General features: G+C 48.0%; 42 protein-coding genes. 20 read left to right on the forward strand and 22 right to left on the reverse strand.

What is annotated here, in order from left to right; translation table 11 throughout:
- Positions 1–127: 127 nt before the first annotated feature.
- The 6 genes from OXN25_14485 (at position 128) to OXN25_14510 (ending at position 8,804) form a co-directional block, all read left to right on the forward strand.
- On the forward strand, positions 128–1,456 hold the full coding sequence (locus tag OXN25_14485) for a hypothetical protein (GenBank protein ID MDE0426061.1): 1,329 nt from the start codon (positions 128–130) through the stop codon (positions 1,454–1,456).
- Between the two features lie 109 nt (positions 1,457–1,565).
- Positions 1,566–2,798: a threonine synthase gene (gene thrC, locus OXN25_14490; protein ID MDE0426062.1), complete on the forward strand. Its 1,233-nt coding sequence runs from the start codon at positions 1,566–1,568 to the stop codon at positions 2,796–2,798.
- A gap of 112 nt (positions 2,799–2,910) precedes the next feature.
- Complete coding sequence (locus OXN25_14495; GenBank protein MDE0426063.1) at positions 2,911–3,480, forward strand: Uma2 family endonuclease; 570 nt, start codon at positions 2,911–2,913, stop codon at positions 3,478–3,480.
- A 27-nt stretch (positions 3,481–3,507) separates the two neighbouring features.
- Positions 3,508–5,919: an AAA family ATPase gene (locus tag OXN25_14500; GenBank protein ID MDE0426064.1), complete on the forward strand. Its 2,412-nt coding sequence runs from the start codon at positions 3,508–3,510 to the stop codon at positions 5,917–5,919.
- Between the two features lie 89 nt (positions 5,920–6,008).
- On the forward strand, positions 6,009–7,553 hold the full coding sequence (locus OXN25_14505) for a 9-O-acetylesterase (protein MDE0426065.1): 1,545 nt from the start codon (positions 6,009–6,011) through the stop codon (positions 7,551–7,553).
- A 108-nt stretch (positions 7,554–7,661) separates the two neighbouring features.
- Complete coding sequence (locus tag OXN25_14510) at positions 7,662–8,804, forward strand: mandelate racemase/muconate lactonizing enzyme family protein (GenBank protein MDE0426066.1); 1,143 nt, start codon at positions 7,662–7,664, stop codon at positions 8,802–8,804.
- Between the two features lie 7 nt (positions 8,805–8,811).
- Here the strand turns inward: OXN25_14510 and OXN25_14515 are convergent, their stop codons facing one another.
- A complete protein-coding gene (locus tag OXN25_14515) occupies positions 8,812–10,296 on the reverse strand; it encodes a hypothetical protein (protein MDE0426067.1) in 1,485 nt (494 codons plus the stop codon).
- 163 nt (positions 10,297–10,459) lie between these two features.
- On the opposite strand from OXN25_14515, the gene OXN25_14520 reads away from it, so the two are divergent.
- The 5 genes from OXN25_14520 (at position 10,460) to OXN25_14540 (ending at position 16,190) form a co-directional block, all read left to right on the forward strand.
- A complete protein-coding gene (locus tag OXN25_14520) occupies positions 10,460–11,629 on the forward strand; it encodes an L-rhamnonate dehydratase (GenBank protein MDE0426068.1) in 1,170 nt (389 codons plus the stop codon).
- 1 nt (position 11,630) lies between these two features.
- Entirely contained in the window at positions 11,631–12,584 is a 954-nt protein-coding gene (locus OXN25_14525; GenBank protein MDE0426069.1) for a peptidyl-prolyl cis-trans isomerase, read from the forward strand.
- A gap of 4 nt (positions 12,585–12,588) precedes the next feature.
- Entirely contained in the window at positions 12,589–14,259 is a 1,671-nt protein-coding gene (locus OXN25_14530) for a tetratricopeptide repeat protein (GenBank protein MDE0426070.1), read from the forward strand.
- 321 nt (positions 14,260–14,580) lie between these two features.
- Positions 14,581–15,000, forward strand: a complete 420-nt coding sequence (locus OXN25_14535; GenBank protein MDE0426071.1) for a hypothetical protein — start codon at positions 14,581–14,583, stop codon at positions 14,998–15,000.
- A 449-nt stretch (positions 15,001–15,449) separates the two neighbouring features.
- Positions 15,450–16,190: a cytochrome P460 family protein gene (locus OXN25_14540; GenBank protein ID MDE0426072.1), complete on the forward strand. Its 741-nt coding sequence runs from the start codon at positions 15,450–15,452 to the stop codon at positions 16,188–16,190.
- Between the two features lie 84 nt (positions 16,191–16,274).
- On the opposite strand, the gene OXN25_14545 is transcribed toward OXN25_14540, so the two are convergent.
- The 7 genes from OXN25_14545 to yiaK all read right to left on the reverse strand — a co-directional run bounded on the left by OXN25_14545 (position 16,275) and on the right by yiaK (position 24,425).
- Positions 16,275–18,041 (reverse strand): alpha-amylase family glycosyl hydrolase, encoded by a 1,767-nt coding sequence (locus OXN25_14545; protein ID MDE0426073.1) that lies wholly within the window; start codon positions 18,039–18,041, stop codon positions 16,275–16,277.
- A gap of 85 nt (positions 18,042–18,126) precedes the next feature.
- Positions 18,127–19,056 (reverse strand): Ig-like domain-containing protein, encoded by a 930-nt coding sequence (locus OXN25_14550; GenBank protein ID MDE0426074.1) that lies wholly within the window; start codon positions 19,054–19,056, stop codon positions 18,127–18,129.
- A 463-nt stretch (positions 19,057–19,519) separates the two neighbouring features.
- Entirely contained in the window at positions 19,520–19,918 is a 399-nt protein-coding gene (locus tag OXN25_14555) for a hypothetical protein (protein ID MDE0426075.1), read from the reverse strand.
- Between the two features lie 3 nt (positions 19,919–19,921).
- A complete protein-coding gene (locus tag OXN25_14560; GenBank protein MDE0426076.1) occupies positions 19,922–20,752 on the reverse strand; it encodes a hypothetical protein in 831 nt (276 codons plus the stop codon).
- Positions 20,753–21,233: 481 nt separating this feature from the next.
- Positions 21,234–22,082 carry a fumarylacetoacetate hydrolase family protein gene (locus OXN25_14565; GenBank protein MDE0426077.1) on the reverse strand — a complete coding sequence of 283 codons (849 nt, stop codon included), beginning with the start codon at positions 22,080–22,082 and terminating at the stop codon, positions 21,234–21,236.
- A complete protein-coding gene (locus OXN25_14570) occupies positions 22,083–23,207 on the reverse strand; it encodes a Gfo/Idh/MocA family oxidoreductase (GenBank protein MDE0426078.1) in 1,125 nt (374 codons plus the stop codon). It abuts the gene before it with no gap.
- Between the two features lie 207 nt (positions 23,208–23,414).
- A complete protein-coding gene (gene yiaK, locus OXN25_14575) occupies positions 23,415–24,425 on the reverse strand; it encodes a 3-dehydro-L-gulonate 2-dehydrogenase (protein MDE0426079.1) in 1,011 nt (336 codons plus the stop codon).
- A 333-nt stretch (positions 24,426–24,758) separates the two neighbouring features.
- Between yiaK and OXN25_14580 the strand changes: the two genes are divergently transcribed.
- Entirely contained in the window at positions 24,759–27,062 is a 2,304-nt protein-coding gene (locus tag OXN25_14580) for a TonB-dependent receptor (GenBank protein ID MDE0426080.1), read from the forward strand.
- Between the two features lie 27 nt (positions 27,063–27,089).
- On the opposite strand, the gene OXN25_14585 is transcribed toward OXN25_14580, so the two are convergent.
- Positions 27,090–27,947, reverse strand: coding sequence for a phytanoyl-CoA dioxygenase family protein (locus OXN25_14585; protein ID MDE0426081.1), 858 nt, complete (start codon positions 27,945–27,947; stop codon positions 27,090–27,092).
- A gap of 159 nt (positions 27,948–28,106) precedes the next feature.
- Here OXN25_14585 and OXN25_14590 point away from each other — a divergent pair, with 159 nt between their 5' ends.
- The 4 genes from OXN25_14590 to OXN25_14605 all read left to right on the forward strand — a co-directional run bounded on the left by OXN25_14590 (position 28,107) and on the right by OXN25_14605 (position 32,622).
- Entirely contained in the window at positions 28,107–29,480 is a 1,374-nt protein-coding gene (locus OXN25_14590; protein ID MDE0426082.1) for a hypothetical protein, read from the forward strand.
- Positions 29,481–29,567: 87 nt separating this feature from the next.
- Positions 29,568–30,926 (forward strand): CUAEP/CCAEP-tail radical SAM protein, encoded by a 1,359-nt coding sequence (locus tag OXN25_14595; GenBank protein ID MDE0426083.1) that lies wholly within the window; start codon positions 29,568–29,570, stop codon positions 30,924–30,926.
- A 65-nt stretch (positions 30,927–30,991) separates the two neighbouring features.
- Positions 30,992–31,678 carry a DUF169 domain-containing protein gene (locus tag OXN25_14600; GenBank protein MDE0426084.1) on the forward strand — a complete coding sequence of 229 codons (687 nt, stop codon included), beginning with the start codon at positions 30,992–30,994 and terminating at the stop codon, positions 31,676–31,678.
- Between the two features lie 140 nt (positions 31,679–31,818).
- Entirely contained in the window at positions 31,819–32,622 is an 804-nt protein-coding gene (locus tag OXN25_14605; protein MDE0426085.1) for an SDR family NAD(P)-dependent oxidoreductase, read from the forward strand.
- A gap of 6 nt (positions 32,623–32,628) precedes the next feature.
- Here OXN25_14605 and OXN25_14610 read toward each other — a convergent pair whose 3' ends face one another.
- Positions 32,629–33,711 carry a Zn-dependent alcohol dehydrogenase gene (locus tag OXN25_14610; GenBank protein MDE0426086.1) on the reverse strand — a complete coding sequence of 361 codons (1,083 nt, stop codon included), beginning with the start codon at positions 33,709–33,711 and terminating at the stop codon, positions 32,629–32,631.
- A gap of 40 nt (positions 33,712–33,751) precedes the next feature.
- Entirely contained in the window at positions 33,752–34,312 is a 561-nt protein-coding gene (gene yjjX, locus OXN25_14615; GenBank protein MDE0426087.1) for an inosine/xanthosine triphosphatase, read from the reverse strand.
- 171 nt (positions 34,313–34,483) lie between these two features.
- On the opposite strand from yjjX, the gene OXN25_14620 reads away from it, so the two are divergent.
- Both OXN25_14620 and OXN25_14625 read left to right on the forward strand, forming a co-directional pair.
- Positions 34,484–34,984: a hypothetical protein gene (locus tag OXN25_14620; protein ID MDE0426088.1), complete on the forward strand. Its 501-nt coding sequence runs from the start codon at positions 34,484–34,486 to the stop codon at positions 34,982–34,984.
- Between the two features lie 214 nt (positions 34,985–35,198).
- On the forward strand, positions 35,199–36,062 hold the full coding sequence (locus OXN25_14625) for an ABC transporter permease subunit (GenBank protein ID MDE0426089.1): 864 nt from the start codon (positions 35,199–35,201) through the stop codon (positions 36,060–36,062).
- Between the two features lie 95 nt (positions 36,063–36,157).
- Here the strand turns inward: OXN25_14625 and OXN25_14630 are convergent, their stop codons facing one another.
- From OXN25_14630 to OXN25_14640, 3 genes are all read right to left on the reverse strand, one after another.
- Complete coding sequence (locus tag OXN25_14630; protein MDE0426090.1) at positions 36,158–37,018, reverse strand: amidohydrolase family protein; 861 nt, start codon at positions 37,016–37,018, stop codon at positions 36,158–36,160.
- A 132-nt stretch (positions 37,019–37,150) separates the two neighbouring features.
- Entirely contained in the window at positions 37,151–37,918 is a 768-nt protein-coding gene (locus OXN25_14635; GenBank protein ID MDE0426091.1) for a phytanoyl-CoA dioxygenase family protein, read from the reverse strand.
- Between the two features lie 90 nt (positions 37,919–38,008).
- Positions 38,009–38,848 carry a LamG domain-containing protein gene (locus OXN25_14640; protein ID MDE0426092.1) on the reverse strand — a complete coding sequence of 280 codons (840 nt, stop codon included), beginning with the start codon at positions 38,846–38,848 and terminating at the stop codon, positions 38,009–38,011.
- A gap of 108 nt (positions 38,849–38,956) precedes the next feature.
- Here OXN25_14640 and OXN25_14645 point away from each other — a divergent pair, with 108 nt between their 5' ends.
- Entirely contained in the window at positions 38,957–40,096 is a 1,140-nt protein-coding gene (locus OXN25_14645; GenBank protein ID MDE0426093.1) for a glycerate kinase, read from the forward strand.
- A gap of 79 nt (positions 40,097–40,175) precedes the next feature.
- On the opposite strand, the gene OXN25_14650 is transcribed toward OXN25_14645, so the two are convergent.
- Entirely contained in the window at positions 40,176–41,513 is a 1,338-nt protein-coding gene (locus OXN25_14650) for a sulfatase-like hydrolase/transferase (protein ID MDE0426094.1), read from the reverse strand.
- Between the two features lie 202 nt (positions 41,514–41,715).
- Here OXN25_14650 and dgoD point away from each other — a divergent pair, with 202 nt between their 5' ends.
- Positions 41,716–42,861: a galactonate dehydratase gene (gene dgoD, locus OXN25_14655; GenBank protein MDE0426095.1), complete on the forward strand. Its 1,146-nt coding sequence runs from the start codon at positions 41,716–41,718 to the stop codon at positions 42,859–42,861.
- Position 42,862: 1 nt separating this feature from the next.
- On the opposite strand, the gene OXN25_14660 is transcribed toward dgoD, so the two are convergent.
- The 7 genes from OXN25_14660 to OXN25_14690 all read right to left on the reverse strand — a co-directional run bounded on the left by OXN25_14660 (position 42,863) and on the right by OXN25_14690 (position 49,324).
- Positions 42,863–44,890, reverse strand: coding sequence for a hypothetical protein (locus OXN25_14660; GenBank protein ID MDE0426096.1), 2,028 nt, complete (start codon positions 44,888–44,890; stop codon positions 42,863–42,865).
- Between the two features lie 151 nt (positions 44,891–45,041).
- The gene (locus tag OXN25_14665; protein ID MDE0426097.1) at positions 45,042–45,431 is read right to left on the reverse strand and encodes a hypothetical protein; all 390 of its coding nucleotides are present in this window, start codon (positions 45,429–45,431) and stop codon (positions 45,042–45,044) included.
- A gap of 90 nt (positions 45,432–45,521) precedes the next feature.
- Positions 45,522–46,325, reverse strand: coding sequence for a DNA methyltransferase (locus tag OXN25_14670; GenBank protein ID MDE0426098.1), 804 nt, complete (start codon positions 46,323–46,325; stop codon positions 45,522–45,524).
- Between the two features lie 559 nt (positions 46,326–46,884).
- Positions 46,885–47,406 (reverse strand): DUF1998 domain-containing protein, encoded by a 522-nt coding sequence (locus OXN25_14675; protein ID MDE0426099.1) that lies wholly within the window; start codon positions 47,404–47,406, stop codon positions 46,885–46,887.
- A gap of 81 nt (positions 47,407–47,487) precedes the next feature.
- Entirely contained in the window at positions 47,488–47,679 is a 192-nt protein-coding gene (locus OXN25_14680) for a hypothetical protein (GenBank protein MDE0426100.1), read from the reverse strand.
- Between the two features lie 519 nt (positions 47,680–48,198).
- Positions 48,199–48,945, reverse strand: a complete 747-nt coding sequence (locus OXN25_14685) for a phytanoyl-CoA dioxygenase family protein (protein ID MDE0426101.1) — start codon at positions 48,943–48,945, stop codon at positions 48,199–48,201.
- Between the two features lie 55 nt (positions 48,946–49,000).
- Complete coding sequence (locus tag OXN25_14690) at positions 49,001–49,324, reverse strand: NIPSNAP family protein (protein MDE0426102.1); 324 nt, start codon at positions 49,322–49,324, stop codon at positions 49,001–49,003.
- Positions 49,325–49,516 lie beyond the last annotated feature (192 nt).

The raw sequence follows: 49,516 nt of genomic DNA on the forward strand, positions 1-49,516 counted from the left end.
ATTTCGCAGCTATATTGATCACTGCTAACAAAATGTAAACACTACGTAGTTATTTGCTAAGAGTCTTTTGGTTCCCAGATGCTTCTTAACTTATAACTTATAACTTATAACTGACAACTATAAACAGATGTTAAATTACGGATTGGTAAGCACAGCAATAGGCGAAGATCGGGAGCAATTGACTGAAGGCGTGCAGCTCCTCGCGGAAATCGCACATAAGCATCGTGTTCCGGTCACGTGGGCAACAAACACCAAGTCTGTCCAATTTATCGCTAAGTTGCTCACGACATGGCACACGGAGAATGGTGATGCACCTTTGCTGGTACTTGATACCAAACCAATCTGGGATGCGAATTGGGAGACAGAACAGACAGCGAACCGAGGTAATAGTACAGAAGCTATGGCATCGCATCTCGTTACGATGCGGGAAAAACTACCAGAATATATCACCAGGGAATGGGAGCGGTTCAAGCGGGCGATACCTTGGGCAGAACCGAGTGTCGCTGGAGCAGCCTTCAAAAATGATGTTTTCCTCCATGCGCTTGAGCAGACCGGGTTTCGAGGACTTTGGGGGTATCACTGGAACCAAGCAGGTGTTGATGCTACAGATACACGGGCATCCAAAGCGGAACTCGACCGTGGTGGCTTTGGGTGCTTTTATCCGTTTGAGGCTTCAACCTCCATTGATACTATTGTGGCGCGAGATGACGCTACTGAAAACGATGCTAAGCCATTTAAGAAAATTGTTGGCATCCCATATTATACCGCTGCGCACCTCGCAGAAGATATTCATAATCTTCGGGCCGCGCTCTTAACAGAGACGGCGAAGAAGCATTACGATATTTATGTAAAAAGCACTGCATGGAATCAATGGCTCGGTTATGTTGAGCACATTGACCCTTTTACCGTCGCACAACTCGGACAAGACGGACTCGGACGGTTGGATGCCTATTTCGCGTACGTCGTTTCCGATAAGAACACAAAGCCGGTATTGCTTTCTGAAATCGTTGACGATTATGCAAACCGTTGCAAGCGTACTGAACCGACCGCTATTATAGAAACGGTTCCGACAACACAGAACGAAACTGATGCGCCAAAGTCGGCGTTAAGAATGTTCTATTACGACGCCGCATGCGAATTGACCTTCGCTGAAGGGAATATGGAGCCCATTGAAATCAAAAATTATACTGGCGAACGCGGGGCGCGGTCCGTCACACAAAAACCTGCGCTCACGGGATTTTCGCCGACGCGGCACCGGACAAAATTACATATCGCTATCACAGTAGAATCAACAAGGGCGATGCCTTACGGGATAACTGTTTGGGGTGACCATGATGGATTACAATTAACTGAGTCTAATGCCGATGATGTCAGATGGATCGGTGAACATCTACTTTTTATCCGTCTCACATTACAGCCCGGAAAAAACGAGTTTAACATTCAGTTGTCGATTTAATTTTTTATAGCGAACCGCGGACCGCGAACCGCTCTTCGCGATACGCGGTCCGCGGTTCGCGATACGCGGTCCGCTAAAACCCTGATAACTATTCAAAAGGAAGAAGATAATGGAAAAAGTATTGGGCCTCAGATGCCGCGAATGTGATAACACGTATCCAAAAGAACCGCTTCACGTTTGCGAATTCTGTTTTGGGCCACTGGAAGTAGACTATAACTATGAAGAGATACAGAAATCTATCTCAAGGCGTTCAATAGAAAATGGACCAGAAAACTTGTGGCGTTATGCCGACCTCCTGCCAATAGATGGGGAACCAACTGATGGCGACAACACAGGATTTACACCGCTCATTCGGGCTACAAATCTTGCCGATGCACTCGGTGTCAAAGAACTTTATATCAAAGACGATTCCGTCTGCCACCCGACACTCTCCTTCAAAGACCGCGTTGTAGCGATTGCTTTGAGTAAGGCGAAGGAATTCGATTTTGACACCGTTTCCTGTGCCTCTACCGGAAATCTTGCAAATGCTGTTGCTGCGCACGCCGCTATCGCAAAACTGAATTGTTTCCTCTTTATTCCGGCGGACCTTGAGGTCGGCAAAGTCGTTGCGTCCCTCGTTTATGCCCCCACCGTTGTGGGTATCACTGGAACTTACGACGAGGTCAACCGGCTCTGCAGTGAAATTGGAGGCGTTTATCCGTGGGCATTCGTCAATATCAATATCCGACCCTTTTATGCTGAAGGATCGAAAACGCTCTGCTTTGAAGTGCTCGAACAACTTGGATGGAAAGCACCTGCACATATTGTAGCACCTGCTGCTGGCGGTTCTCTCATCACAAAAATTGGTAAAGCAATTAAAGAATTTCATCTTTTGGGATTAATAGACAAACCGAACACCAAAATCCACGTCGCCCAAGCGGAGGGCTGTGGTCCCATCGTCAATACATACAAAGAAAATGGCGATTTTGTAAAACCTGTAAAACCGAATACGATCGCTAAATCACTCGCGATTGGTAATCCCGCCGACGGTATCTATGCCGTTGATACCGTCCGCAACTCCGGCGGGGTTGGTGAACACGCCACCGATCCTGAGATCGTAGAGGCGATCAAACTCCTCGCTGCAACAGAAGGTATCTTCACTGAGACCGCTGGTGGTGTTACGCTCGCCGCAACAAAAAAATTGATAGACAGCGGACACATTGGACGAGATGAATCGATAGTTATCGCTATCACTGGCAACGGACTCAAAACCATTGAGGCACTCCAAGATAAAACCGATAAACCCTATACCATTCCCCCGCAACTCAACGCTTTTCGGAAATTGATGACAGAGATTGATTAGACTTCAGTTGAAGATTGGCGGGTAATTAGGCGATAGGCTTGTTACCTTTCCTATTCAAAAGTGTTTAGACCTTTGCACACTGCTGGCTTTACTATATGGAGGGATGAAGGGCATGACACAACAAGAAATCCACGAGGTTGAGCAAGGGATACGTCCTCCAGAGAGTATCAAAATGACGTTGGAGGAGTTTCTTGAGTATGATGTAGAAGGATATGAATACGCTAACGGAGAATTAGTGCCAATGGCACCGCCATCAAGAGAACATGGTGAAATTAGTATCAATATTATTCGATACTTAGACGCGCATGTGTATCAGAATAAACTCGGCCGCTTGTACACGGCAGAGACAACATTTCAGGTTAGGGAACGGACGGTAAAACCGGATGTCGCCTTTGTTTCAACTGACCGATTGACCGGGGATAAAACAAAAGGTTTTTCTATACCCCCCGATTTGGCAGTTGAGGTTGTTTCTCCGTCAGATGTGCAGTCTCGTATTGCCGAAAAAGCACTCGCGTATTTAAAGGCAGGAACACCTCTCGTCTGGGTTCTGGAACCTGTTACCAAAACGGTAACGGTCTATCGTTCTGAGACGGACATTGAGACTCTCACGCGTGAGGATACACTCACCGGTGAGGATGTCGTCACCGGATTTTCCTGCCTGGTCGCACATCTGTTTGAATAGCGCACTCTACTATATGGATCCGGCAAAATGGAAACATTGCAGGGTATACTCGAACGTATCGTCTATGAAAACCCTGACACTGGTTACACAGTCGGGCGGCTCTCGGCGCGCGACCACGTCGAACTCATCACTGTCGTTGGTAACTTAGCATCTGTCAATCCAGGTGAAAGCCTTCTCCTCCAAGGCGAGTGGGTGGACAACGCAAAGTATGGTAGACAGTTCCAAATCGAGAAGTACGAAACCATCCTACCCGCAAATGTTGTCGGATTAAGGAAATACCTCGGCTCGGGATTAATCAAGGGCATCGGTCCGAAGATGGCGACACGCATCGTTCAAAAGTTCGGCATGGATACCATGGATATCATTGAGCATGCCCCTGAAAAGTTAGCGCGTATCCCTGGTATTGGACGACATCGAGTGAAAATCATCAAAGAAGCGTGGGAGGCACAGCGCGAAATTAAAAACGTTATGCTTTTCCTCCAATCCCACGATGTCAGCACAACACACGCCGCAAAGATTTACAAAACTTATGAAAACGACGCAATCGCTGTAGTCACGGAGAATCCGTATCGGCTCGCTGATGATATTTACGGCATCGGGTTTGTAACTGCCGACACAATCGCCCAAAAACTTGGCATAGATAAGGACGCGCCACACAGAGTGCAAGCGGGAATCAAATACGTTCTCAGCCAAAAGGCGGATGAAGGACACGTCTTTCAACACCACAACGAGCTTGTTGAGGCGTGTCAAACCATGCTTGAACAGGAAGCCGAAGCGATTGAAGATGGTATCCATGTCCTCACTCAAAAAGAAGAAGTGATGGTCCCCGACTTTACAGACCCAATGCACGCTAACGAACAGGTCAATGTAGGTGAACCACAGGAAGGATATGAAATTAGCAATCAGGAGAGTAGCGGTCAGCAAGATAGCGGTCAGCAGGAGGACTTTAGAGCAGACACAGCAGTTTTGCAGCCCACACCTGATAGCCGACAGCCGATGGTTTCCGACAGCCATTCCGCCATTTACCTTGCACCTTTTTACTACGCTGAACTCGGTGTCGCAAACCAGTTCTTAAGACTCCTATCTAACGAAGGACAAGACCTCAGTTACAGAGACACAAAAGCGTTGTCATTTACCACTGATGCAGTCCTTACCGAGTTAGAGCAGGAGATGGGGCTCCGTTTCGCACCGCAGCAACGCGAGGCGATCCGGACAGCGATGACAGCGCGGGCGATGATTCTCACTGGCGGCCCCGGCACTGGTAAAACGACAACGACCGTCGGGATGATTCGCCTGTTTGAATCACAAGGCAGGCACATCACCTTAACAGCACCCACCGGCCGAGCCGCGAAACGTCTCAGCGAAACAACCGGCGGTGAAGCCAAAACCATCCATCGGCTTCTTGAATTCTCTCCACAAAATAACGGATTTAAGCGAAATCGCCAGAACCCGTTGGACACAGATGTCGTCATCGTTGACGAAACATCTATGGTAGACCTTGTTCTGATGAATCGCTTGATGCAAGCCATCCGCCCGAGTACGACCCTCATCTTGATTGGCGATGTTGATCAGCTCCCCTCTGTCGGTGCGGGCAATGTTCTCAAGTCGCTCATTGATTCGCAGAAGATACCCGTTATTAAACTGACTGAAATATTCCGTCAGGCACAAGAAAGCATGATTGTCATGAACGCCCATCGCATCAACAAGGGTGATTTTCCAGAACTCACTGGCGAGGCTGACCGAAATTTCTTCTTCATAGAGGAGGAGGATCCAGACGAAATTGTTGAATTGATATGTTCTCTCATTTCTGATCGGCTACCGCAACACTACGACTACCATCCCATAGATGACATCCAACTCCTGTGTCCAATGCGACGCGGAGCACTTGGTACTGAAAGTCTCAACAAACGCCTTCAGGAAGTATTGAATCTTGAATATACTGCTCCAGCAACAATCCACCCGTTGGAGAAAGCGCGCTTTGGTCCTCGTGCCAGCAAGCAGGTATCGCAGTTTTCCGGTCGATCTCGCACGGCTGGCGGTTTCCGCATCGGCGATAAGGTGATGCAGGTCCGCAACAATTACGATTATGACGTGTTTAACGGCGATATCGGGAGGGTTGTCGCAATTGAGCACATTGACAAAAAAGTTCGCATCCAGTTCCCTGACAAGCAGGTGGCTTACGATACAGCAGACCTCGGCGAACTCGTCTTAGCCTATGCCACAACGATTCACAAAGCGCAAGGCAGTGAGTATCCCGCAGTTGTTATCCCCTTGCATACACAGCACTATCTCATGTTACAACGGAATCTCCTTTACACCGGTATCACCCGGGCAAAGGAGCGCGTTGTGATTGTTGGGACCAAACAGGCACTCGCTATTTGTATTCGTAATAATCAAGTGATGGAGCGGAACACTTACCTTGCCGAACGTCTTCAATAGCCATCATTCGTTAGTTATCAGGAAAGGACGATGCTTTTTTCTCAAAACTAACAACTTAATATCCTCTAAAAATTTGAAGGAGCAAAAGTATGAAGCGAATTACGCTATCTCTTATCGGTTTTCTCTTACTCTTCACACAACCCTTTGTGCATGCCGAGGTTACCCTGCCACGCGTTATCGGCAGCAACATGGTACTGCAACGCGACATGGAGGTTCCCATTTGGGGGTGGGCATCCGCAGGCGAAGAAATCACGATAACCTTCAGTGCCGAGGACGAAAGGAACGAATCCCTTTTCTCAACTACAGCGGTTGCTGACACAGGGGGCAACTGGCGCATCAAATTACCTGCGATGGCTGCAGGCGGCCCCTATATACTTAAAGTCAGCAGCAGTAACACCCTTGAATTGACGAACATCCTTTTCGGAGAAGTTTGGGTCTGCTCCGGGCAATCGAACATGCAGTGGTCTGTGAGTGCCTCAAAAGACAGTGAGGCAGAGATCGCCGCAGCGAACTATCCCAATATCCGACTGTTCTATGTACCGAGAGTCCCCTCAGGACTGCTTCAGAATGATGTAGAAGCGGACTGGGACGAAACCACGCCTGAAACAATCGCCAATTTCTCCGCTGTCGCTTACTATTTCGGACGCAAACTCTATAAAAACCTTGATGTACCCATCGGATTAATCAACACTTCGTGGGGTGGTACCCGTATTGAACCATGGACACCACCTGCCGGTTTCGCCAGTGTTCCTACCCTTGAATCTATCTCCAAAGAGATTCAGGAGGCACACGAAACTTATCGCCAGCAGCTTCCACAGAAGATGAAGGATATTGAAGCGTGGATAGCCGAGACACGGAAAGCATTAGAAACAGAAGCACGCCTTACACAGATGCCTGATAATAGACACTCTTTGAGACACCAAGCGAGACCCACCGGGCTGTACAACGGTATGGTGCATCCGCTTGTCCCTTACGCTATACGCGGCGCACTCTGGTATCAAGGTGAGTCGAACCTTCGAGACGGTATGCTCTACCACGAGAAAATGAAAGCACTCATCAACGGATGGCGCGAGGTTTGGGGGCAAGGCGATTTTCCCTTCTATTTTGTTCAACTCGCGCCGTTCAATTACGGCGGGCGGAATGCCAGCCCATTTTTCCTGCCCCAAATTTGGGAGGCACAAACAGCAACATTGTCTGTTCCAAATACGGGCATGGCTGTAACAACGGACATCGGTAACCTCAGAGACATCCACCCGCGAAACAAGCAGGAGGTCGGGAGACGACTTGCGTTATGGGCACTTGCAAAGACATACGGCAGGGAAGATGTAACTTACTCCGGTCCACTCTACAAATCAATGGAGATAGCGGGAAACACAATTCGGCTCAGTTTCGACTCTGTGGGTAGTGGACTGATGGCACGAGACGAGAAACCTCTCACATGGTTTGAAATTGCAGGTGAAGACAAGCAATTCGTTGAAGCGCAAGCAATGATTGATAGCGACACGATCATCGTTTCCAGTGACACCGTTGCAAATCCGGTCGCAGTCCGATTCGGTTGGCATCAAAGTGCTGAACCCAATTTGGTAAACAAGGAAGGGCTACCTGCATCACCGTTTCGTACCCATCCGTGGTAATTGGCGGTTGGCGGATAGCAATTAGCGGTTAGCGAATTCCTAACGGCAAATAGCGGATTGCTGAGAGTGGAGTGCCCTGATTGCTAATAGCCGACGAAGGAGAAAAAAATGAAAATTACTGCTATTAAAACCTTTATGGCACGCTTTGGTAACCGACCCCGCGGACTCATCAAAGTAGAAACAGACGAAGGACTCTATGGCTGGGGTGAAGCCTACTCCACAGGTCCAGACCTGTCTGTTGAGCCTATTGCTGATTACATTTTTGAGATGATTCAGGGCGACGATCCGAGACGGATTGAGTATATCATGATGAAACTGCATCAGCAGTTCCGTTTTCCAGCCGGTGGTGCTGGACTTGCCGTCATTTCCGCTGTTGATCATGCCCTTTGGGACATCAGTGGGAAGGCAGCGGGTTTACCAGTCTACATGCTCCTCGGTGGGCATGCCCGGGATCGCATCCGTATCTACCGTGGCATCGGGGGTAGGGATGGCATTGAAGCCGCCGACCAAGCGCACAAACTCCATGAAGAGTGGGGGTTCACTGCGTTCAAGACCAGTCCTTATCAACTGGATCCCGATGCAAATCGGTGGGGACGCGTCTGCGATGCTGCTGCTACCTATTTTGAGCAGATTCGAGAGAATACACCGACAGAGTGGGAGTTTGCCTTCGATCCACACGCCAAGATCTTTGAACCGATTCGAGCACTGCAACTGGCAAATGCCCTCGCGCCTTACGATCCATATTTCTACGAGGAGCCACTCCGACCTGAACATATCCCCGCATGGTCACGCCTTCGTGCCCAGATGCAAGTCCCACTTGCAACGGGAGAGTCTCTCTATACGCGTTTTGAGTTTCTGGACCTCATTGCCGGACAGGGTGCCGACATCATTCAACCAGACATCTGTGTTTGTGGAGGATTGTTGGAGATGTGCAAGATCGCTGCGATCGCCGAGGCACACTATGTGAGCATTGCCCCACACAATCCGATGGGACCGCTGGCAACTGCAGTCAATGTTCACTTCGCCGCGGCAACCCCGAACTTCAAAATTTTGGAGTATCTCTTGCCGACTGAAACGGAATGGAACGACTGGGTAGATGAACCCTATCTACCAAAAGATGGCTATTTGGAGTTACGGAATCGCCCCGGCTTGGGTGTGGAGGTAAACGAAGCAGCTATCATGGATAACGAATACATCCATTGGCAACGCACCTGTCCCATCCGTCCAGATGGTTCAACAGGTTATATTTAGTTATTGGCTATTCCATTGATAGCCGATTGCTGGCTGCTATATACGCTTGTAGATGTTTCAACGCGCTTCCATTATCCATTACAGACCTTGCACGCGCGAGTGCCTCTTCCGGTTCTGGACAGATTCCCAACAGGTAGTCAACCATTGCTGTGTTCAGTAGGATCCTATCGTAGACAGGTCCTTTTTCACCCGATAGTGCTGCCACGCCTGCCTCCGCAAACGCTTGCGCGCTGACAATCTCTGGACGTGGACTTCGGGCATAGTTGAATCCGTAAATCTCCGGATTTATGTCCATCGCGAAGTCTTCACGGACACCCCTCACACGGCGAAAACCTTGCGAATAGTTGATTGCCATTCTGTCGGATGTAGAGGGTTTTCCGAGGCGCAGGGCATAATGACTCGATCCCTCTTCACCCTTCACAGCGACAGCGGCATCAAATCCGCGTTCCCACGCCAGTTGCAGGAGCGGTTTTTCGTAACCGATATGGTAGTAGCCGAGTACCATATAGTTTGCTTTTCGCGCTGAGAAGAACTGTTGTGCCTTCTCGGTTGCTGCCCAGGGTGGACGTTTCTTGATGTGCACCCGTAGTTCTCGTAAATCATAAGCAGCTGGGCAATACTCTCGCTGGCTGACATATCCGAAACCGACTGACTCGTCAGTAATTAGTGATGCCGTCTGCGTGAACGAGAGACATATGTTTGCACCGAGTGCTGTCAAAATAGCCTCTTCTGTTACACCATTTTTTGGTGGCATCGCGTCTACACCGTGAAGGAGTGATGCTTCGCCGAGTGCTGCACGCACGGCTGCGACAAAGAGGGTCGGACGAAAATAGCGTGTCGCGCCGTCGTAAGGCTGTCCGAAGTGGGTGAGTGAGGCAACATCAATCGGTTGGACGGCTTCCGGTCCGAAAAACGCATCAAGATAGCCGCGTACTTCCTGATATGTTTCGCGGTTCATCCGTTGTCCTATCAATGCAGCACCTTTAAGTGCTGGATTTACTTCGTCGCTAAGGATGGCTTCGCACATCTCACGGGTTTCAATGTGACTTAGATGTTTGGCGCGTAAAATCTTTTCCAATGCGTTCACGACAACTGCCTCTGTTGGGTTCCGTGGCGCGTATCCGTCATCGGGATTCATCAAATATTGGATCTCAGGTGGTAGTTGTTCTGTGAGTGCTGATTGATATTTACGGAATGCAGCTGCTTCCGCTGGGCTCCATTGTGTTGATTTCGGGAAATAGGCGCGGAGCGTCATCGCTGCGAAAAACGCGCCCATCTGTGCTGCTGATGCGGTCTCTGTTTCCGGCAGTCCGTCGGATATGGATTTCAGAATCGTTTCAAGGATCGGCTCTGGTTGCGGTGAATCTGAGGGGTTTATGCCTAACGGACGTGTCTGATGCGGTCCCGTGCAAACTCTCGCTTGTGCCTCAAGTAGGTCTGTGTTGGGTCCTGGATATACCGGCGTGTATGTATGAGGAGCAAAATCTTCCATTATTACAAGGTCCTCCAAGTTGACTTCAATCGTATTTTTGCAGTACATCTCTATTATACTCCATATAGGTGTTTAAAACAAATAGGTCTTACGAACCCTCATGGACATTTGAATTAAATACCTATCTATGCTATCATGCTGTAAACTCTGAGTGGAGCAGAAGATGAAAATAAAAGACATACAGACAGTCCTAATTGACGTGCCACCGCGCGAAGGCGAACGCACACAGCCGCGTCGCGATGCGTGGAACGTCCATGCTGAAGTTGCGAATCCGATGTCGCGTTATCCGCAATACAAACGCCACCGTTCCAGTTGGATGCCGAAGTGGGATACCGTCTATGTTAAGGTCACTGCCGAAGACGGTACTTGGGGCATCGGTGAAACCTCCTTCGGAACGCCTGTTGCGGCGATTATTGATGAGCACTTCGCGCCGATGCTGATTGGTGAGAATTGCTTTGCTGTTGAAAAGATTTGGGATATGATGTTTCGTATGTCCAAACCTTACGGATCGCAGGGTTTGACCAGTTGTGCAATCAGCGGTATTGACATCGCCTTATGGGATCTAATCGGGAAAATTAAAAACCAACCGGTCTATGAACTCCTCGGTGGTCCTGTACGTGAGAAACTCTTTGCCTACGCTACGGGTAATGATACCGATTGGCAGTTGGAGTTGGGATTCAAGGCGGTGAAGTTAGCGTGTCCTTACGGACCCGTGGATGGTGAATGGGGTTTAAAAGAAAATGAGAAACTCGTCGCGGAAACCAGAGAAACAGTCGGGGATGATGTTGAAATTATGCTGGATTGCTATATGGCTTTCGATGTTGATTATACTATCCGTTTGGCACAACGTCTTCGCCCCTATCGCCTCAAGTGGATTGAAGAGTTTCTCATTCCCGAAGACATTGACGGTTTGGTGAAAGTTCGAGAGGCTGTCGATTGGGTGAGTTTGGCAAGCGGTGAACACCACTACACTCGGTTCCCATTTCAACAGATTATTGAAAGACGATGCTTGGATATTTTGCAGCCGGATACCTTCTGGGTGGGTGGTATAACCGAATGTGTTAAGATCTGTCATCTTGCCGATGCCGCTGGTTTGACGGTTATTTTTCACGGTGGTGGACTCCGACAATCTGGACTCCACCTTTCTGCTGCTATGCCGAATACGCCATGGGTGGAATACTACCTCGGTGTTCCGCCAGGGGTGCCTTTGGAGGAAACCAAACGCTTTGAAGGCGAGTCTCTCCCAACGGAAAGTTACATCTCTCCAAATGACGGTCCGGGACTCGGTCTTCACATTGAAGAAGAGTGGCTAACGCCGAGGAATCCGCGCTAATATGGTACGTTTGGTCGTCTTTTTGTTTTTGCTCTGTATGACCAGCAGGGTAGATGCACAGATCCTAATTGATACTGTCATCGCGGTTGTTAGTGGAGATGCCGTTACGCGCAGCGAACTCGAAAATGAATTGGGTATCGCTGCTATCATGGAGTCCTCTATTATTACTAATGATCGAGTTGCGCTTGGTGCTATTATTAACCGCAAGTTTGTTTTACAAGAATCTAAGCGACTCGGCATTGTTGTCGCCGAGCCTAACGGGCGCGTAGCGGAAAAGATAGCTGAAATTCGTAAAAAATATGATTCGGATGCAGCGTTCCAAACTGTTTTACAACGGCATAGGTTGGAAGACGAAGCACTTAAAGCGTGGATTTATGAGCAGCTGGTCTACGATGAATTTTTCCGTCGCATATTTTTCAATGCTCTCAATAGCGCAGAGATCGCAACGTTAGCCAAGTCTTACTATGATGCGAACAGTGCCGAATTTATTGTGCCACCCACGATTATCCTTAACGCGTTGTCTATCGTTATACCGAAGGATGCTTCAGAAGCGGAGAAGCAGAGAGCCGAAGGTACGGTGCAACAACTCTATGCTCGTTTGCAGCAAGGCGAAACATTTGAGACTGTACGTGAAGTCTATGAGGCGCAATTAACTATTGAACTTGAGGTGTTGACGCTTGCGGCAGACACGCCGTTAGGTGTTATTGCAGCCGAGTTGTCGGATTCTGATCGGAGTGCTCTCCTCCGTATTTCAGATGGATATCAGATTGTTGAACGCATCCAGAACAATCCAGCGCGCCAAAAGACTTATGAGGAGGTTAGTGAGGAGATTATCGACCGGATTCAGCAAGAGAAAGCAGAGGCGGAATTCACAGCATGGTTAGTCCAACAGAGACAAGAGGTAAGTTGGCACATTTTGGGCGACGCACTGGACCAGGAGAACACGACGAAGTGAGCAGATGCGGAATTATTATAACCTACCCCTCACGGAAAATAGAGAGATAAAGCGGAACGTTCTAACAGAGAAATGGCATCTATTTTTTCTGGGAGTTCTCCTATTTTTGTTTACTACGACAACGTTTGGAGATCTCTTATCCAACGATATAACGAACTATCCGAAGCCATTTCAGAAGCGGTTAAAGGATGCACAGCGGGCATTCCAGGCAGAGGAGTGGCGCGAGGCACTCCAATTATATCAACGTCTTACCGAGGAAGCACCCGAATTTCCAATTGTCCACATCGGAGTGGGGGATGCCGCTGCAAAGTTGAAGGATTATCCCACCGCTATTGCTGCTTTCCAACGCGCCTTGCAACACCTCTCAACCGAACCACAAGGCAATATTACAAAGTCACGCCTACGGGTTATAGTTCAGGCTAAACTTGCTGCTGCATATCACCGCAACAAGGAGCTTGACGAGGCTGATACGTGGTTTCAAAAAGCCGTCAAAGGTACTGGTGAGGACACACCCGCGGCGTGGTACGTCGCTTTGGGACAGATTGAGACGGAGCGTGGGAACTTAGAGCAGGCGCGCAGATATTATATTGTTGCTGTCCAACTGCACCCGGACACGACTGCTGCCTATAACAACCTCGGGCATGTGCTTCTCAAGCTCAATCGGATTGACGAAGCCGATGCCGTTTTTAGGGAGGCACTCGCGCAAGATGAGACGCTTGCCAGTGCAGCGTTCGGACGTGGTAAAGTCGGTTTAAGGCGTGGACAGCTCACGATTGCTCGACGTTTTTATGAACGTGCTGTCCGCTATGCACCGCGCGAACCGGTATTTCACGAGTCACTCGCAGATGTTCTACGCGATATAGGAAACGCCAAGGAGGCGAAAGCTGCTGAAACGCGCTATCGTCGAACGCTTGCTGAACGCTATCTCCGTCAGGCGCATTGGTTCATTCAAGAAAAGCAGCTACGACCTGCCTTAGTGCCCCTGCAGAAGGCACTTGATACGGATGACACGTTTACGCCTGCCTTGAAAGATTATGCCTATGTTCAGATGCAGCTCGGTGAATTGACAAGTGCTAGGCGGTCGTATCAGCGTGTCCTTACGATAGAGCCGACCTCACGTCAGGCACTTTTACATCTCGGTATAATAGAAGCAAAGCTTGGAGATCAAACAACGGCTGTATCATACTATCTTACACTCATTCAGCATGAACCTGATTTTATGAATGCCTATGTGCAGCTTGCAAACTTGCATGAGAGCATCGGAGACTTGGAAGCTGCTGGGCAGGCTTTGACAATGGGAATACAGCACGAACCGACGTGGGCACCCGGGTATTTGTGGCGTGGAAAAATTTATCAGAAACAGGGAGCATCTGATATGGCGGAGACCGATTTTCGTCGTGCAGTCCAGCTCGCACCGGATGTTTCGTTTCCAAAAGAGGCGTTGGCCTCCTTGCTTGCATGGGAAAATAGGAAGCTTGATGAAGCACTTACCCTTGCTGAGACGGCTGTCAAAAGCGATGGGCAACCCGCACACCGTGCCACACTGGCACTTGTTTATCACCGTCTCAACCGGGTCCTCGATGCTGGACGTGAAATTGAGGCTGCCTTTGCCCAAGCCCCTAATCATCTCTATATTCTTAAAATTCGCTCAGAAATCCTAAAAACTGATCCATAAAGGCGATCTACGAGAGCACTAAGGATGCTATTTTCAATCTCGACGATATACATTGTGGTCCAAACTGTCAGTCTGTGAGAGGTCCTGCGCAAACTAACAGTTTGCGCTACAAGTAGAAATCTTTTATTTAGCTCAGGTTTTTTACATTTTTTATTGCAAATTAAAATGTAATATTGTATAATTTACCCAAATTGTATGGTATATGGATTTGGAGAGGCACTCTCTGACGTGATAGGCTTATTGCTTTAAAGCCTCGGTAGGACAGGTTTGCCACTCTTCCTTAACTTCTTACTTTAGGATATAGAATAAGGAGCATTAACAATGTTAAAATTTCAGATTCTTTTAATTGCTATTTTGGTTAGTTGTCTCGCCTTTGTATCTTGTGAAAGGGCACAGCAAGTTATGATGCCTGCTACCGATGAAATGATGCAGGATGGCAGTCCGTCAGAAGACATGATGGACGATCATGACATGATGGATGACGGCATGATGGACGACGGCATGATGGACGATCATGACATGATGGATGATGACATGATGGATGACGACATGATGGATGACGGCATGATGGATGATGACATGATGGACGACGGCATGATGGACGACGGCATGATGGACGATCATGACATGGCAGACGACAGCATGATGGACGATCATGACATGATGGACGATCATCACATGGCGGACGACGACATGATGGATGATGACATGATGGATGACGACATGGATGATGCCCAATAGTGTTATGTTGTTTCACGATGTTTCTAAAAAGGGATCGGTACCCGTATTCTGGTTACTGATCCTTTTTTATGCTAAATCTTCTCGGGAATACCGAGAAGAGCATTTTGTGGGCGCGAGGGCCCCTCGCCTATCCTTAGAAAGCATGCCCAATTATTTATCATCCTCACCATAAATCGCCTTGGAAAAACCCAATTTTTCTTGAAAGTAAAATGAAAGTATGTTATAATCTAAGGTGAAGTTGTATGATACTCGGTTCTGAAGATCAATACAATGAAGTAGGCAGACTTTGTTTTTTAGTCTGCAGATCTTCTTAAACTTTAGACTCCTTAATTTTAGATTTTCGGTACGATTTTCTAATTTCAGTTCTTCGCCTAAATTGGGCAAGAACCTTGAAACTAAAGAAATTTGCTTCTTAAACTCTTACATTAGCAAGGATAACCAACATTTTGATGACAATAAAATTTCAGACGGCTTTGATTGCTGTTTTAATCGGTTGTGTCACTTTCGTATCCTGCGAGAGAGCGCAGAAAGTCTTGAAACCAGCTACCGATGAGATGATGACTGTTGATGATATGGTAACCACCGATGATATGGTGGATATGATGGATATGATGGATAGCATGATGATGGATATGATGGCACACAAGTCATGGGCACACGTTATGCTTCCGGCACCAGGCCCGCAAGAGGCAGCTACGACCCCCGCTGAGACAGGGGCAGCTCACAATCCACCGCCGATAGACGGGGGCGCGCTTACCGCACGCACTGTTTATATCAACGATATCGGTGCTATGGCGAATAAGGCGGGAGCAGCAGAATATCCAGCTGGTACCGTAATCGTCAAGGAAATTATGGATAAGACCGAAACGTTTGTCGATAAAGTCGCCGTGATGATGAAAAGCGACGATATGATGTATGCCGGTCACAATGGATGGGTCTACAAAAAATATCTTCGCGCCAGTGCAGATGATCCCTATATGCAGATCAGAGGATCCGACCTTGAAGATGCAGGAAATGGCTGCCACGGTTGCCACATTGGAGCTACGAACGACAGCGTTTTCGTCTCGCTCCCCATGGATGACATGATGATGGATGATAGCATGGCAGACATGGCAGACGACATGGCAGACATGGCAGATGATACGACAGCAGACGACATGGACGAAGCTAATGGTGGTAATGCCCAGTAGTTTTAGCCCATAACACTCCTAAAAAAGGGATCGATAGCAACATTCTGTTGTTGTCGGTCCCCTTCTTATTTTCTACACTACATCTCAGACGATAAACGCTCCACTTTGAGCTGGCAATGAAATACTTATGGAATCCTCTGATACTGTCACAGGGTTTCCATTGAGGCGATCTTCCAAGGCAGGAGCGGTCTTTGAATCACGATGATGCCCCAATGAAATTGGGAGATCGATCGTCTGAGAACGCCGACTCGTATTCAAGGCGATTAGGATAGAATCCGTTTCTGAAGTGCGCAGATACGCGTAAGTCCCTTTCTGAACGTTCAGATGAACAATCTTTCGCAAACCAGAAGCAAGCACTGAAAACTGTTTCCGTAGTGCCCCCAAACGTCGGAAGTAACCTAATAAATCTCTGTCCGCTTCATCCCCCCACGACATTGGCAACCGTGCCTCCTCAAAACGCCCGAGTGGGTTCCGTTGTGAGACTCCTGTCTCCGTACCGTTGTAGATTACAGGTGGTGCGGGAAGTGTAAAGAGTACCAATGCTGCTAAGCGCACCTTTGCTTTATCCTCCCCCGCCAGGTAGAGAATACGCGTCATATCGTGGTTGTCTAAAAAAGCAGGGAGTGCGAAGTCTTTGGGGAAATAGGTCTCGTGTGCGGCTAAAAAAGCCTCGAATTCCAATAAGGTTGAAGTCTCAAGAACAAAAGTTTCCCGCAGCGCGTCCGCAAGCAAAAAGTCAAGACACCCGTCGAAATGTGGAACATAAGACGCTATCGCTTCTGAATGACTAACCACTTCTCCAAACAAGAAAGCGTCAGGATTCACCGTTTTACAAGCTTGACGGAAATCTGCCCAAAATGTGTGTGGAGGACCTGGTGCATAATCAAGCCGATAGCCATCAACGCCTTTGCGTAGCCAATGCTGTGCGCATTCCAGTAAATAGTCACTTGCCGGTTTATGCTTTAGATTGAGTTGCGGCATCCCCTTCACGCCGAAGAAACTTGTGTATTCGTCGGGCCACCGCTGCCATGTATACCACCCCCGATATTCACTGTTTGGATCGCGTTGTGCTGCCTGAAACGTCGGATGATGGTTCGACCAATGATTGGCGACAAAATCAAGGATAACACGCATGTCGCGCTGATGTGCTTTTTCAATGAGTTCTATCAGTTCTGCGTTCGTACCGAATCGGGGTTCAACAGTGTAATAATTTGTTGCATCGTAGCCGTGGTGGGTCGGGCTTGCAAAGAGCGGTGAGAGCCACACAGCATTGCAACCGAGCGATTGAATGTAGTCAAGTTTCTGAATTGCCCCGCGAAGCGTGCCACCAAAAAACCCAGAGAGGTTTGTTGGTTTCTTCCACGGTGCGCCGTCCCCCGGATAGAATCGATCAAGGAAGATGTGATAGATAACAGCATCCCGGACCCAGAGCGGGGTGTCGTAATCGTCCACCGAAATCGCAAACTCTGTTGCTTCCGAAAGGACTCGCGCTTGGTTATCGGCGAAGACCCAGTTATTTGAACCCAAAACATGTCCACCAATCTTATAGTGCACTATTGCTCCGTTTGGTTGCGGCGGAATTTCTCCGTACCAATGGCGGACATATCGCCATTCAAGTCTATTCCATATCGATTCACTTGGCGTGAGTTTGAATATTGTTTCTTCACCATTTGCATTCATCCAACAACGAACTGAGTCGTAAGCGATGCCACCGGAGGTCGTTACATGGACAGTAATTGGTCGGTTCGGCTTCGGACGCATTGGCGATAATTGATGAAGGTGTTTGATACCTACCAAACTGCTTTGATATTCGGCGATACGGTTCTTGAAATCTCTTTGCGTGCCAAACATAGGCACCTCCGCCGGTTTGTAGTATTTAGAAAATAAAAAAGCCGTGTAACGGGTACACGGCTTTTTGACTTCTTTAACGGTTTGCTTACTTGTCGCCCCAAGCGCGCCCACGTGGAATAATTAGCAGCTGTCCTGCACGCAGTCTTGTCCGATCAAAAATGTAGGCATCTTGGTTGGCGGTAACTAACCGTTCCCACATCTCAGCGTTATCAAAAATCTCAGGACGTGCAGCGATGCGCTTCAGAGCAGCTTCACCGTTATCTTCCTGAATATCTTCTTCCCGGACATGATATTTGTAAAGGACTTCAGGACTGGTGATACTGAAACTAAAACTGTGTGAATTTTCGAGGACATTGCCAGCCATGTCAGCAGCACCAGAGACGGTAACGGTATACATACGGCCAGCACGCATCGGCATATCGGATGTGAAGGTCACAGAATCCCCGCTTCCGGTAACCGTGCCTGACAGGGTTCCGTCCATCGGTTCGCTCATCGAATCTTCGGTTTTTGTGACGGCTACATCCACAGTGACACTGTTACTGTCAATCGGTTCGCTAAACGATACAGACACGCTATTCATCACGTCGAGTGAATCTTCGTATTCAGAAAAAACTGTGCCGTCTGTCGGTTCGTTCATTGTCACAGTCGGCGGTGTCGCGTCGGTATAGGTAAATTGCTGTGAGAGCGTGACGGGTACTTCAGGTTTTCCCTTGTTGGTAACAACGACAGTCACAGATTGCCCTGCCGTGCCGCCGGGGGTCACTGCCGTAATTTGTGTTTCACTGGGGACAGTCACACTTTGAGCGTTTATACCGTTAAACGTTACAGTCACACCGTTTTTCATGTCAAATTTTTCGCCGGTAATCTGGACGGTTGTCCCACCCGTTTCGGGTCCCTGTGTCGGGTTCATTCCCATGGGTACCGGTTCAGGATTACAGCCAGCACAACCTGCCATCCACGCGCAGGCAATCGTGAGGACAGCCAGCACGGCTATGTTTCTGGGTTTTGTATTCATTGCTTCTCCTTTTACTTCCGGCAAGTACTGAAGCCCTGTCCGGACCATTTTGACTGAAATAATTCCTTGTCACCTGATACTTTGTTTGTCTTGAAATTAGTATATTCTTTCGTTGTTGTCAGTTTGTGAGCGCGTGATTCATTGTGAATCCACACGTACAATAAATTGAACGACAAGTGGATTTTAGAATTCCAAGAAGAATTCCCGAATATGTTGAATTTCCTTCATAACCAATCCAACCTACGATTCATGAACGCAAACCTAAAACAGCACTGGTAGTCTGTCACATCTAAACTGACAGGTAGTTCGTAGTAGGGCAATTCATTGCCCGTTTCAGACGTGCGATAAATCGCACTACTACGAACTTGACCTCAAATTCGAAGTTGACGAAATACTATACTACACCGTAATCCACATTTTTCAAACGGACCCCAACAGTGAATGCAAGGTATCGCTACTGCTGTTAACTATCGCGGACCCAAGCAGAAGCACTATGGTAGTTTCCATCCTGGTCATGTCCAGATATAGTACTTGAAGCAGACGTTTTACTCATATCACGGTGCCTTCCCGCGGCAAAAAGACTGTCAAATACAGTTCCTTGCGTGAAATTTTGATGTTTCTGGTAGGGAGGAGGTGTAGCAGGATTTGGAACGCTTACATTCAAAACATACCATCCGTTTTGCATTTCATACTCTCCGCTGGACACAGATGAGTAGGCAGTCGTTCTTGCTTTGCCATTGTGACGTCTTGATGCAGTAGCAGTAAGTGGACCATCTGTGTCAACATCTTGCTCTGCAAATGCCAGTAAGGATAAGTTTGCGACAAGCACAGGGGTGAGCAGATAACAAAATATTTTCTTCATAATTTACCTCCTTTGCAAATTCAGGAATTGATATGGGTCAATTCCCCCTTCAGGCATTTCAATGATGGTGATACCGGGCGGGACTATTCCATCATGCAAATCGGGGGCGTATTGTGCTACGTCTGGGCCTCCCAGCACATTTGTAGCGATTCGGTTCATAGTGCCATCTTCGAGTACCTCGTCGGCCCATCTAACGTAGGCAGTGTTGGGATAAATTGGGTAAACTAATCCACTTGTGGGTGAAAGTTGAACACCAAGTGTCCGCGAGCCTTCGTTCCAGAGTTTGATGCGCACCCGAGTCAGTAGTTCTGTGTTTTTGGCCCACTCTGGGTCATCAACATATAGATTTTCAACATGATCCCAAATGTTTGGAAGAGGAAAGTCTAATGGGATCTCCGGATATGGACCAAACCCAAATTGAGAGGCACGTTCCTTAGGTATCTTATTTTCTATTGTTAGAGGATCTTCTTCTAATGGAGATAGCACTTCGCTATCATTCACTTGCTCAGCTGGAGGCTCAAGTGAATCTTCTGGACTGTCGCCGTTGATTTTCTCAAGACGCACTACTTCTGTTTCTTCAGACTGGGGAAGTTCTTCTTTGCTGGACTGCGTATTCGCAGAATCTGCTTTCGCTGTCTCCAATTGCTGGAGAAACTGCTGAGTTGCCTCTTCGCGTTCTTGAGTTTCATGTTGAATACGTTGACTCCAAATATAACTTCCAATAGCAAAGATGAATACGCAAAGCACAAGTCCTCCAAGGAACAGGCGGTTTGAAAATAGGGAATTTAACATATCAGTTACCTCTTTCGCGATCAAGTTAGCTTTTTCTATCAATGGAACTTACGCCATTCATCAATAATACAATTTAAAAAATATGTAGGTAGTTCGGAATTCTAAATCTTTATCTTTTTCAAAAGGTATTGATAGTATAATTTAAAACTATTGTAACAGATGGAATGTTTTTTGTCAAGAAAAAAAGGATGAAACCCAGGGCCATTTAGTTTTAAGAGGTAAGTTTACTTACATAAAGCCTTCCCGTTTCCGGATGCCCGAATTTATTCGGGATAGCACACTTTTCCCGAACAAGTTCGGGCTTCCAGACCCAAATTGTCGGAAAACTGAATGGCCCTGGATGAAACCAGAGCCATTCAATTGTCGGTTTTTTTCACCATTCTCGCGGTGGCATCGCGAACACAAGCTCCTCCAGCAAGAAGTGCTTCAACAGAAAAATCAGAATTATTGGAAAATTGAATGCCTCTGGGATAAAACTTGATTCAAAAGTGAGTTCCAAGTGTTTGAAAAATACGAGAATGTCCTAACCGCGCCATGTTGTCCGTTTTAGAGGGTCGTGTACGGACACCGTTAACTCTGGGCCGAAACCTTCTACTGATAATCGGACTGTGTCTCCGTCCCCGACTGCCGTAAGTGCTTCGTGGTGTGTTCCCGTTGATACGACATCTCCCGGTTCCAGTGTTACCACGTTGGTTACCTCTGCGAGCAGTTCTGGGATGAAGCGTGCCATGGAATTGGTAGAGAAATCGTGTTGCAGGCCGTCGTTAATCCACAGTTGCACGCCGAGTGCGTTCGCGTCGTCCACTTCGTCAGCAGTAACGAGAGCGGGACCCATCGGTGCAAACGTATGCCAGCTTTTCCCTAAAAAGAAGCCGCCGGGCAATCCACGTGCGGAGACATCAATGAACTGCGTGTACCCGAATACGCAGTCTAACGCATTTTCTTCAGTGAGGTGTTTTGCCGTTTTACCGATAACAATCGCTAATTCCGGTTCAAAGTGGAAGACGGTTACGTCTGCCTCTGGCAGTTCGACTGTATCCGTTGTGTTAATGATGCCGGTTGGAGACTTCAGAAAGGCATTGAATTCGCCGCGAGACGGACTATCTGGTTCGATGTAGTTCCCTGCGAGGCAGACGAGTTGCCCCGGTCGCGGGACGGGTGCTTTGAGGCTGACGCTGTCCAAATCGACAGCAGATCCGTTTTCAACGGCATCTTCTATTTTCGGACATAGATTATCAAAATCCTCAATTACCATTCGTATCAGTTCTTGCGGCGTATGGTAAGAGATGCCGCTGAGGGCATCGTTGATGTCGACAATCCCGTCTTCTGTTAGGACACCGAGTTGGTAATCGTTAAAAAATGTGAGTTTCATTTAATTTGTGACTCCTATACTAAGACGTTTTACAAGCGGATGGCTCCGCTCCTTTAGTGGTAGTTGTACTTTTGTTCCACTGAAATGAGAAACGTAGGTTGCACTCACGCACTCAAGCGATGTAAGGGCATTACGTCCACCGAGTTCCGGTTGATTTTCGTTAAAAATAGCATCTCGTATGTTTTTGGCACTCCAGATGGTGTGGCGCGACTGCCACGCTTTTCCAGAGATTATGAACGCTGATGCGTCAAGTTCTATCTGTTCCCATGTGGGTGTATGTGCGGCAAACGATACATCAAACGGGCAGTACCACATTTCGTCTATACCGGTCTCTGGGTGTGGTTTAATCATCAATTGCCCTTCTGATCCGAGCAGGTGTGGTCCCATCATCCACCCGTGTCGAGGTTCGCGGCAGTAAAGTTCCATAATGCCGTAGGCACTATTTCCGCCGCCGATATGCACGAGCATCGTATCCCCCGCAACGATACCGTTATCACGCCGGTCGGTTTTACACAACTCACTGCTGTGCATAATGTCCGCCTCCGTCACGTCGTGTCCTTGATATGTGATATGCGCTTGGATCCAAGAGATACCGTTGAGAAAGAAATCCATCTCGTCAAAATAGTGGACTCCCATCTCCATCAACTCGAACCCGGCTTCGCGTCCTTTGCCGACTTCGCGTATGGAGCGGAGTTCGCCGATTTTTCCGGCGTCAATCAAGGATTTCGCGTGCCGGAAGAGCGGTGTAAAGCGGAACTGATGACTGACTGCCAGGTGCACACCTGCCTCCCGGCATGCCACGAGCATCTTGTCTGCTGTTTCTAAATCGACAGACAACGGCTTTTCACATAAGACGTGGATACCTGCTTGTGCGGCAGCAATCGCGATCGGTGCATGTAACGGTGCGTGTGTGCAGACGCTCACGAGATCGAGTGTTTCGCGTGCGAACATCTCCTCATAGTCGGTATATCGATGTGAGACCTCGTATTCATCGGCGCGATTGTTAAGTGCTTCACGGTTTATGTCGCACATCGCGACGAGGTCCACTCCTTCTAAGTTCGCATGCGCACCGGCGTGACTCCGACTAATTCCGCCACAACCGACAATCCCTGCTCGTAAACTCATGAGCTATATCTCCCAAGTTCAATTTGTACTAATGTAGCATGTGCCTTGAAAATTCCGTGTTAAGATGTATTATACGCCAATACCAAAAGAGTGCAAGCCAAATTTTTTACTTTTCCTTGCGGTTCGGTTAGATGGGTTGGTTTTTGGACGTTCCTTTACGTATATCCGCTTTCCACTTCGTTCCAAGCTATGCCTCTCGGGCTAATTTTAAGAACTGTTCATTTTCAACAACCCTTGCCACTGTGTCTCATCCACGAGGACCCCTTTTTCAAGGCTCTCTTGTCGTGTCCGTAACATGCCTTCCCCTGGATATCGCACACTTTCATTTTCATCTAAGGGGACTGATGTATGGAAATCGTCAATAATGGCTGTTACTTTCTCGTTCAAAGCTGCTTGTCCCATCATCCCAATGGCGTTCATCGCGATGTACACCTGAGAAACGGCGTATTCGGATCCCTGCTTTCCGATGTCGTGTGTGGCTTGTCCACCAGATATAAGGGATGCCATTGTATCGAGTACCAAAGCCAATCCGGACCCTTTCCAGTAACCGATAGGGAGGGCTCTCGCGGAGTCAAGAATTTCGCCCGGGTCAACAGTTAGCTCGCCATGGGTGTTGTATCCGCCGGGTAGAGGTAATTCTTTTCCTTGCAGCTGCAACACTTCTAACTTCCCGTTTGAGTACTGGCTCATCGCCATATCGAGCAGAATATGTCCACCTTCTCTCGGAATACCAATTGCCATGGGATTGTTCCCAATCTTTTTTTCTCCAGAACCCCACGGCGGCATGAGTCGGGTTGTGTTTGTCCAGCATATTCCAATGTGTCCGGCTTCTGCTGCCTGCAAAGCATAAGCACCGCCTCGCATCCAGTGATTTGTGTTTGAAAGCCCGACGCATCCGATACCGTGGATATTTGCGAGTTCCGTTGCGCGTTGCATGCAGAAATGTGCGTTAACAAGCCCGACCCCCATCTTGCCGTCCCACCGTTCTAATGCCCCGAAACTCTCGATTTTTTCTGGTTTTACTCGGAAGTTAATTTGCTTACTCTCCAGTCCAGCGACGAATCCGGGGAAGCGATTGAGTCCGTGTGAGTACACGCCATCCCGTTGGTTTTCAGCAAAGAGCCTTGCACATAACATTGCTCGCTCATCGGTAAACCCGACGCTCGCGAGCACACGATAAAGTTCGTCTTGTAAAGTTTGGAAAGGCACACGTTTCATATAATTTTTTATCCTCGTCAATTTATTAAATGTCATTATGCCTGATGCTTGAGAAAAATGCAAGATATTTCGTGTCTGTTTTAGAGTGGCCCAGCATTCCGTTTCACGATACTTGTTAGGTCTAAAGTGTTAAGTTTCCCTTGCGTAAAAGTGGATCGCAGTATATCATGCATGTACCGACACTAAAGTCCATCCATTAGATATAGCATGTTCACCACTAACTGAAAGGAGTGAGAAATGACCTCATCCAATATTTTGTTCAGGATTTTCAGTTGTATGTTTACATTTCTACTTATCTTTGGAGGAACGTTAATCTATTCAGAAGAAGAACCGGTGAAATTAGAACCAATTGAGGTTATTGGTGTGACACCGATCCACGGTGTTGGACTTCCGAAAGATAAAGTGCCTGCCAATATCCAAACAGCGAATAGTGCCGCGGTTGATGCTTTCCAGAGTTTGGACCTTACCGAGTTCATCAGTCGTAACTTAGGCAGTGTGCATATTAACGAGGCGCAAAACAATCCTTTCCAGCCTGATGTTCGCTTTCGCGGTTTTACGGCTTCTCCTTTGCTCGGATTACCCCAGGGATTGGCTACTTATCAAGATGGTACACGTGTTAACGAACTATTTGGTGACACGGTGAATTGGGATGTCATTCCGCAATCTGCAATCGCCAGCATCAACTTGATGTCTGGATCAAATCCGCTTTTCGGTTTGAACACACTTGGCGGTGCGCTCTCTCTGAAGACGAAGACCGGCTTTACACACCCCGGTCACGGCGTGAAAGTCTATGGCGGTTCATTCACACGCAGAGCCGCTGAGTTTTCGAGTGGGGGTCATAATCAGCGATTGAGTTATTTTCTCAGTGGTAATTTTTTTGCGGAGGACGGTTGGCGCGATTTCTCACCTTCTGAGGTCCGGCAGTTGTTTGGCAACATCGGTTGGAAAGAAAACGCTTCTACACTGGACTTGAGCCTGACGTTAGCAGATAACGAATTATTGGGCAACGGTGCATTACCGATTGATCTTCTTAACACGGAACGGAATGCTGTGTTTACGCATCCAGACAGGACAGAGAACAATATGCTCATGGCAAATTTGCGGGGCAGTCATGCGTGGTCGGACAACCTCATTTTGGCGAGTACGGTTTACTACCGGCGTAACAATGTTGAGACCTTCAATGGCGACGATACAGATTTTGAGCCTTGCGAAGATCCTGAAAATGAAGGTTTTCTATGCGTTGGTGAAGATGCAGACCAGGCGCGTATAAAGGATCAGTTTGGAAACGATGTCCGTCTTTCTGAGAACGGTTACGATGCGGACGACGAAGAGATTGAAATTGATGATGCGGATGACGAAGAGACTGAGATTGATGATGAGGATAACGACGATGATGACGAAGGTGGGTTCAACGCTACAAATAATACGAGTCAGACGCGTCAAGGCGGCTATGGAGCAACCTTACAGGTAGCCTTCACGAGTCCTATCGCCAGTCGTGAAAATCAACTCATTGTTGGCGCGAGTTTTGACCGTGGTGGGGCTCTGTTCAATTCCGAAACCGAGTTGGCAAGTCTGACCCCGGATCGAGGAACGGTAGGTAGCGGTATCTTTGAAAGCGAATCTTTTGTGGATGTTGAGACCACGGTTCAGAATATGGGTATCTACGGGACGAACACCTTTTCTATCACACCGCGCCTACATCTCACGCTGTCTGGACGCTATAACAGCACTGAGATTATATTACGGGATCAAATTGGTGTCGAACTCAATGGGGACCACACTTTTGGTCGCTTCAATCCAGCGGCGGGTTTAACCTATCAGTTTCATAATCTTCTTTCCTTCTATGGCAGCTACAGTGAAGCGTCGCGTGTGCCTACGCCTGTGGAGTTGACGTGTGCAGATCCTGAAGCCCCCTGTAAATTGCCCAACGCTTTCGTTGCCGATCCGCCGTTGGATCAGGTGATAACGAAGACGTGGGAGACGGGAGTACGGGGTGAATTAGGGGGGCTCGCATGGAACGCCGACTTCTTTCGGGCGACGAGTTTTGATGACCTTATCTTCATTAGCAGTGGCGCATTGACCAACGAAGGCTATTTTGAAAACGTTGCACGAACCCTCCGTCAAGGTGTTGAGCTAAATATCGGAGGTAGTTTCTTTAATCGCTTACAGGGGTTGCTTAACTATACTTACATTTCAGCGACTTTCGAGACCGATTTGACGGTCAGCAGCCCCAACCACCCTGAAGCAGACGGCGGCGAAATAGAAGTCGAGCAAGGCGACCGCATTCCTGGGGTCCCGCAACACAACCTCAAGGCGGATGTGACGTTTGCTGTAACAGATGCGCTGTCTTTGGGTGCGAATGTCCTTATCAATTCCAGCCAGGTTTTTCGTGGCGACGAGGGAAATTTAATCGATCAGATTCCAGGTTACGGCATTGTGAATCTGCGTGGTAGGTATACGTTTTGGGGTAATATTTCTGTATTTGCTAAGGTGAACAACCTTTTTGATGACCGGTATGAAACCTTCGGTCTCTTCGGGGAGGCGGACGAGGTGTTAGGAGACGAATTCGAGGATGCCCGTTTTCTGTCTCCGGGGGCACCCCGCGCTGCATGGATTGGACTTGAGGCAATTTTTTAAAAGCCTTCGTTGCCTTGTTTTTGGGGCTTACCACATTTCAAGCCATTGCGTGAAGGGTGTCACGGGTTGCGTTTCGCTATGGATAACCCATTTGAAATCGGGGTCTTTCCAATAAATTGTGCCCGGGTGATCGCCATCACGAAGATATCGAATGTCAATTGCCCAGCGGATCATCTCGCTTGTGGTGTGTGGTAGTGATCGGTGAAGCGTCAGGTTGTGAAAGACTAAAGCGTCCCCTAATTCCATTGGACACGTGACAATACGAGAATCCTCGATGAGTTCATCCATTACTTCAAGAAACTTCCCTTCTCGTTCTTCTGTGTGATGATTGACTACGCCTAACCGATGTGAACCTGCGACCACTTGTAGACAACCGTTGGTTTCATCTACTGGCACGAGTGGTATCCACGCAGTCGGGATGAGTGAAGTTTCGCTGACTGTTCCAAAATAGCCGCTGTCTTGATGCCACGGTACGACGGTCAGTTGCTGACCGGGGAGTTTAGGACGGGCATTGAAAACAGGGTGTCCGATGACATCTGTGCCTGTGAGTTGTCCTATTGCGTCCACGAGTGGCGCGGCGTGGTGTATATCGAAAATTTCGGAGGTCGCGACTTGGTTGCGCCAAGAACGACCGAAGCGGTTGGCGTGTTCGCCTGCGACTTGTGAGAATCGTGTTTCAAAAGGGAGTTCTGTCCCTTCATCTTCAATAATTCCGTCCTCTTTCAATTCGCGAATTATACCGTCTACGACGCGAGCAAAACTGTCCCGCACACCGTTGATAGCGGACATCGGAACGACATCTTTTAGGAGCAAATAACCATCGTTTTCCCACTGATCCATCTGTTGAGGCGATAATGGGGTTGACTGTTTTTGATTGGTGTTCATGTGTTTGTTTAATCCCAGCGTTTGAAAATTAAGATGACAAAAAGCAAAAAAGTTGTAAAAATAATAGCATACTTAATAAAAAGAGTCAAAAGAATAGCTTTGAGAGTGTTGATATTTCATCCAATGCTGTGATACCGGATACATCAAAGGAGCAACATAATGGCGACTTTAACGCAGACCGAGAACCAGATTAGACCGCTCTATATTGACGGATACACCCACCAACTCAGTTATGCTCCCGGTGACGAGATTGCGTTCCACATTTCAACGAGTGCGGAGAACTATTCACTTGAGATTGCGCGCATCGGTGCGACGCGCGAGGTTGTCTGGCGTCAAACGGAGCTGCCCGGTGAAGCGCAACCGATTCCCGAAGATGTTTCATCGCAGGGATGTGGATGGTCCCCTGTTTTTACGCTTGAAGTTCCTGAAACGTGGCAGAGCGGTTATTATGAAGGCACACTTCGTGCAACGGATGGCGGTGGCGAGGACATTTATAGGAACCGTCGTACGGCTGAGAGTACGCTCTTCTTTATTGTCCGTCCTGCGAAACCGGGAGCGAACACCTCTATTCTCCTTCAGCTCTCCACCAACACCTACAATGCGTACAACAATTGGGGTGGCTTCAGTCTTTACGGATATCACGGGAAGAGCAAGATACAAGGCAACCGCGTTTCGTTTGACCGACCGACGCGCGGTATTTTCAGAAATTGGGAATTGCCATTTATTGTCTGGGCGGAGCAGAACGGGTATATCCTTGATTATGCGGCAAATAGCGATCTGGAGTTCCGCCCTAAGATATTGGAACATTACAGACTCGTGTTGAGTGTCGGGCATGATGAATACTGGTCTGCTCCGATGCGCGATCACCTTGAGGCGTTTATCGCGAACGGCGGGAACGCTGCCTTCTTCAGCGGGAATTCCGTCTGTTGGCAGGTACGCTCTGAAGACGATGGCAGAGCCTTGGTCTGTTGGAAGCAAACCTACAATCAGGATCCGGTTTATAAAACCGATGATTACAGTACCCTCAGTACGCTCTGGAGTCACTATCTGGTGGGTCGTCCTGAAAACGAATTGACGGGTGTCGGTTTCCTTCAAGGCGGTTATCACTTGAGTCACGGGCAGTTTATGGATGGTCCAGGGGAGTACACTGTCCATCGTCCGGAGCATTGGGTGTTTGAGGGTACAGACCTCGCGAAAGATGACACTTTCGGTGGGGCGGATACCATCGTTGGCTACGAGTGTGACGGATGTGAGTGGACGCTTGAAGATGGTCTGCCTGTTCCGACCTATCGCGATGGCACGCCTGATGGTTTCACGATTCTTGCGACGGCTCCTGTACGTTGGCATTCCGATGATTGTGAGTGGTACGAACGTTGGGAGAGAGGAAGGACGGGTGCTGCAACGATGGGCATCTATACAAAAGCCGGGACGGTCTTTACGGCTGCCACAACCGATTGGTCGCACGGATTGGCAGGTGGCGATGCAGCGGTTGAACAGATTACGCATAACATTCTGCGGCGGCTGGCGCGGTAGATGTGCTTGATGTGTTGTTAGAAGTTAATCCAGTCTACACCGATTATTCTATTGCCAATTCTCCGATGGCGTGTTATCCTATTTAACATGAGAAGGGAAACGCTAACCCCCTCAGCGATGCACGCCCCTGGTGCAGTCCTCTTAATATCCTGCTACGAACTCGGACACCGACCCATTGGGCTAACCCGTCCCCTTCGCGCTCTTGAAGCAGCGGGGTTTGTTCCTGATGTGATTGACATTGCTGTGGAACCGTTGGACCTTGAAAAGGTTGCGCGTGCACGTTTCATCGGGATCTCTGTGCCGATGCATACGGCACTGCGACTCGGCGTTCATCTCTTGCCCCGTATCCGAGAAGTCAATCCAGATGTCATTATCTGCATGTACGGACTTTACGCTAAACTCAATGCAGACTACCTGCTTTCGCACGGCGTGGATTTTTGTATCCGTGGTGAAGCATCAACACAACTTATTGCGCTGATGCAATCTTTTGTTGATGGGAAAGGGACTGAAACACAGGAAGTCGGTTTCCCGATTGCGGAACTGCCGTCCCTGGAGATGTACGCGCAATTTGAAAATAACGGCGAGGTGCGAACGGTCGGGTATACAGAAACAACGCACGGATGCAAGCATCTCTGCACACACTGCCCGATACCTCCGGTTTATGAAGGTAGGTTTTTTGCTGTACAACGCGACACGGTGCTCGCTGAGATACGCGAACAGGTGGTAGAAGGGGCTGCGCATATTACATTCGGGGACCCGGATTTTCTCAACGGTCCGACGCACGGACTCCGCATTCTCCGCGCAATACACGAAGCTTTTCCGAGTCTTACCTTCGATTTTACAACCAAGATTGAACACATTCTGAAAAATAGAGCACTGTTTCCAGAATTCGCACAACTTGGATGCCGGTTTATTATCTCTGCTGTGGAATCGCTTAGCGAACAGGTGTTGACAATTTTGGAGAAGCAGCATACACGCGCCGATGTAGCGGAAGCGATTGACATCGTTCACGGAGCCGGGATCGCGCTACGTCCGACATGGGTGCCGTTCACGCCGTGGACTGCCTTAGACGACTATCTTGAAATCCTCCAATTTGTTGATACGCACCGTCTTGTTTATCACGTGGACCCGGTACAGTATGCCGTTCGGTTGCTAATTCCACCAGGTTCATATCTACTCAACCGTTCCGAGACGCAAAAACTTTCACTCGAACTTGATGAAGCCGCCTTCAGTTACGTGTGGGCACACCCGGATCCGCGAATGGATGAGCTTCATAAGACTGTCAATGCCCTCGTTGAAAACGACGCGCGCGCCGGTGTAGATGCCCTTGACACCTTTTATCGGATATGGACACTCGCTGCCGATATGCAGGGTAGTCGGGACGTTCCGTCGTGCCATAATCAGCATCAATCCGCGCCTCGGATCACTGAAGCGTGGTTCTGCTGAGCAGAACCCACCGAAGGGCAGTTTGCTCCGATTCACATTTAGCATTCATCTTATAAAGGAAAAAAATGTCAGATCAAATCCAGCAGCTCCTCAATTTGGAAACTGCGCCTGTTGCGATAACATTCCACGAAACACGCCCTGATAATGTTCCACAAACCGAGAAAGTTGAAGCCTCCGGCTGCACCTATTGGCGACGCGCCGCAGAAGGCAGAACCTTCTATACCGAAGCATCCGACCACTACAATTGTCCAATCGGATGTTATACCCACAACGTTGAACTCCCACCCACACAAGCCGAAGAACTTCAAAACACCCTCGGACTGATGGGCGAACTCGGCTACATTTCTATGGAGGAGGTCCCCGGTATTCCGCGACGCGAAGACCCTTTCCAGAGTGCGGTCTATGCCCCGTTAGCAGATGCATCTGGCACACCGGATGTCGTTATTATCTCTGGGACACCGAGACAGATGATGCTCTTAGCGGAAGCCGCGACTGCTGCGGGTATCGGCACTGAAAACGGGGTCATGGGCAGACCGACCTGTGCTGTGATTCCTGCTGTGCTACAATCGGGTCGAGGTGCAAGTAGTTTAGGGTGTATCGGCAACCGCGTCTATACCGCACTTTCTGACGATGATTTCTACTTCGCTTTTCCGGGCAAATACATTGATGTACTCGTTGAGAAATTGGAGACGATTGTGAATGCGAATCAGGCGTTAGAGGAATATCATCAACAACGCCAAGCGGATTTTTAAACTTACCTTGCGGTGAAATGACGTGGACTGGGTATTGAACAGTTTCTGCCAAAGAGTTGAAGAAACATCCAAGCAAAAACCCTTCCACTTCGTTTCAGGCTTAGATTTTGTTGCTAATTTAATGCGGGGATACGAACGTCATGCAAGATGTTGCTGTTATTACGGGTGCAGCGAGCGGCATTGGGAGAGGATTGGCGGAACGGTTTGCTGCGGAAGGTATGAAAGTCGTTCTCGCCGATGTTGAGACGGAACCGTTAGCCGAACTTGCGTCGGATTTAAGGACTAAAGGTGCGACGGTTCTCACTGTCAAAACGGATGTCTCAAATCCCGATGATGTCGAAAATCTTGCTGTGCAGACACTGGACACTTTCGGTGCGGTGCATATCCTTTGCAACAATGCGGGTGTTGTCTGTAGCCGTCCTGTCTGGGAGCATACGCTCGCCGACTGGGAATGGGTGTTGGGCGTTAACCTATGGGGCGTAATTCACGGCATCCGGTCGTTTGTGCCGCGCATGCTTGAACAAGGGGACGAGTGTCATATTGTGAACACTGCCTCTATCTTGGGTTTGGTGGGAGGCAGTGGCGAAGGCATCTACAAGGTGAGTAAACACGGGGTCGTCGTACTTTCGGAGACCCTTGCTGATGAGTTGGCACAGGAAGGCGCGAATATTCAAGTACATGTGTTGTGTCCCGGATGGGTTCGCACAGGGATTTTGGAATCTGCTCGGAACCGACCGGACACATTGCAAAATCCAGTGGAGAAATCGCGTGATATAGTGATCGGCGGTTCCCGGAATACCCGCGCCGAGATGGAGGCAGGACTGTCTCCTACAGAGGTGGCGGAACATGTCTATAATGCTATACAGAACGGCGCGTTCTATATTCACACGCATCCTGAACACAAGGCATGGATTCGTGAGCGGATGGCGCGTATTCTTAAATAGTCTCTATTAAGTCAAATCTAGCACACTCCGTGCGACTTCGCCTCTTGCTAATGCCTCGAATGCATCATTTATTCCTTCCAACGGATACGTCCGCGTGACGAGTTCGTCCAGTTTGAGTTGTCCTCCCTTATAGAGCGAAACCAAACGCGGGAAATCTACATGTGGGCGCGCGGTCCCGTACATCGAACCGATGACCATTTTTTCGGGCATCAGCATCCGTGCGTCAAATTCAACAGGCGTGTTCTCTGGTGCGTGTCCGACGAAGACCGTCACGCCTCTACTCCGCGTACAGAGGATCGCTTGCCGGAAGGTTTCGCCAATTAGACCGATTGCCTCAAATGCATAGTGGACCCCGCGCCCATCGGTAATCTCTTTAATCTGTGCTACGGGGTCTACTTCAGCGGCATTAACGGTATGCGTAGCACCGAACTGTCTGCCGAGTTCGAGTTTGTTATCTAACACATCGACAGCGATTATTGGTTCGCCACCAGAGAGCGCAGCACCTTGTATGCAATTGAGTCCGACCCCACCGCATCCAAAAACGGCTACCGAGCTGCCTGGGGTAACTTGTGCGGTGTTGATGGCCGCGCCGACCCCTGTCATCACGCCACATCCAATTAACGCGGCTTGTGCGAATGGCATATCTTTATCAATAGGAACCACAGCGTCTTGGGGGACGAGTGTCTCGGTACCGAAGGTTCCGAGTCCAGACATCTGGTCGATTTCACGTCCACTTGTTTTGATAGCGGGTTTGCCTGAACCGTCAGCGGGGAGCGCGCATAGGTTCGGATACCCTTTCTGGCACATCTCACAAAATCCACAGTTCCGTTTCCATGAGAGAATCACATGGTCGCCGACCTGCACTTGGGTTACATCGTTTCCGATCTCTTCTACGATGCCAGCCCCTTCGTGTCCGAGAATGACGGGTAACTTGACGAAAGGCCACTCGCCCTTAACGACGTGCCAATCGGAATGACAGACACCACTGGCGACCAATCGCACTCGGACTTGGTTTGCACTCGGACGCGGTAAGTCGAATTCTTCAATTTTTAGATGCGTGTCGGTTTCATATAGGACTGCAGCTTTCATGAGGTCCCTCCGAAATTCCCTGTAGGGAATTTATGTTATGCTACTTTAACGAAAAATAGAGATCTTCTTGAAGGAAAGGGATTAAGGCAAACGTTATCGCTTGTGTGTAATTTTGCAATCTGTTTATCGCCCCGTTTGTTAATAATCCGCTGGCACTTTGTTTCTCCTTTGTGTTGGACTCTTGAGCGAGTTCGTCAATGATGTATGCTAATTCGGTACCTGTTAGGAGTTTCTCGACTATCCAGTTGGGCAATTCATACATACCGGTTGTGCCGAAACTTTCTCGGTGTTGTTGATCCAATATGTAGATGGCAGTGAATTGGAAGTATCTGTTATGGAGTTGAAGAACTCCGCCCTCGATACCAACAAAGAAATTAGCATTGAGGTATTGTTCATCGTTGATACGCTTTACCTGTTCAGCTCGGTTCTTGGCACCTGTGAATGTATCTTCGTTAAAGGGTTGGGGGGAAACGCCGGAGTCAGCGGATAATCCATGAACTTCTACGGGTTTAAAAAATTGTGAGAAGCTTTGCCGTGTGCTCTCAATTTTTACGCTATTTTCTGAACCGATTAAAACTTTAGTGGGTGTCATGGTTGTCATTATATCACTTTTGGAAAAAGATTCAAGGTTGATTTTGGCGGCGTTGCAAGCTAAAGCTCGCTATAGAAATAGGATTGACTTCTGACACTCAGAAAGGATATAATAGATGAAACAGACTGCTATGGGAAGCCTGCAAGCTGCCCCTAAGAGGCATAAAAGAGGAGAATAGGTGTGTTTCGCTTGAATTTGAAATTGCGGAGTGTTGTGCTCGTTGGGATCTGTGTTCTTTTTATTTTTGCATGTGGGAGTGGTGTGATCCAGAATTTTGAGGGGATTGAACTTCAATCGGATCCGCGCGTTGACAGGATCGACTTACGGATTTATTTGGTGGATAGAAATGGCACGCCGCTTATATGGAACCAGAGCATTCTCAGTCCGAGTGTTGGGGTAAGTACGATTTCTGAAGCCGATTTTACCACCAATGCTAAAGTCTACTCCATCCGTAATGGTGCAAAGCATCGAAAAGTCTACGATGGCAGACTAATTGACCTTCGTTGGTCACAGGAACTCCATAGACTGGATCGGCTCTTAACGGCGGAGATCCCACGCGTCTTCATTGAGGAGGATCCGGAACGCGATACCCATTTAGGGGTCATAGTGGTTGAAATCGAGACTGAGAAACAGGGTCCGTTCACGGATACCTTAGAGAGAACTGCTATCTATAAGTATTGAACTGGCTGTCAGCCGTCAGCGGTCAGCAGTCAGGGGAATGGTTTCTACCAACAGTCAACAGTCAGCAAGAGACTGGGATGGAAGAGGGGAAGGGTGGAAGAAGGGACTCAACCTTACGGTTTCCTTGCAGCCTTCCAGCCAAACGCCGATGGCTGAAAGCCGATAGCCAATTCAAACGAAAACTTCTTAAACGACAACTGAAAACGAAAAAAATATGCCTATTCACACACAGAACTACCGACATTGGGAAGGCACGCTGAAAACCCAAAGTCATACGCGGTGGTGGATTATTGCGAAGGCAGAGTTGAAACTGCTTGCACAGCGCAAAATCGTCCGATTGATTGTCGCTGTTCCACCCTTAATGTACATCTTTGCCCACGCAGTACTGATCTATATCATTAATCAGGTCCCGGGTGTAGAGTTCGCGTTTATTAAGGTTGATAGCGAATTTTTCCAAAAATTTCTGTTCCGAATCTATCCATTTCCATCGACATTTATCGTCGCCTTGGTTGCTGTTTTCGGAGGTTCGGGATTAATTGCTACGGATCTGAAAAACAACACGCTGTCCCTTTATCTGTCTAAACCGATTTCGTGGATAGATTACTTAATTGGTAAGTTTGCTGCTATTGGTATCTTATTGGCTTGCCTGACGTTGGTCCCTGGGTTGTTATTATTTCTTGAACAGTCGCTATTAGCGGGCACGGCTTTTCTGAAAGATAACTACTGGGTTCCTTTTTCAATCATCGCCTATTCCGTAATTATTATCCTGTCTACGGGGCTGTTAATACTCGTGTTTTCATCGCTGACGACAAATGCGCGTTATGCCATCATCGGTTTCTCCGCCGTGTGGTTTGGCTCAATTGTCCTTTATGAAGTTCTTAAAGAGATGGCACGCACCAGCAAAGTGGCTTTGGTCTCGATTTGGGCGAACTACGACATTCTCGGCACAGCCCTATTTGGCGGTTCACCGGATTATAGCGTACATTGGATTTGGTCACTCTTTATCCAAATCGCGCTGATAGTTTTCTACCTTTTCGTGCTTCGTCGTCGGATTCGTGCCGTTGAAGTGGTCAAATAGTTGTTGGTTTTTGGTTAGATGAGGGTGGTTCATAGAGGTAGCGTCCGCAAACTGACAGTTTGCGGTACAAATCAGTTAAATATCGTTCCTGCCCATTAGCGAAGTCGCGCGCCATTTGCATCCCACATTTCAGTATCTGAATATGCCTGAGGCGGTTTTATGGGAGTTAGTGTCGGTGTCCAATCGGCACGAAATTGCTGGACCAACCGAACTGCGTTCTGATAAGCCACTCTCTCCTTTGTTTCATCATCGAGTTGTGCTGACTCAATTTGTGCTTGTACCAACCGGAAATCGTAATAGGGTAGATCGCTGCCGAACATGATTCTATCGTTCCCAAGATTGTTGATGAGATGTACCAGATCCCAACTTGCGTCTGCACCTTCTGGTTTCTGTGCTACGTCGAACCAGATGTTCTCAGACTTAGCGCACTGTGCTATTGCATCAAGGTGTCCGGCTTTGTTCATGGAGACGTGTCCAATAATAAACGTTACCGATGGGAATCGCTTTGCGTAAGCGGCGATGTTCTGGGTGGAACCTGCCTGATGGAGCAGGCACAGCCCGTTGTGCATTGCCACGACTTCAAGGAATCCGTGGAGCTCACCGCTGAGTGAATGTCCCGACAACCCTGGATGACACATAAAACCGACTAAATCGTCGTCCCGTATCGCTCGTTCTAATTCGTCAACGCCGGCTTGTTCGTGTCGGACTTCCGCGATTCCGAGTCCAATCGGAAAGCGTTCAGGATATAATTTACATGCGTTGGCGATTGTTTCGTGTTGTGTACGTGTGTCCAATACACCGCGTGCTTGGGGGCTGCCGGCTGTTGGACATGGAATCGCGCCGATAACACCCGCTGATGCCATCCGCGCCAGACATTTTCCAGTGCTTTGCCCAACGACTGGGGCACGCGATACCGTCATACCGATATGGCAATGTACGTCAAAATAGGGACGCATGGATTTTTCCTTTCCATTTTCTTGAGACTCTGTAATGACACAAACTAACAGTTTGTGCTACAAGGGACGGTTATATTCAAAATGACACAAACTAACAGTTTGTGCTACAACGGCCAGGTTGCTCTTGAACCGTTAGAATTCGGGGACAGGCGTGTAGGTATTAAACCCATCTGTCTTGTCTTCGCCTTGTAGCAAGTAGATATAGTGTTTGCGCCGCCACTCTGCGCCGGGATAACGGACGTTTGCTGGCATGTAGCGCATGGTGTAACCGCACCGACGTTTTTGTGAGGCGTTGGGACTGGAATTGTGGATGGTCCATGCGTCGTGAAAATGACACTCACCAACTTCTAACTCCAGATTAACCACTTTCGACGTATCTAAATCGGCTTCCACGACTTCGGTCCCGAAGAGATTATTTGTGCGATCGACCTCTTCATAGCGGCGGTCCCGTAATCTGTGGCTGCCGGGTATGACGCGCATGCATCCATTTTCAACTGTCGATTCATCGACGGCTAACCACATCGTGATAACGTGCATCGGTTCAAGGGACTTGCCCCAATAAACGCCGTCTTGATGCCATGGGACTGCCATACCGTCGTGTTCCCGTTTGCTGATAAAGTGGCTCGACCAGAGGACGATATCTGGTCCGATAAACCGTTCGATGACCTTCAGCACACGGGAGTGTGTCAGGTATTTGAACAGAAATGGATGTTCAAAATGCGGTACGTCCATCTGTTCCGGACGTCTTCCTTCCGGCAAATTTTCGATCATATCGTCCACATAATCTCGGAGTGTGTCTAATTCTTCTTTTGTGAAGATACGTCCGAATGTGAGATAACCGTTGTCTTTGTAAAATTCGACTTGTTCATCGGAGACGGTCGTTTCTAGTTTCCAATCCATGTGTCACCTATTTTTCTATTTTAACCCATTGTTGAAGAGCAGACCTCGTTAGCGAGGGTATCGTTTATAATACAACCGTAAGGTAGCAGTTTACCTCGTCTTTATTTTTCCCCAGGCGGTAGCTAATTTGTTATTTGGCGAGACAGCTTCCGCACCTAATGCCCGTGCGAGGCCTGCTTCGGCAATTTCCGTGAGTTGATCTTCTGTCAAGACGACGTTGAACAGTGCGACTTCATCTATTATGCCATCTGCAAGGGTTCGAGAAGGGACACCAACTTCACCACCAAGTGTGAGAGGTTTTTGGTTATCCTCATTCTGTTTTTGGTGTGCCGAGATGTCTATTTCAACCTCGAATTTTCCATCTCGATACAATTTCATCGCGCCTTTCCGATCGGCAGTTGCGGCAAGATGATGCCACTTTCCGTCGTTGATAGGGGATATACCGAAGAGGTGAACACCTGCGCCTTGCGCTAATCCAAACCAAAACAAGGGTTTCCCTTTATTATTCGGATCGAGGTCTCCGCGGATTCCCAAGAGATAGCCGTGTCTCGGCATGGCGAAATCGGCTTTTTGGATAAGGACCGTGTGCCAATTGGGTGAGGTTTTGGAATACTTGAACCATGCCATTATAGAGTAGTTCTCTGTTCCGACGTTTAGGAGTGGTGAAGTGCCAGCGTTAACTAAGCTGCCGTTCTCGAATTCCAGCCCACCACCAAATTCACCTTCAGCCCATTCTACACCGTTTCCGAGCTCCACATCAAGCGCGTTTTCCGACAAGTCTTTGGCGAGGTCGCCTTTCTTTTCATCAAAGAGCCAAACTGCTATAGCAGTTGCCGGATCGACGGCGGCGAATCCGTGTGTGGTGAACATTAGTATCAGAACACTTATGACACTCCAGCGAATGCCTAATTTAGTATAGATGTCTCTCATTTCCACTTACCTCCGATACTATGATTTTGGCATAAATTTGCATTGGGTGTCAAGCAATTTTTCGGTAGGAACTTGACAAGTTGTGAGGCTTGTGATAAATTATCCGTCATGAAAATTGTAGTTGCACCTGATTCATTTAAAGGGAGTGTCAGTGCTCTTGAAGCTGCGCGTGCGATTGAGCAAGGGATCCGTCGCGTATTTCCAGAGGCTGTTATTGAAAAAGTGCCGATGGCGGATGGCGGCGAAGGGACTGTGCAATCCCTCGTTGATGCAACGGGTGGTCACATTCAAACGCGTCGTGTGCTTGCGCCACTCGGAAACGAGGTCGAGGCGAAATTTGGTATCCTTGCAGATGGGAAGACGGCTGTTATTGAGATGGCATCCGCCTCCGGTCTCACGCTTGTTAATCCGCAGGAACGGGATCCGCTTCGCACGACTACTTATGGTACCGGGCAACTTATCCACGCTGCTTTAGAAGCGGGGTGCAGACGTTTGATTATCGGTATTGGTGGTAGCGCGACGAACGATGGTGGGGTCGGAATGGCGGAGGCACTTGGTGTCTGCTCGCTGGATGCAGATGGGAAACAGATTCCACGCGGCGGTGGGAGCCTCGGGCAATTGCGGTCAATAGATATAACGGGTTTACATCCGGCTATTGCTGAAACCGAGACGGTTGTTGCTTGCGATGTGAACAACCCATTGACGGGTCCAGAGGGTGCTTCACACGTCTATGGACCACAGAAAGGTGCCACCCCTGAAATGATTGAAACCTTAGATGAATGTCTCGGACATTTTGACAAGGTTTTAACCGAGACGCTTGGGATATCCTTTAATAACATCCCCGGTGCAGGTGCTGCTGGTGGGTTGGGTGCGGGGCTCATGGCGTTTCTCAACGCGGAATTGAAACTCGGCGTTGATATTATGATTGATGCCGTTAAACTCGAAAAACGCATGGAAGGTGCTTCTCTCGTTTTTACAGGTGAGGGGCAATTGGACTTTCAGACGGCGTTTGGTAAAACGCCTGTTGGGGTCGCAAAGGTAGCGAAAGCACACAATATCCCCGTCATTGCAATTGCTGGCGGCATTGCTGAGGGTGCTGAAGCCGTTTACGAAGCCGGTATTGATGCGATGTTGGGCATCGTCCAAGAACCGATGTCTCTTGAGGTTGCTGTTGAAGATGCGACACGGTTAATCGCTGACACGGCGGAGCAAGCGGCACGATTGATCGCTATCGGTCTTGGTAAATAGGAAAAAATGGAAGGTTGGAAGAAAAGAAGACGGACTCTTCTAATCTTCCAATGGGTTACGGCACAACGGCGTGTGCCTACTACTCTAATAGTACCGGTATGTCCTTCATAAAGTCGTCCGTTTCGATTTGCCACATTTTCATATCAGCAGCGAGTGAACGGATACGGTCGGCGTGTTCGGGCATATCTGCAAGGTTGGTTGTCTCGCACGGGTCTTGCTCCAGGTCGAAAAGTTGGATACAATTCGTGCCAGTACCCGTTTCCTCAGACACATAGTAACGGATAAGTTTCCAGTGTCCGTTGCTGATGGTGCGGTGAATGTCTTTATACGCCGCGAAGACTGTGGCTCTTACCTGTTCTATATCACCTCTCATCAACGGCACTAAGTTACACCCTTCGGTTGTGTTTGGACATGTGACATCCGTGAGATCGCAAACAGTAGGGAATACGTCGTACAGATAGGTTAAAGCATCCACAGTTACGCCCTCGGGAACTCCGGGGCCAGCGAATATTGATGGAACGCGGATGCTGTGGTTATAAAGATTTTGTTTGCCTAACAGTCCGTGTTGCCCGACGGCGAGTCCGTGGTCGGCAGTGTAGATGACGATTGTGTTGTTGAGATGTCCTTTGGCTTCGAGGGTTCTTAGCACGCGTCCCATTTCAGCGTCCATGTGTGTAATCATCCCGTAATAGTCGGCGATGTGTTGTTGGACTATTTCGGGGGTGCGCGGGAAGGGTGCTAACACTTCATCTCGGATACGCATTTCCCCGTTATCGAATGGATGTTCGGGGACGAAGTTTTCTGGGACAGGTATATCCTCTGGTGGATACCTCGTCGCGTATTCTCCGGGTGCAGTCCTCGGATCGTGTGGTGAAGTGAAGGAGAGATAAAGAAAGAATGGATCCGTTTGGTTGTAGTTTTCTATGAATTGCACAGCGGCGTCTGTAAAGAGTTCTGTAGAAAACTTTTCTCCGATGTATTTGGCATCATTCGGATATTTTCCTGTTGGATCGAAATCGAAGACTGGTACTTTATATTGGTCGCTCATGCCGCCGAAGAATATTTTTGCACCCTCATCAAAGCTGTTCGTGAACGTCTGTCGATCGTTATGCCACTTGCCGGAAAAGAATGTGTGATACCCCGCCTCGCGCATCACTTCTGGCCAGACTGCTAAATCTCGATTAATTTGGTTGCCCCCGCTACGGAACAGGTTCGCGCTGGTAAGAACGGCGGCACGGCTCGGAACACAGACGGCACCGACGAGAGAACCCATGATGTGTGTTTGACGGAAAGTCGTACCACGTGCCATCAGTGAATCGAGGGTCGGTGTTTTCACAGTCGGGTCGCCCATACCGCCGATGGCGTCCCATCGGTGGTCGTCGGCAATCATGAAAAGAATATTGGGGCGTGAAGACATAGTTTTCTCCTATAATAGTTGTCAGCAGTCAGCAGTCAGCAGTCAGTCACAAGAGATGTTAGGATTCTCGGACTCCTTTTTACTGACTGATGTGTGAAGTTGGGTTTCAACTGCGTTTCAACCCAACCTACGTGCTACCCGAAACGAAATGGAGGGGTTTTGCTTGGGCGTTTCTTTAGCCCAGGATCACATAGTTAAAAAAATGAAAATTGCTACAATTGAACAGTTCTTCCCACGTCGTCGGACGCGTCTGGTCAAGATTACGACAGATACCGGTATTATCGGTTGGGGTGAAACCACGCTTGAAGGTAAACCCAAAAGTACTTGTGCGGCTGTTGAGGAGCTCGCTGATTATTTTATCGGTAAAGATCCGCTACGGATTGAGCATCATTGGCAGCACGTCTATCGCTCGGCTTTCTTCCGAGGTGGAAACATCCTCATGTCTGCTTTGTCCGGTATTGATCAGGCATTGTGGGACATTGCTGGTAAATACCACGATGTCCCTACCTATCAATTGTTGGGTGGTGCTGTACGTGACCGTATCCGCGTTTATGCGCACTGGGGCATCGGGAGTTTAACAGACGAAGGCAAAGCCGCTGCGAAAGCGCGTCTCGAATTTTTACAACAAAAAGGTGGCTACACAGCGTTTAAGACAGGTCCCGGTGGCAAGTGGCGTGGACATGAACCTCCCGCGGTTATTGACGAATTTGTAGAACGTGCGTATCTCATGCGCGAGTGGGTGGGACCGGATGTCGAACTTGCGTTTGATTTTCACGGTAAGATGACCCCTGCGCTCGCTATTGAAATTTGTCATGAACTTAAAGGCATGCGTCCGATGTTCGTTGAGGAACCGATTCCGCAAGAGAATGTAGATGCGCTGAAACTGATTTCTGACCATGTGCCGTTTCCGATTGCGACGGGTGAACGCCTGCTGACGCGTTGGGGGTTCCGCGAGATTTTTGAGAAACAGGTGGTCGCTTACTTACAACCCGATACCTCTCACGCTGGTGGTATTACGGAACTCAAGAAAATTGCGAACATGGCGGAGGTTTACTATATGCACATTGCACCGCATTGCGCTATTGGACCGGTTGCTTTTTCTGCCTCCCTTCATGTTGATGCGGTTGTGCCGAATTTCCTAATTCAAGAGCAAATTGATGCCGGTTTGGGCGACGGTTTGTTTACTGAGGAGTGGCAGGTTACAGATGGTCACATCGAATTGCCGACAAAACCGGGACTTGGGTTTGAGATTAACACGCAAGAGGCTGAACAGACGCTTGACACCTATACGGAGGAGTTAGGCGGCGAATACTATTACGATACAGATGGCAGTGTCGCTGATTGGTAAATCAGTTATCAGTTTTTGGATGTTGAAGGGCGTTTATGTCCCACAGCAGCACCGTGCCGTCCGCACTCCCACTGGCAAGTATCCTCCCATCTGTACTCCACGATAGGCCCCTTATCCTATCCGCGTGTCCTGTGAAGGTCGCTTTATGTGCATCGATTAATTTCAATATAACGGAGACTTTAACGAAGGCTTCGGATATAACGGAGATAGGTAAAGTTTTATTTTTTCTGAAAGGTGTTTTCGGTACAGCCGTAAGCGTTGGGACCTCCCATAAACTCACCTTTCCGTACACATCTCCGCTGGCAAGGAGCGTTCCATCTGAGTTGAACGCTACACAATTACTTGAAATACCTGTAAGGATTGGCTTGGGGTTAACACGTGGGAGGTCCCATAAAAACGTCTCGTTACTCCAACTTGTACTGGCAAGGAGTGTTCCGTCCGCATTCAACGATATACTATGAACATGGTCACCACGTAGTGATTCTGAGAAAATTACTTTTCCTGTTCCGTTTTCCATGTCCCGTAAACGCAAGGCATGGCTGCCCTCACTGGCACTTGCAAGGCGTGTGCCATCCGCGTTCAAAGCGACACTATGGACTTCCTCTCTATGCCCGATAAGGGTTGCTTTAAGTGTAGGCGTAGTGTTTGTAAAATCCCATAAACGCACTGTGCCGTGCTCACTTCCACTGGCGAGGTGTGTGCCATCTGCACTCCACGAGACGCTGCTAATTCTCCTTCCTGATGGACTTCTGTCCGATATTTTTTCCGTGAGCAATCCGATTTCCTTTGTACTTTTGACATCCCATAACCGTAGTCCATCCGCCTGGCCTGTAGCGATCAGCGTGCCTTCTGGGTTTAACGCCACACTCTCAATGACATGCTTCCACGAGTGTGTCGGTGTGGTTCTCAAAGTTGCGATGTGTGTAGCCGTTGTGACATCCCATAAATGTAGCGTATCTGTCCAAATCGCACTTGCGAGGCGTTTGCCATCCGCACTCAACGATACACTCGTAACACTGCCAGTATAGCCTATGAGAGTCTTTTTAAGAGTAGTGTTTTGGAGTTCCCAGAAACGGACATCCGAGCCGCTAGTGGCAAGGTGTGTGCCATCCGTGCTCCACGAAAGACTCGTGATCCCTTCTGTATTTGCTCTAAAAATGTTTTTGAGCGTAGGTATAACGTCTGTCATGTTCCACAAACGGACGATTCCGTCGGAATATCCAACGGCAAGTACTCTCCCATCCTGACTCCATGAGATACTGCTAACAGGTGATCTTGAGTAACCTCCTTCTGGTATCTCATCTCCTCCAAGTGTTGCTATTTGGGTAGCATTTTCGACATCCCATAAAAACCATGCGTATTTGCTGCCGATCTCTGCGATGCCACCTGCGGCAAGGCGTGTGCCGTCTGGGTTTAGCGATACGCATTTCTCGCCGGGACCGAATCCTGGGAGGGTTGCTTTCAGTGTGGCAGTTTTGACATCCCATATCTCTATCGTGTCTTCGTGCCAACTGCCACTGGCAAGTAGTCTTGCATCCCCGCTCAAAGATATGCTCCCCACCTTCTCTCTATGTCGTGGTGCTTTAAAGGTTGCTTTCAATGTGGCAGTTTTGACATCCCATAGGCGAATCTCGTGGAAATCCGAGCTCACGAGAAGCGTACCGTCCGTGCTGAGTGCGACAAGATCGGGTATCATGTGTTCGCCGTGATGTTCAGTCAAGTTGATTTTGAGCGTAGCCGTTGAGACATCCCACAAACGGATCCCGTCGTCGCTTGCACTGGCGAGTAGCGTGCCATCTCCACTCCACGTTATACTCGCGGCTTCGTCTCTCTGTCCTGTGAGGAATGCCTGTTCTTGATATGTTTCAGTGTCATACAGCCATACCCCTGCGCTGGTGGCTACGGCGAATACATTGCCATCTGGTGCATAAGCGATTTCTGTTATCGTACCCTTACCGAGACGGGCTTTGGCACCTGGAGGTAGACTGAGTTGGGTAGGCGCGGGATATTGTGCAAAGGCGGTGCTCATAAGCGCGCATGAAGTTAGCAGTAATGTGGATATGAAAAGAAGTGCCTTTTTTTCTTTCATGCTATTCATGGTTTGTCAACACTTTCAGGGCAGTTCTATTATGATACCGACGGCAGTGCCGCGGATTGGTAGAGATTAGTTATCAATTACACTAATTCTCATAAACAATTTTTCCGTTTACTCTTGCCCATTTTTCCGAAAACCCCACATGTGAAATATTATTCCGGCTACGATCCAATTGCTGTTCTGTTTTCGCGGCAACGATTTCTGGTTCGAGTTCAAAAATTACTTTTACTTTCGTTTGATTTGATGAATAGAATATGGCCAAGTAGATTTTATTATTTCTCCAAATTCTATGCAAGGATTCCTGACGCTTTTCAGGAGGATCTCTAAACATCCTATCAAGCTGCCCGGATCCTCCTTCCTTACATGATAGATATTCATATAAAATCGTGGAATCGTGAGGATCATGGGCATCCGCATTGCGCTTTGAGATAATAAGTTCGTGACCTAAAATGTCAGCAATAATCATTTCTTTCACAAGCCCTGGCTGCAAAAGGTTATCAATTCCAACGTTCGGGCTAATTCTGATGCTTTCACTACAAGTTCAATTATTTCGCCATATACTTTGTTACTCACGATTAAACTCCAAAATTTGTTGATTATAGTGAAGTTCGCGTAATCTTTCTTCACCGGCTCTGACAAAATCTTGATTAATTTCAAACGCGATGAAATCTCGTCCATGCCGTTTACACACCGCTGGGCAGGTACCTACGCCTGCAAAGGGGTCTAAAACTATATCTCCAGGTGATGAACTTGCTAAGACAATCCGCTCAATTAACTGTTCGGGTTTCTGGATTGTATTAAGTGCCTCTCGACACACTAATTCTTTAGATTTATAGGTCAATTGCTTTATATCGCCCCAGACATTGCCGGGATTTTTCCCTTTTGTGTTGAATTTTGTTTTCCCGAATTTACCTCCCGTTACGGATGGCACACGTTCGCACCGAAGCCGATGCTCTAACTCAACAAGTTGCTTGACTCTAATAGCATCTAAGTTATAACAGCGCGGTTTCTTTCCCTTAATGAAATAGCAGATAATATCATAGTTATTGGTGTAATTAATACGTCCTTGCGCGAGTCGACTCGGTTGATACCACACGATCTTTGAACGAAGATTCAAAAATTGCCGGTAGTCTATAAAGTCGATGCAGTCGGGTTTCCCGAATAGGTAAAGTGCCCCACCCACCTTGAGTTTTGGCGTGAATTTTTCGATGAGTGAAAGATTAAATTCTTGGATTGAGGCAATCCTATCCCACGCCTCGTCTGTTACTCCATAAGGTCCATCGCACACAATTAGGTCGACAGAGTCATCTTCTATTTCTTTGATCAGGTGAAACGTATCACCACAGTAGATAGTGTTGCGTTTTAGCATAATATCAAAAAATTTCGATGCGTTCGGCGATATCCTCTAATATGTTTGCTTATACAAGTATCATCCCATTTTGGAATTTCAAAATCTCAATAATTTTCCCAATTTAAACACTACCGAGTATCTTTAGTCCAGAATTCGATAGTGTCACCATCGGAATCTATGATTTCACAAGAGGTCATATTCATTTTTCCAAGGTATTTTCCAGGATCAAGCCGAAAGGAAAATGTTCTTGGTTCAAGAATATAGGTCCAAATACCTTCTTCCACGATCAAATATTCTTGGGGATCAGACCATTCATTAATCTTGAGTTCTTGGGTTCCTGATACCCTTACTTCTTCCCAACCGTCATTTTTAAGATATTCAAATTGATGGTATCTGTTTAGTATCGACCGAGTTTTTTGGTCGCTTACAGATAGCATACCCTAAAATTCACAGTTGACAGTCAATAGTTGCGTAAACTCTGCACAGAAGAAGATGTTTGTCCACTCATACCTGCCAGTGAAGTGCTATACCTACAGAAAATTTGGATTAGTTCTATAGCATTCTCCAATGTTCCTGCTTACACCGGAACCATCATCCCGTCTTGGAATCTCCGATCAGGCCCTCGCTTTGCCTCTTCAAGGATGTGTATTGCCAATGCAATCCCTCCTCTTTTATCTATTTTGTCGTCTGCGTTGCTGGTGTTGTAATTCTTTGCAGGCTCAATACAATTCTGACACCCTGACCGGCATTCACAACTTTCAGCGATTTCAATTCCTTTTCTCAGCACATCTTGCCAGACGCTGAAAAGTTTTTTAGCAACACCAATACCACCAGCGTAATTTTCGTAGTAATACGTAGTTGGTGCGTCACCGATTTTTGAATAGGTACTTGTGTCAAATCGGTCCGCCGGAATGACGAACATTCCTCCAACACGGATGATATGCTCCAGTGCACTGATCCCGTCAGTGGTTCTTTCACTCGGTGGAACATTTATCCAAAAGGCATGCAAATTGGGTAGATAGTATGCATCATTAGTTTGGTGCAGTTCCCTTGGATCGCCTGTGCGCTCATCTACTATTCTGTAGCCTGAGAAATTCATCGTGAGGTTTACTACCCCATAGTACACCTCAATTTCACCATAAGTGACTCCGTCGAAAAAGTTTGTTGGTGTCAGCACTGTTTAAAAACTTGGATCTGTTCTAAGACTGTGCTCAGTATCAGTCAAGACGACTGCATCTGCCTCATGGGCATGTACAGAGTACTTTCGACCAAAGAAAGTGAAAATGGCCCCAATGTAAGCTTCCCGAAACCTCCGCATCTCCGAAATTTGTCCGAGTTTCTCGTTCCCTCCACAGGTATTGGCAGCTGCCAAAGTCGTCTCCATCGTGCCCAACGCAATCACATTGCGTGTTGTTTATGGGTTTAGGTGAGTTTGACGCGTGCCGCACGTGCAGCCGGTCAAACCATTTATCAACTCAAAGAAAGTTTACTTGAGGATTACATACGAAAACAACTTCACAAACCTACTATTTCTGTCAATATTGCGTAAGTCCTAGTCCATAAGGAGTTCTTTTGTTGAATAGTGGATTAAGGCAGATAAAATTAACGCCTTCTGTTATCATTTCGCTTACGATTGCAAATTACCACCACGCCAAAGTAACTTTTATACGTAGCAAGACTGACGCAAAGTTATACAATTTCTAAGCGTTTATATTGCATTAACCTTTCGTGGATGCAAAGGCTCACAGTCTCTGCAACAAGCATGCACAAACTAAAGTTTATGCTACAATTTCAATCAGAAAGGGTATTATACTATTCCTAAGAGGTTACATTGCATTTATAGGAACAAGACTGGACAGGCTAACAGCCTATGCTACAATTGGAGATGTTCCTAAACCACTTGTTTCCGATTTGCGACGTAAGGCGGCTCCAGCATCAACTTCTGATCCTCATCTGCCATCAGATTGCGGAGTTCGTCGTCGTATCTGCCTTGCCCCCATGACGAGTGACCGGGTGAGTACTTGAACAGAATTGAACGTCGTTCATGGGAAGCAGTCCAAGGAAGGGTGCCGTGCGTCAATGCTTCTGTGAAGATGACGACATCTCCTGCTTTCTGATGTACCGGTGCCATGCAGATTTTGTTCTCCTCAACGGGTCGGAAATCGTCTGGACACCGATAATTACTCTTGTGGCTTCCGGGAATACAGCAGAAACCTCCGTGTCCTGGCAGCATATCGGTCAATGCCCATGATGCGACGGTTAAGCCGTTATACATCCGGTCATTCCGAAAGACGTAGTACTGCGCTGGGTCGTAAGGCGTACCGCCGCCGTGGAGCCTTCCGCCTGGATTTCCCTCTATCATCAAGATGCCGTAGACGTGATCGAGTCGGAATTTTGGACCGACGATCTCTGCTAAGAACGGCATGATGCGCGGATGGTTGAGGAGTTTTCGGAATGCGTTGTTCTCCCAACTCAAGAATCCACCGAATCTCTGTGAATAAACATCATCGTCGACGGGATCGGGGTACTCTTGTGCGTCGATTAGGGCATTCAATTCAGCGAGTTCGTCTGTTCCCAAGACGTTTTCGATGTTAATATATCCCCAAAGGTCAAACAGGTATTTTTCTTCAGCGTTCATCAGGGTACCTCCGTTTTGGACTTTTAACGAGGTTGAAAAATAACAGTTTGTGCGACTATTGATGTGCCGAGCGAGAAGTGGGTTCGAGGCGTGTGACGACGATTTTTTCCCTATCAATTAGTTCGCCGACGCGCGGTGAAATTTCGTTTAACCACCGATCATCTTCATAAACGGCTGCGTAGAGTTGTTCGCGTTGTGCTTCGCTCTCGAAGCGGCGGATCCAGACGTAAAGATCGTCCTCTTCTTCACCGATGAAGCTGCCGATGACGACCATCCCTTTAGAAATTTGGAAGGGGATGACAGTCTCTTCCATGTATTTGACCCAATTCTCGCGTTGACCGGGTTGTGTTCTGTATTGCCGTAGTTCAAAAAAAGCCATAAAAAATCTCCTTTTTAGTGTTATCGGTTATTGGTTTTCAGTTATTTGTGCAATTTACATCCGTATTCCAATCCATTTCCTTTTCACGTCTTTAGGAATGTGGAGTATAGGTTCTATCATAAACTCGAGAATAATCCTACGCAATAAGTAGTTTTGGACATAGGCAATTTCAGTTTTCTTAATGTTATCACG

Source organism: Candidatus Poribacteria bacterium, from assembly GCA_028820845.1.
Lineage (GTDB): Bacteria > Poribacteria > WGA-4E > WGA-4E > WGA-3G > WGA-3G.

Excerpts from the sequence above, each read along its gene's own strand:
- OXN25_14555 (MDE0426075.1), bottom strand. The coding sequence starts at position 19,918 with ATGAAGAAAATATTTTGTTATCTGCTCACCCCTGTGCTTGTCGCAAAC.
- OXN25_14595 (MDE0426083.1), top strand. The coding sequence starts at position 29,568 with ATGAGAAGGGAAACGCTAACCCCCTCAGCGATGCACGCCCCTGGTGCA.
- dgoD (MDE0426095.1), top strand. The coding sequence starts at position 41,716 with ATGAAAATTGCTACAATTGAACAGTTCTTCCCACGTCGTCGGACGCGT.
- OXN25_14600 (MDE0426084.1), top strand. The coding sequence starts at position 30,992 with ATGTCAGATCAAATCCAGCAGCTCCTCAATTTGGAAACTGCGCCTGTT.
- OXN25_14670 (MDE0426098.1), bottom strand. The coding sequence starts at position 46,325 with ATGCTAAAACGCAACACTATCTACTGTGGTGATACGTTTCACCTGATC.
- OXN25_14520 (MDE0426068.1), top strand. The coding sequence starts at position 10,460 with ATGAAAATAAAAGACATACAGACAGTCCTAATTGACGTGCCACCGCGC.
- OXN25_14510 (MDE0426066.1), top strand. The coding sequence starts at position 7,662 with ATGAAAATTACTGCTATTAAAACCTTTATGGCACGCTTTGGTAACCGA.
- OXN25_14635 (MDE0426091.1), bottom strand. The coding sequence starts at position 37,918 with ATGGATTGGAAACTAGAAACGACCGTCTCCGATGAACAAGTCGAATTT.
- OXN25_14610 (MDE0426086.1), bottom strand. The coding sequence starts at position 33,711 with ATGAAAGCTGCAGTCCTATATGAAACCGACACGCATCTAAAAATTGAA.
- OXN25_14650 (MDE0426094.1), bottom strand. The coding sequence starts at position 41,513 with ATGTCTTCACGCCCCAATATTCTTTTCATGATTGCCGACGACCACCGA.
- OXN25_14550 (MDE0426074.1), bottom strand. The coding sequence starts at position 19,056 with ATGAATACAAAACCCAGAAACATAGCCGTGCTGGCTGTCCTCACGATT.
- OXN25_14640 (MDE0426092.1), bottom strand. The coding sequence starts at position 38,848 with ATGAGAGACATCTATACTAAATTAGGCATTCGCTGGAGTGTCATAAGT.
- OXN25_14660 (MDE0426096.1), bottom strand. The coding sequence starts at position 44,890 with ATGAGCACCGCCTTTGCACAATATCCCGCGCCTACCCAACTCAGTCTA.
- OXN25_14535 (MDE0426071.1), top strand. The coding sequence starts at position 14,581 with ATGTTAAAATTTCAGATTCTTTTAATTGCTATTTTGGTTAGTTGTCTC.
- OXN25_14505 (MDE0426065.1), top strand. The coding sequence starts at position 6,009 with ATGAAGCGAATTACGCTATCTCTTATCGGTTTTCTCTTACTCTTCACA.
- OXN25_14685 (MDE0426101.1), bottom strand. The coding sequence starts at position 48,945 with ATGAACGCTGAAGAAAAATACCTGTTTGACCTTTGGGGATATATTAAC.
- OXN25_14585 (MDE0426081.1), bottom strand. The coding sequence starts at position 27,947 with ATGAACACCAATCAAAAACAGTCAACCCCATTATCGCCTCAACAGATG.
- OXN25_14605 (MDE0426085.1), top strand. The coding sequence starts at position 31,819 with ATGCAAGATGTTGCTGTTATTACGGGTGCAGCGAGCGGCATTGGGAGA.
- OXN25_14485 (MDE0426061.1), top strand. The coding sequence starts at position 128 with ATGTTAAATTACGGATTGGTAAGCACAGCAATAGGCGAAGATCGGGAG.
- OXN25_14515 (MDE0426067.1), bottom strand. The coding sequence starts at position 10,296 with ATGGAAGATTTTGCTCCTCATACATACACGCCGGTATATCCAGGACCC.
- yjjX (MDE0426087.1), bottom strand. The coding sequence starts at position 34,312 with ATGACAACCATGACACCCACTAAAGTTTTAATCGGTTCAGAAAATAGC.
- OXN25_14495 (MDE0426063.1), top strand. The coding sequence starts at position 2,911 with ATGACACAACAAGAAATCCACGAGGTTGAGCAAGGGATACGTCCTCCA.
- OXN25_14525 (MDE0426069.1), top strand. The coding sequence starts at position 11,631 with ATGGTACGTTTGGTCGTCTTTTTGTTTTTGCTCTGTATGACCAGCAGG.
- OXN25_14540 (MDE0426072.1), top strand. The coding sequence starts at position 15,450 with ATGACAATAAAATTTCAGACGGCTTTGATTGCTGTTTTAATCGGTTGT.
- OXN25_14630 (MDE0426090.1), bottom strand. The coding sequence starts at position 37,018 with ATGCGTCCCTATTTTGACGTACATTGCCATATCGGTATGACGGTATCG.
- OXN25_14500 (MDE0426064.1), top strand. The coding sequence starts at position 3,508 with ATGGAAACATTGCAGGGTATACTCGAACGTATCGTCTATGAAAACCCT.
- OXN25_14675 (MDE0426099.1), bottom strand. The coding sequence starts at position 47,406 with ATGAATTTCTCAGGCTACAGAATAGTAGATGAGCGCACAGGCGATCCA.
- yiaK (MDE0426079.1), bottom strand. The coding sequence starts at position 24,425 with ATGAAACGTGTGCCTTTCCAAACTTTACAAGACGAACTTTATCGTGTG.
- thrC (MDE0426062.1), top strand. The coding sequence starts at position 1,566 with ATGGAAAAAGTATTGGGCCTCAGATGCCGCGAATGTGATAACACGTAT.
- OXN25_14565 (MDE0426077.1), bottom strand. The coding sequence starts at position 22,082 with ATGAAACTCACATTTTTTAACGATTACCAACTCGGTGTCCTAACAGAA.
- OXN25_14645 (MDE0426093.1), top strand. The coding sequence starts at position 38,957 with ATGAAAATTGTAGTTGCACCTGATTCATTTAAAGGGAGTGTCAGTGCT.
- OXN25_14530 (MDE0426070.1), top strand. The coding sequence starts at position 12,589 with ATGCGGAATTATTATAACCTACCCCTCACGGAAAATAGAGAGATAAAG.
- OXN25_14570 (MDE0426078.1), bottom strand. The coding sequence starts at position 23,207 with ATGAGTTTACGAGCAGGGATTGTCGGTTGTGGCGGAATTAGTCGGAGT.
- OXN25_14545 (MDE0426073.1), bottom strand. The coding sequence starts at position 18,041 with ATGTTTGGCACGCAAAGAGATTTCAAGAACCGTATCGCCGAATATCAA.
- OXN25_14690 (MDE0426102.1), bottom strand. The coding sequence starts at position 49,324 with ATGGCTTTTTTTGAACTACGGCAATACAGAACACAACCCGGTCAACGC.
- OXN25_14590 (MDE0426082.1), top strand. The coding sequence starts at position 28,107 with ATGGCGACTTTAACGCAGACCGAGAACCAGATTAGACCGCTCTATATT.
- OXN25_14625 (MDE0426089.1), top strand. The coding sequence starts at position 35,199 with ATGCCTATTCACACACAGAACTACCGACATTGGGAAGGCACGCTGAAA.